The sequence below is a fragment of the Streptococcus oralis genome, from assembly GCF_001983955.1.
GTDB classification, from domain to species: Bacteria; Bacillota; Bacilli; order Lactobacillales; family Streptococcaceae; genus Streptococcus; species Streptococcus jiangnanensis.
In genome coordinates this window covers 1,209,509-1,267,179 of sequence record NZ_CP019562.1, presented here as the reverse complement: position 1 = coordinate 1,267,179, position 57,671 = coordinate 1,209,509, and the positions used below count along the sequence as shown (strand labels likewise).

Annotated in this window: 52 protein-coding genes, 2 pseudogenes and 1 other annotated feature (2 of these 55 running past the window's edge); of the genes and pseudogenes, 51 read left to right on the top strand and 3 right to left on the bottom strand. The window is 39.7% G+C overall.

Annotated features, from left to right (window positions below; genetic code table 11):
* Positions 1-107 carry the 3' end of an LURP-one-related/scramblase family protein gene (locus BWR56_RS06185; RefSeq protein ID WP_049505511.1) on the top strand. It extends 379 nt beyond the left edge of the window, so 107 of the gene's 486 nt are visible here — the last part of the coding sequence; its start codon lies beyond the left edge, outside the window; it ends in the stop codon at positions 105-107.
* 20 nt (positions 108-127) lie between these two features.
* Positions 128-2,746 (top strand): alanine--tRNA ligase, encoded by a 2,619-nt coding sequence (alaS, locus tag BWR56_RS06180; RefSeq protein ID WP_076984671.1) that lies wholly within the window; start codon positions 128-130, stop codon positions 2,744-2,746.
* 87 nt (positions 2,747-2,833) lie between these two features.
* On the opposite strand, the gene BWR56_RS06175 is transcribed toward alaS, so the two are convergent.
* Positions 2,834-4,282 (bottom strand): alpha-amylase, encoded by a 1,449-nt coding sequence (locus BWR56_RS06175; RefSeq protein ID WP_049505510.1) that lies wholly within the window; start codon positions 4,280-4,282, stop codon positions 2,834-2,836.
* A gap of 272 nt (positions 4,283-4,554) precedes the next feature.
* Between BWR56_RS06175 and BWR56_RS06170 the strand changes: the two genes are divergently transcribed.
* The 16 genes from BWR56_RS06170 (at position 4,555) to BWR56_RS06095 (ending at position 22,540) form a co-directional block, all read left to right on the top strand.
* On the top strand, positions 4,555-5,718 hold the full coding sequence (locus BWR56_RS06170) for a class I SAM-dependent rRNA methyltransferase (protein ID WP_196769358.1): 1,164 nt from the start codon (positions 4,555-4,557) through the stop codon (positions 5,716-5,718).
* Positions 5,715-6,392, top strand: a complete 678-nt coding sequence (gene aroD, locus BWR56_RS06165) for a type I 3-dehydroquinate dehydratase (protein ID WP_000767776.1) — start codon at positions 5,715-5,717, stop codon at positions 6,390-6,392. Before BWR56_RS06170 ends, aroD begins: the two co-directional genes overlap by 4 nt.
* Positions 6,382-7,236: a shikimate dehydrogenase gene (locus BWR56_RS06160; RefSeq protein WP_076984670.1), complete on the top strand. Its 855-nt coding sequence runs from the start codon at positions 6,382-6,384 to the stop codon at positions 7,234-7,236. The genes aroD and BWR56_RS06160 overlap by 11 nt, the downstream gene beginning before the upstream one ends.
* Positions 7,237-7,254: 18 nt before the next feature.
* Positions 7,255-8,322 carry a 3-dehydroquinate synthase gene (aroB, locus tag BWR56_RS06155; protein ID WP_076984669.1) on the top strand — a complete coding sequence of 356 codons (1,068 nt, stop codon included), beginning with the start codon at positions 7,255-7,257 and terminating at the stop codon, positions 8,320-8,322.
* 9 nt (positions 8,323-8,331) lie between these two features.
* Complete coding sequence (aroC, locus tag BWR56_RS06150; RefSeq protein WP_076984668.1) at positions 8,332-9,498, top strand: chorismate synthase; 1,167 nt, start codon at positions 8,332-8,334, stop codon at positions 9,496-9,498.
* A gap of 9 nt (positions 9,499-9,507) precedes the next feature.
* The gene (locus BWR56_RS06145; protein ID WP_076984667.1) at positions 9,508-10,611 is read left to right on the top strand and encodes a prephenate dehydrogenase; all 1,104 of its coding nucleotides are present in this window, start codon (positions 9,508-9,510) and stop codon (positions 10,609-10,611) included.
* A gap of 10 nt (positions 10,612-10,621) precedes the next feature.
* Positions 10,622-10,960, top strand: coding sequence for a YlbF/YmcA family competence regulator (locus BWR56_RS06140; RefSeq protein WP_076984666.1), 339 nt, complete (start codon positions 10,622-10,624; stop codon positions 10,958-10,960).
* 122 nt (positions 10,961-11,082) lie between these two features.
* Complete coding sequence (gene aroA / locus BWR56_RS06135; RefSeq protein WP_076984665.1) at positions 11,083-12,366, top strand: 3-phosphoshikimate 1-carboxyvinyltransferase; 1,284 nt, start codon at positions 11,083-11,085, stop codon at positions 12,364-12,366.
* Positions 12,359-12,835 (top strand): shikimate kinase, encoded by a 477-nt coding sequence (locus tag BWR56_RS06130; RefSeq protein WP_076984664.1) that lies wholly within the window; start codon positions 12,359-12,361, stop codon positions 12,833-12,835. The genes aroA and BWR56_RS06130 overlap by 8 nt, the downstream gene beginning before the upstream one ends.
* Positions 12,832-13,680: a prephenate dehydratase gene (pheA, locus tag BWR56_RS06125; RefSeq protein WP_076984663.1), complete on the top strand. Its 849-nt coding sequence runs from the start codon at positions 12,832-12,834 to the stop codon at positions 13,678-13,680. Before BWR56_RS06130 ends, pheA begins: the two co-directional genes overlap by 4 nt.
* Positions 13,677-14,972, top strand: coding sequence for an LCP family protein (locus BWR56_RS06120; RefSeq protein WP_076984662.1), 1,296 nt, complete (start codon positions 13,677-13,679; stop codon positions 14,970-14,972). Before pheA ends, BWR56_RS06120 begins: the two co-directional genes overlap by 4 nt.
* 143 nt (positions 14,973-15,115) lie before the next feature.
* Positions 15,116-15,952, top strand: a complete 837-nt coding sequence (locus BWR56_RS06115; RefSeq protein WP_076984661.1) for a LicD family protein — start codon at positions 15,116-15,118, stop codon at positions 15,950-15,952.
* Complete coding sequence (locus tag BWR56_RS06110; protein WP_076984660.1) at positions 15,949-16,917, top strand: glycosyltransferase family 2 protein; 969 nt, start codon at positions 15,949-15,951, stop codon at positions 16,915-16,917. The genes BWR56_RS06115 and BWR56_RS06110 overlap by 4 nt, the downstream gene beginning before the upstream one ends.
* 21 nt (positions 16,918-16,938) lie before the next feature.
* The gene (locus tag BWR56_RS06105; protein WP_076984659.1) at positions 16,939-19,098 is read left to right on the top strand and encodes a LicD family protein; all 2,160 of its coding nucleotides are present in this window, start codon (positions 16,939-16,941) and stop codon (positions 19,096-19,098) included.
* A gap of 57 nt (positions 19,099-19,155) precedes the next feature.
* Positions 19,156-19,968 carry a LicD family protein gene (locus BWR56_RS06100; RefSeq protein WP_002881745.1) on the top strand — a complete coding sequence of 271 codons (813 nt, stop codon included), beginning with the start codon at positions 19,156-19,158 and terminating at the stop codon, positions 19,966-19,968.
* Positions 19,969-20,011: 43 nt separating this feature from the next.
* The gene (locus BWR56_RS06095; RefSeq protein WP_076984658.1) at positions 20,012-22,540 is read left to right on the top strand and encodes an MBL fold metallo-hydrolase; all 2,529 of its coding nucleotides are present in this window, start codon (positions 20,012-20,014) and stop codon (positions 22,538-22,540) included.
* Positions 22,541-22,586: 46 nt separating this feature from the next.
* On the opposite strand, the gene BWR56_RS06090 is transcribed toward BWR56_RS06095, so the two are convergent.
* Positions 22,587-24,065 carry an oligosaccharide flippase family protein gene (locus BWR56_RS06090; protein ID WP_049490167.1) on the bottom strand — a complete coding sequence of 493 codons (1,479 nt, stop codon included), beginning with the start codon at positions 24,063-24,065 and terminating at the stop codon, positions 22,587-22,589.
* A 122-nt stretch (positions 24,066-24,187) separates the two neighbouring features.
* On the opposite strand from BWR56_RS06090, the gene mecA reads away from it, so the two are divergent.
* The 30 genes and pseudogenes from mecA to BWR56_RS05930 all read left to right on the top strand — a co-directional run bounded on the left by mecA (position 24,188) and on the right by BWR56_RS05930 (position 52,584).
* Positions 24,188-24,928, top strand: a complete 741-nt coding sequence (gene mecA / locus BWR56_RS06085; RefSeq protein WP_070567629.1) for an adaptor protein MecA — start codon at positions 24,188-24,190, stop codon at positions 24,926-24,928.
* Positions 24,929-25,075: 147 nt separating this feature from the next.
* Positions 25,076-26,362 carry a homoserine dehydrogenase gene (locus BWR56_RS06080; RefSeq protein ID WP_076984657.1) on the top strand — a complete coding sequence of 429 codons (1,287 nt, stop codon included), beginning with the start codon at positions 25,076-25,078 and terminating at the stop codon, positions 26,360-26,362.
* 1 nt (position 26,363) lies between these two features.
* On the top strand, positions 26,364-27,233 hold the full coding sequence (gene thrB, locus BWR56_RS06075; RefSeq protein WP_076984656.1) for a homoserine kinase: 870 nt from the start codon (positions 26,364-26,366) through the stop codon (positions 27,231-27,233).
* A 258-nt stretch (positions 27,234-27,491) separates the two neighbouring features.
* On the top strand, positions 27,492-28,430 hold the full coding sequence (gene msrB, locus BWR56_RS06065) for a peptide-methionine (R)-S-oxide reductase MsrB (protein WP_076984655.1): 939 nt from the start codon (positions 27,492-27,494) through the stop codon (positions 28,428-28,430).
* A gap of 59 nt (positions 28,431-28,489) precedes the next feature.
* Positions 28,490-30,214: an ABC transporter ATP-binding protein gene (locus BWR56_RS06060; protein ID WP_049505683.1), complete on the top strand. Its 1,725-nt coding sequence runs from the start codon at positions 28,490-28,492 to the stop codon at positions 30,212-30,214.
* Position 30,215: 1 nt separating this feature from the next.
* A complete protein-coding gene (locus BWR56_RS06055) occupies positions 30,216-31,964 on the top strand; it encodes an ABC transporter ATP-binding protein (RefSeq protein ID WP_049505682.1) in 1,749 nt (582 codons plus the stop codon).
* A 100-nt stretch (positions 31,965-32,064) separates the two neighbouring features.
* Positions 32,065-33,324, top strand: coding sequence for a TRZ/ATZ family protein (locus tag BWR56_RS06050; protein ID WP_076984654.1), 1,260 nt, complete (start codon positions 32,065-32,067; stop codon positions 33,322-33,324).
* A gap of 61 nt (positions 33,325-33,385) precedes the next feature.
* Positions 33,386-33,521, top strand: a sequence feature (ribosomal protein L10 leader region).
* A gap of 38 nt (positions 33,522-33,559) precedes the next feature.
* A complete protein-coding gene (gene rplJ / locus BWR56_RS06040) occupies positions 33,560-34,060 on the top strand; it encodes a 50S ribosomal protein L10 (protein ID WP_001287274.1) in 501 nt (166 codons plus the stop codon).
* 74 nt (positions 34,061-34,134) lie between these two features.
* On the top strand, positions 34,135-34,503 hold the full coding sequence (gene rplL / locus BWR56_RS06035; protein WP_001196964.1) for a 50S ribosomal protein L7/L12: 369 nt from the start codon (positions 34,135-34,137) through the stop codon (positions 34,501-34,503).
* A gap of 201 nt (positions 34,504-34,704) precedes the next feature.
* On the top strand, positions 34,705-34,878 hold the full coding sequence (locus BWR56_RS06030; RefSeq protein WP_000159607.1) for a hypothetical protein: 174 nt from the start codon (positions 34,705-34,707) through the stop codon (positions 34,876-34,878).
* The gene (locus BWR56_RS06025) at positions 34,875-35,654 is read left to right on the top strand and encodes a replication initiator protein A (protein WP_076984653.1); all 780 of its coding nucleotides are present in this window, start codon (positions 34,875-34,877) and stop codon (positions 35,652-35,654) included. Before BWR56_RS06030 ends, BWR56_RS06025 begins: the two co-directional genes overlap by 4 nt.
* 99 nt (positions 35,655-35,753) lie before the next feature.
* Positions 35,754-37,112, top strand: a complete 1,359-nt coding sequence (dcm, locus tag BWR56_RS06020) for a DNA (cytosine-5-)-methyltransferase (protein WP_076984652.1) — start codon at positions 35,754-35,756, stop codon at positions 37,110-37,112.
* On the top strand, positions 37,096-37,545 hold the full coding sequence (locus tag BWR56_RS06015) for a hypothetical protein (RefSeq protein WP_000645882.1): 450 nt from the start codon (positions 37,096-37,098) through the stop codon (positions 37,543-37,545). The genes dcm and BWR56_RS06015 overlap by 17 nt, the downstream gene beginning before the upstream one ends.
* Entirely contained in the window at positions 37,538-37,918 is a 381-nt protein-coding gene (locus tag BWR56_RS06010; protein WP_076984651.1) for a thioredoxin domain-containing protein, read from the top strand. The genes BWR56_RS06015 and BWR56_RS06010 overlap by 8 nt, the downstream gene beginning before the upstream one ends.
* A 12-nt stretch (positions 37,919-37,930) precedes the next feature.
* Entirely contained in the window at positions 37,931-38,164 is a 234-nt protein-coding gene (locus BWR56_RS06005) for a hypothetical protein (RefSeq protein WP_000840776.1), read from the top strand.
* A gap of 2 nt (positions 38,165-38,166) precedes the next feature.
* Positions 38,167-38,754, top strand: a complete 588-nt coding sequence (locus tag BWR56_RS06000) for a CPBP family intramembrane glutamic endopeptidase (RefSeq protein ID WP_076984650.1) — start codon at positions 38,167-38,169, stop codon at positions 38,752-38,754.
* A gap of 337 nt (positions 38,755-39,091) precedes the next feature.
* Complete coding sequence (locus BWR56_RS05995; protein ID WP_076984649.1) at positions 39,092-39,355, top strand: hypothetical protein; 264 nt, start codon at positions 39,092-39,094, stop codon at positions 39,353-39,355.
* Between the two features lie 74 nt (positions 39,356-39,429).
* Positions 39,430-39,959, top strand: a pseudogene (locus tag BWR56_RS05990) (ATP-binding cassette domain-containing protein).
* Between the two features lie 510 nt (positions 39,960-40,469).
* The gene (locus tag BWR56_RS05985; protein WP_076984648.1) at positions 40,470-41,105 is read left to right on the top strand and encodes a hypothetical protein; all 636 of its coding nucleotides are present in this window, start codon (positions 40,470-40,472) and stop codon (positions 41,103-41,105) included.
* Between the two features lie 30 nt (positions 41,106-41,135).
* Positions 41,136-41,412: pseudogene (locus tag BWR56_RS05980) on the top strand (CPBP family glutamic-type intramembrane protease); the annotation flags it as partial.
* A 128-nt stretch (positions 41,413-41,540) separates the two neighbouring features.
* A complete protein-coding gene (locus BWR56_RS05975; RefSeq protein WP_155760978.1) occupies positions 41,541-42,131 on the top strand; it encodes a type IV toxin-antitoxin system AbiEi family antitoxin domain-containing protein in 591 nt (196 codons plus the stop codon).
* Complete coding sequence (locus BWR56_RS05970) at positions 42,131-42,967, top strand: nucleotidyl transferase AbiEii/AbiGii toxin family protein (protein ID WP_076984646.1); 837 nt, start codon at positions 42,131-42,133, stop codon at positions 42,965-42,967. Before BWR56_RS05975 ends, BWR56_RS05970 begins: the two co-directional genes overlap by 1 nt.
* A 282-nt stretch (positions 42,968-43,249) precedes the next feature.
* Positions 43,250-43,549, top strand: coding sequence for a hypothetical protein (locus tag BWR56_RS05965; RefSeq protein ID WP_000869759.1), 300 nt, complete (start codon positions 43,250-43,252; stop codon positions 43,547-43,549).
* Complete coding sequence (locus BWR56_RS05960; protein ID WP_076984645.1) at positions 43,539-44,027, top strand: hypothetical protein; 489 nt, start codon at positions 43,539-43,541, stop codon at positions 44,025-44,027. Before BWR56_RS05965 ends, BWR56_RS05960 begins: the two co-directional genes overlap by 11 nt.
* On the top strand, positions 44,027-45,904 hold the full coding sequence (locus BWR56_RS05955) for a VirD4-like conjugal transfer protein, CD1115 family (protein WP_076984895.1): 1,878 nt from the start codon (positions 44,027-44,029) through the stop codon (positions 45,902-45,904). The genes BWR56_RS05960 and BWR56_RS05955 overlap by 1 nt, the downstream gene beginning before the upstream one ends.
* A gap of 20 nt (positions 45,905-45,924) precedes the next feature.
* Positions 45,925-46,167, top strand: coding sequence for a hypothetical protein (locus BWR56_RS05950; RefSeq protein WP_000627865.1), 243 nt, complete (start codon positions 45,925-45,927; stop codon positions 46,165-46,167).
* A 16-nt stretch (positions 46,168-46,183) separates the two neighbouring features.
* Complete coding sequence (locus BWR56_RS05945) at positions 46,184-47,038, top strand: VirB6/TrbL-like conjugal transfer protein, CD1112 family (protein WP_076984644.1); 855 nt, start codon at positions 46,184-46,186, stop codon at positions 47,036-47,038.
* A 53-nt stretch (positions 47,039-47,091) separates the two neighbouring features.
* Positions 47,092-47,451, top strand: coding sequence for a PrgI family protein (locus BWR56_RS05940; protein ID WP_001097589.1), 360 nt, complete (start codon positions 47,092-47,094; stop codon positions 47,449-47,451).
* Positions 47,402-49,759: a VirB4-like conjugal transfer ATPase, CD1110 family gene (locus BWR56_RS05935; RefSeq protein WP_196769357.1), complete on the top strand. Its 2,358-nt coding sequence runs from the start codon at positions 47,402-47,404 to the stop codon at positions 49,757-49,759. The genes BWR56_RS05940 and BWR56_RS05935 overlap by 50 nt, the downstream gene beginning before the upstream one ends.
* A gap of 11 nt (positions 49,760-49,770) precedes the next feature.
* Positions 49,771-52,584, top strand: a complete 2,814-nt coding sequence (locus tag BWR56_RS05930; protein ID WP_076984642.1) for a phage tail tip lysozyme — start codon at positions 49,771-49,773, stop codon at positions 52,582-52,584.
* A gap of 30 nt (positions 52,585-52,614) precedes the next feature.
* On the opposite strand, the gene BWR56_RS09940 is transcribed toward BWR56_RS05930, so the two are convergent.
* Entirely contained in the window at positions 52,615-52,803 is a 189-nt protein-coding gene (locus tag BWR56_RS09940; protein ID WP_071788347.1) for a hypothetical protein, read from the bottom strand.
* A gap of 18 nt (positions 52,804-52,821) precedes the next feature.
* Here BWR56_RS09940 and BWR56_RS05920 point away from each other — a divergent pair, with 18 nt between their 5' ends.
* From BWR56_RS05920 to BWR56_RS05910, 3 genes are all read left to right on the top strand, one after another.
* A complete protein-coding gene (locus tag BWR56_RS05920; RefSeq protein WP_155760977.1) occupies positions 52,822-53,397 on the top strand; it encodes a PBECR4 domain-containing protein in 576 nt (191 codons plus the stop codon).
* A gap of 150 nt (positions 53,398-53,547) precedes the next feature.
* Complete coding sequence (locus BWR56_RS05915) at positions 53,548-53,958, top strand: thrombospondin type 3 repeat-containing protein (RefSeq protein ID WP_037619229.1); 411 nt, start codon at positions 53,548-53,550, stop codon at positions 53,956-53,958.
* A gap of 47 nt (positions 53,959-54,005) precedes the next feature.
* Positions 54,006-57,671: the 5' portion of a DEAD/DEAH box helicase family protein gene (locus tag BWR56_RS05910; protein WP_196769356.1), read on the top strand. It continues 2,547 nt past the right edge of the window; only the first 3,666 of its 6,213 coding nucleotides appear in the window; the start codon lies at positions 54,006-54,008; the stop codon falls past the right edge of the window.

Genomic DNA, 57,671 nt, shown 5'->3' with positions numbered 1-57,671 from the left:
CCTCGACTTACACCGTAACCGTCTATGAAGACTCTTATGCAGATCTGATCATTTCCCTTTGTGTCGCGATTGACTATGTGGAAATGCTGGAAAGCCAATCAAATTAAACAAGTAATAAGGAGATATTATGAAACAACTATCTAGTGCTCAAGTTCGCCAAATGTGGCTAGATTTCTGGGCAAGCAAAGGTCACTCTGTAGAACCATCAGTCAGCTTGGTTCCAGTAAACGACCCAACTCTTTTGTGGATCAACTCTGGGGTAGCAACCCTTAAGAAATATTTTGACGGAACCATCATTCCTGAAAATCCACGTATCACCAATGCGCAAAAAGCTATCCGTACTAACGATATTGAAAACGTAGGGAAGACTGCGCGTCACCATACTATGTTTGAAATGTTGGGGAACTTCTCTATCGGGGATTACTTCCGTGACGAAGCCATCACTTGGGCTTACGAGCTTTTGACAAGCCCTGAATGGTTTGATTTCCCATCTGAAAAACTTTATATGACCTACTATCCTGAAGATAAAGATTCTTACAACCGCTGGATTGAAGTAGGAGTGGACCCAAGCCACTTGATTCCAATCGAAGACAACTTCTGGGAAATTGGTGCGGGACCTTCTGGACCTGATACAGAAATCTTCTTTGACCGTGGAGAAGCCTTTGACCCAGAAAACATCGGTATTCGTCTGCTTGCAGAGGATATCGAAAACGATCGTTACATCGAAATCTGGAACATCGTTTTGTCACAATTTAACGCAGACCCTGCTGTTCCTCGTAGTGAGTACAAGGAATTGCCACACAAGAATATTGATACGGGTGCTGGTTTGGAGCGTTTGGTGGCAGTTATCCAAGGGGCTAAGACAAACTTTGAAACAGACCTCTTCATGCCAATCATCCGTGAAGTTGAGAAATTGTCTGGTAAGGTTTATGACCAAGATGGCGACAACATGAGCTTCAAGGTCATTGCTGACCATATCCGTTCTCTTTCATTTGCCATCGGTGATGGTGCCCTTCCTGGAAATGAAGGTCGTGGTTATGTCCTTCGTCGTTTGCTCCGTCGTGCTTCTATGCACGGTCAAAAATTGGGCATCAACGAGCCTTTCCTTTACAAATTAGTTCCAACTGTTGGAAAAATCATGGAAAGCTACTATCCAGAAGTCCTTGAAAAACGAGACTTTATCGAGAAAATCGTTAAGAGCGAGGAAGAGTCATTTGCCCGTACCCTTCATTCAGGTCAACACTTTGCCCAAGGCATCGTAGCTGATTTGAAAGCGAAAGGTCAAAACGTTATCGCGGGGCAAGATGTCTTCAAACTCTACGATACATATGGATTTCCAGTTGAGTTGACAGAAGAAATCGCTGAAGAAGCTGGTATGACTGTAGACCGTGAAGGTTTTGAAGCAGCCATGAAAGAGCAACAAGAACGTGCGCGTGCGTCAGCTGTCAAAGGTGGCTCAATGGCTATGCAAAATGAAACCCTTCAAAACATTACAGTGGAAAGTCGCTTTAACTATAAAAAAGAAAAACTAGGTAGTAGACTTGTAGCTATCGTAGCTGACAATGTTGAGGTAAAAGCTGTATCAGAAGGCACTGCCTCCCTCATATTTTCAGAAACGCCATTCTACGCTGAAATGGGTGGACAGGTTTCTGACCATGGTAAAATCCATAATTCCGAAGGAAAACTTGTAGCCAAAGTTACAGATGTTCAAAAAGCACCAAACGGACAGCCATTGCATACGGTTGAAGTTCTTGCACCTCTTTCTTTGGACAAAAACTATAAACTCAGTATTGATAAAAATCGTCGTCACCGTGTCATGAAAAACCACACTGCGACTCACTTGCTTCACGCTGCCCTTCACAATATCCTTGGTCACCATGCGACACAAGCAGGATCTCTGAACGAAGTTGAATTCCTTCGCTTTGACTTTACGCACTTCCAAGCCGTAACTCCTGAAGAATTGCGCGCCATTGAACAGCAAGTCAATGAGAAAATCTGGGAAGCAATTGCAGTAGAAACTGTTGAGACAGATATTGACACTGCTAAAGAAATGGGAGCCATGGCCCTCTTTGGTGAGAAATACGGTAAAGAAGTCCGCGTTGTGACCATCGGTGATTACTCAGTTGAGCTTTGTGGTGGTACCCACGTTGGCAACACTTCTGAAATCGGTCTCTTCAAGATTGTCAAAGAAGAAGGAATCGGTTCAGGTACCCGCCGTATCTTGGCAGTGACTGGTAAGGAAGCCTTTGAAGCCTACCGCGAACAAGAAGACGCTCTGAAAGCCGTCGCAGCAACCTTGAAAGCACCTCAACTCAAAGAAGTACCTCATAAGGTTGAAGGACTTCAAGAACAACTTCGTCAGCTCCAAAAAGAAAATGCTGAGTTGAAAGAAAAAGCAGCGGCAGCGGCAGCAGGTGATGTCTTCAAGAATGTTCAAGAAGCAAATGGTCACCGTTACATTGCTAGTCAAGTTTCTGTATCCGATGCAGGTGCCCTTCGTACCTTTGCGGATAACTGGAAACAAAAAGACTACTCTGATGTGCTTGTCCTAGTTGCAGCTATCGGTGACAAGGTGAACGTTCTTGTAGCTAGCAAGACAAAAGATGTGCATGCAGGAAACCTTGTCAAAGAATTGGCTCCAATCGTCGATGGACGTGGTGGTGGTAAACCAGACATGGCCATGGCAGGAGGAAGCAACCAAGCGAAAATCCAAGAACTCTTGGATGCAGTAGCAGGTAAATTATAAGACAATAAAGATCTATCCATTTGGGTAGGTCTTTTTGTGCATACAAAAAAGCCAAATCCGGTTGGATTTGACTTGTACCTGATAGGTTTATTTTGCTGCCCAGACACTGACTGAACCCGCTGCTACTGGAAATTCTCCATAACCTTCAGCATTGATTGTAACTTGTGCTGGATGATTTTCAAGGAGATCAACAAAAGTCTGCTCAGCCCATTCTTGACCGACAAACATGGATTTGCTGTTTTCTTGGTCATTTGAGATAAGGACAGCGATCGGGGATTGGTTTTCAGCGCCTGAACGAACCCATCCAATACAGTTGGCATCGTCAAAGTAGTCTGTTTGCTCTCCATAGGCCAAGTCTTTTCGGATGGCTAGGAGACGGTCAAGAACTTCTCTGAAATCTTGTTGAGCGTATTTTCCTGAAATGCCATAATAATCTCCGTAAAAGATACATGGAAGCCCATCTTGACGTAATAGAATAAGGGCATAGGCTGCTGGTTTGAACCATTCTTCAACAGTAGACTCAAGTGCTTGTCCTCGTTGGGTATCATGGTTGTCAACGAAAGTGACTGCTTTGTCAGGCTTGAGTTCAACCAAGCTATCTGTGAAAATGTTACGAAGGTCGTAGCTTGCTCCAGAATGGCTAGCTTCAAAGAGGTTTTGGTGGAGGCGAACATCGACAAGGTCAAAACGTTCTTCTATTTTCTCGAGATAGTCTAGATTGGCTTCCTTATCTGGGTTCCAAAATTCCCCAAAAACATAGAAATCTTGACCGTATTTTTCCTTCATATCACGAATGAAATTGCCCATAAAGAAGGAGTCGATGTGTTTAACGGCATCCAAGCGGAAACCAGCTACACCAGTCGTTTCCATGAACCAGTCAGCCCAGTCATAGATATTTTGGATGACTTCAGGATGTTTAAAGTCTAGGTCGGCATACATGAGGTAGTCGTAGTTACCGTTTTCGTTATCGACCAATTCCTCATTTGCCCAACCTTTATTGTCTCCCTGGATCAGATAAATGCCAGACTTACGGCGCTTGGCATCGTAGTCTGTACCTGTGAAGTGGTACCAGTGCCAGTGGAAGTCATTGTAGGTGTCTTTGCGACCATCGAAAGTAAAGTGAGTCCAGCCATTGATAGTAAAGGGCTCGCTTAGTTGAACGGTACGATCCTCAGGATCCACTTCAATAACCTGAAAGGCTTCCATATGATCGGCAGCAGCCTTGTGATTGAGCACCACATCGGCCATAGGTTGAATTCCCTGTTCCTTCAGGGCTTGAATGGCTTGAAGATAGTCTTCTTTAAACCCATACTTGGTACGGACAGTCCCTTTTTGGTGAAATTCACCTAGGTCAAAAAGATCGTAAACACCATAGCCGACATCTTTTTCGTTAGTCGCCTTGAAGGCAGGTGGCATCCAGACATGGCTGATACCAAGGTTTGCTAGGTGTTCTGCGTCATTTGTCAGTCGAGGCCAGTGTTGGCCGTCGTGAGGCAAATACCATTCAAAGTATTGCATAAGTGTCTGATTTTGCATTGTTTTTCCTCTTGCTTATCAATGTTGTGTTTTATTCTACCATAAAGTTTAGAACCAGGCAAACGTTTGCGCAAGATTCTATACTCATTTCTGAAATTGTCTATTTTTAGCGAATAGAATCTCACTTTCCATTATAAGGGAAAGGATGTTTTGGTGGAAAAGTAAATGGCATATACTTATTTTAACAAAAATGACACTCAGTAAACTAAAGTACAACTGGTTAAACGGTTTCTTTTTTGAGAATTGTCACAAAATTTGCTATAATAGTAGCTATGAATAGAATTAGGGTCAGCAGACGTGTTGAAAAAAAGCTAGCTAAGGGTCTAGTTCTTTTGGAAGCAAGTGATTTAACAGATATTGAACTGACGGATCAGGCAGTAGAAGTTCTTAGTCAAGACGGGAAGTTTTTAGGGAGTGCCTATCTTTCTCAGCAGAACAAGGGAATCGGTTGGTTCATCAGCAAGGAAAAGGTTCGTTTCAATCAAGCCTTTTTTGAAATTCTGTTTCGTAAGGCCAAGGAAGCTAGAAAGCCTTATTATCAGGATGATTTGACCACTGCTTTTCGCCTTTTTAACCAAGAGGGAGATGGTTTTGGGGGTCTGACTGTTGATCTCTACGGAGATTATGCTGTCTTTTCTTGGTACAACTCCTTTATTTACCAGATTCGTGAGCTGATCGTAAAGGCTTTTAAGGAAGTTTTTCCTGAGGTTTTGGGTGCATATGAAAAGATTCGTTTTAAAGGTCTAGATTACGAGTCTGCTCATGTTTATGGTGAGAAAGCGCCAGACTACTTTACTGTTCTTGAGAATGGCGTGCTCTATCAAGTCTTTATGAATGATGGCTTGATGACAGGGATTTTCCTAGACCAGCATGAGGTTCGTGGGAGTCTGGTTGACGGTCTAGCCATGGGCAAATCTTTGCTCAATATGTTTTCCTATACGGCTGCCTTTTCAGTTGCTGCAGCTATGGGAGGCGCTAGTGAGACGACTTCTGTCGACTTGGCAAAACGATCGATAGAGCTGTCAGAAGCTCATTTTCAGGCAAATGGACTTAGCACAGACAATCACCGTTTTATCGTCATGGATGTTTTTGAGTACTTCAAGTATGCCAAGCGAAAAGGCTTGACCTATGATGTGATTGTGCTTGATCCGCCGAGCTTTGCCCGCAATAAAAAACAAACATTCTCTGTAGCTAAGGACTATCACAAGTTGATTTCCCAGAGTCTAGAGATTTTAAATCTGGGAGGCATTATCATTGCCAGTACCAATGCTGCCAATGTTTCCCGCCAGAAATTTACAGAACAAATTGATAAAGGTTTTGCAGGAAGAAGGTATCAGATCTTGAACCAATATGGTCTTCCAGCTGACTTTGCCCATAATAAAAAAGATGAAAGCAGTAATTACCTCAAGGTGATTAGTATGAAGGTTAGTAGATGAAATTAATCGTTTCAGTGATGCCAAGAAGTTTAGAAGAAGCGCAAGAACTGGATGCAACTAGGTATGAAGATGCCGATATCATTGAGTGGCGTGCGGACTTTCTTGCAAAGGACGCTATTTTACAGGTAGCACCCGCTATCTTTGAGAAATTTGCAGGACGCGAACTTGTCTTTACCCTTCGGACCCGCGCTGAGGGAGGAGAAATCGAACTTTCCTCAGAAGAGTATGTTCAAATCATCAAGGAAGTTACTCAGCTTTATCAGCCGGATTATGTAGATTTTGAGTATTTCAGCTACAAGGACGTTTTTGAGGAAATGTTGGATTTTCCAAATCTTGTTTTGAGTTACCATAATTTCCAGGAGACACCTGAAAATATGATGGAAATCCTGTCTGAGTTGACCAGTCTCTCTCCAAAAGTGGTCAAGGTATCAGTTATGGCCCATACGGAGCAGGATGTTTTAGACCTGATGAATTACACTCGAGGATTTAAAACACTCAATCCTGAACAAGAGTACGTGACCATTTCCATGGGGAAAATGGGCAAGGTATCCCGTATCACTTCAGATGTGACGGGTTCAAGTTGGTCATTTGCTAGTCTGGATGAAGCGAGTGCCCCAGGTCAGATTTCGCTATCAAACATGAAGAAAATCAGGGAGATTTTGGATGAAGCTTGATGGCTATACACGTTTAGCTGCAGTTGTTGCCAATCCTATCAAACACTCTATTTCACCCTTTATCCACAATAGGGCCTTTGAGGCGACAGCTATTAATGGCGCCTATGTAGCTTGGGAGATTGAAGCGGGTGATTTGGCAGAAACAGTCGCCAATATTCGCCGTTACCAGATGTTTGGCATCAACCTGTCTATGCCTTACAAGGAGCAAGTGATTCCTTATCTGGATGAGTTGAGTGATGAGGCTCGTTTGATTGGGGCGGTCAACACAGTTGTTAATCAAGATGGAACGTTAATTGGATATAATACAGATGGCAAGGGATTTTTTAAGAGCTTGCCTTCTTTTACAATTTCGGATAAGAAAATGACCATTCTGGGGGTAGGTGGTGCGGCCAAGTCCATTTTGGCGCAGGCTATTTTGAATGGCGTCAGTCAGATTTCAGTCTTTGTTCGTTCAGTTTCCATGGAAAAAACAAGACCTTATCTAGACAAGTTGCAGGAGCAAACAGGATTTAAAGTGGACTTGTATGCTTTAGAAGATGTTTCTGTCTTGCAAGCAAGGATTGCCGATTCGCACTTACTAGTCAATGCCACCAGTGTGGGCATGGATGGCCAGTCGTCACCAGTTTCAGAAAGCATCAATTTGCCGGAAACTCTCTTGGTTGCAGATATCATTTACCAACCCTTTGAAACTCCATTTTTGAAATGGGCTAAAAGTCAGGGCAATCCAGCTGTCAATGGTCTGGGGATGTTGCTCTATCAAGCCGCCGAAGCTTTTCAATTGTGGACAGGTAAAGAAATGCCGACAGACGAGATTTGGCAGTCCTTAACAGAAAAATACCAATAATGAAAAGGAGACCCTACTATGAAAATCAGAATCGATATTCCGAATCATCCCTATGATATTCAGATTGAAAAAGGTTGTCTATCGCAAGCAGGTCAATGGTTGCGAGAACTCTGGCAACCTCAAAAAGTGGTTATCGTAACCGACAACCATGTAGCTTCTCTCTATGCAGAGAAGGTTAAACTCAGCCTAGAAGATGCTGGTTTTCAGGTAGCTGTTTTTGACTTTTTAGAAGGCGAAGAACGAAAAAATTTAACCACTGTTCAGAAAGTCTATGAGTTTCTAGTTAAGCAGGGTTTGACTCGTAGCGATGGAATCGTGGCTCTCGGTGGTGGTGTCGTTGGAGATCTAGCTGGCTTTGTGGCCTCAACCTATATGCGGGGGATTCACTTTGTTCAGATTCCGACTAGTTTGACAGCCCAGGTAGATTCTTCTATCGGTGGTAAGACAGGCGTTAACACTCCATTTGCTAAAAATATGGTGGGAACTTTTGCCCAACCAGATGGGGTTCTGATTGATCCGCTTGTCCTAGAAACGCTTGGAAAAAGAGAGCTGATTGAGGGGATGGGCGAGGTCATCAAGTATGGCTTGATTGAGGATGTAGAACTCTGGAATCTCCTGATGGAAATGGACGGTTCTGTAGAGAGCATTCTGAAACATGCAGAGACTTTGATTGAACATTCTTGTCAGGTGAAGCGCAAGATGGTAGTTGAGGATGAGTTAGACAACGGTGTCCGTCTTTACCTCAATTTTGGGCACACTATTGGCCATGCTATTGAAGCGACTGCCGGTTATGGCAAGGTCATGCATGGTGAAGCTGTGGCCATGGGTATGGTACAGATTTCCAAGGTTGCTGAGGGAAAAGAACTCATGCCAGAAGGAATAACCCAGTCCATCAAAAAGATGTGTCAGAAATTTGGACTACCTGTTGACTATGAAAACTGGGATGTTGACAAGCTTTATCAGGCTTTGACTCATGACAAGAAAGCGCGTGGCAACACCTTGAAACTGGTCTTGGTACCAGAGCTTGGTTCAGCGACCATTCACCCTGTTTCCCTAGAAGAGATGAAAGACTACTTGGTAAAATAAGGAGAGCCTATGAGATATTTAACTGCGGGAGAATCACACGGCCCCCGTCTGACTGCTATCATTGAAGGAATTCCTGCTGGACTTCCTTTGACTGCGGAGGACATCAATGAGGATTTGAAACGTCGTCAGGGTGGCTACGGACGTGGTGGTCGTATGAAGATTGAGAGTGACCAGGTTGTCTTTACTTCTGGCGTTCGCCACGGGAAGACGACAGGGGCTCCCATTACCATGGATGTCGTCAATAAAGACCACCAAAAATGGCTGGATATCATGTCTGCAGAAGACATAGAAGAACGCCTTAAAAGCAAACGAAAAATTACCCATCCTCGTCCAGGTCATGCCGACTTGGTAGGGGGCATCAAGTACCGTTTTGACGATTTGCGTAATTCCTTGGAACGGTCATCTGCTCGTGAAACCACCATGCGAGTGGCAGTTGGAGCAGTAGCCAAACGCCTCTTGGCTGAGCTTGATATAGAAATCGCCAACCATGTTGTTGTCTTTGGCGGCAAGGAAATCGATGTTCCTGAAGATCTAACAGTCGCTGAGATTAAGGAACGAGCTGCCCAGTCTGAAGTTTCTATTGTCAACCAAGAACGAGAACAAGAAATCAAGGATTATATTGACCAAATCAAACGTGACGGTGATACCATCGGTGGTGTTGTGGAGACAGTCGTCGGAGGTGTTCCAGTTGGCCTTGGATCTTATGTTCAATGGGACAGAAAATTGGATGCGCGATTGGCCCAAGCAGTTGTTTCTATCAACGCTTTTAAAGGGGTGGAATTTGGTCTTGGATTTGAAGCTGGTAACCGAAAAGGCAGCCAAGTTATGGATGAAATTCTCTGGTCTAAAGAAGACGGATATACTCGTCGTACCAATAATCTGGGTGGATTCGAAGGTGGTATGACCAATGGGCAACCCATCGTTGTTCGAGGTGTCATGAAACCCATTCCCACTCTCTATAAACCATTGATGAGTGTGGACATCGAGACTCACGAACCTTACAAGGCAACCGTGGAGAGAAGTGATCCGACGGCTCTTCCAGCAGCAGGTGTTGTCATGGAGGCTGTTGTGGCAACAGTTCTGGCGCAGGAAATTCTTGAAAAATTCTCATCGGACAACCTAGAGGAATTAAAAGAAGCGGTAGCCAAACACCGTGAGTATACAAAGAACTATTAAGGAGTCTCTATGGCAAAAACCATCTATATCGCTGGTCTCGGTTTGATTGGTGCCTCGATGGCGCTTGGTATCAAGCGCGATCATCCCGATTATGAAATTCTAGGTTACAATCGTAGTCAGGCTTCGAGAGACATTGCCTTGGAGCGGGGGATAATTGACCGTGCAACGGATGATTTTGCCAGTTTTGCTCCTCTAGCAGATGTCATCATTCTGACTTTGCCAATCAAGCAGACCATTGCATTTATCCAGGAGTTGGCAACTATAGACTTGAAAGAAGGCGTCATTATTTCAGATGCTGGTTCGACCAAGTCAGCTATCGTGTCTACAGCTGAGAAGTGTTTTGCAGATAAGCCTGTTCGCTTTGTTGGAGCTCATCCTATGGCAGGTAGTCATAAGACAGGAGCGGCCTCTGCAGATGTCAACCTCTTTGAAAATGCCTATTATATCTTCACGCCATCTAGTCTGACAACTCCGGATACGCTCGAAGAAATGAAAGACTTGCTGTCAGGTCTTCATGCTCGTTTCATTGAAATCGATGCTGAAGAGCATGACCGAGTGACTTCTCAGATTAGCCATTTTCCGCATATTCTGGCTTCCAGCCTCATGGAGCAGACAGCGCTCTATGCTCAAGAACATGAGATGGCAAGACGCTTTGCGGCGGGTGGTTTTCGAGATATGACTCGGATTGCGGAAAGCGAGCCAGGTATGTGGACTTCTATTCTCTTGTCCAATCGTGAGACTATTCTAGAGCGAATTGAGGATTTCAAGGAGCGTTTGGATGAGGTTGGACAAGCCATCAGCAAGGGAGATGAAGAGCAAATCTGGAACTTTTTCAATCAAGCACGTGAGCAACGGCAGGCAATGGAAATCCATAAGCGCGGCGGTGTGGATAGCTCTTACGATCTCTATGTCGACGTTCCCGATGAAGAAGATGTCATCTTGCGAATTTTGGAATTGCTACGTGGTACTTCCCTAGTCAATATCCACATCAATGAGGAAAACCGTGAGGATGTTCACGGGATTCTCCAAATTTCCTTTAAAAATGCTCAGGATCTGGAACGAGCTGAGCGCTTAATTTCAGAAAATACGGACTACACAGTCGTCATTAAATAAGGAGAAAATCATGTCAAATATTTACGATAGTGCAAATGAACTTAGCCGCGGGTTACGTGAATTACCAGAATACAAGGCGGTCAAGGCAGCCAAAGATGCTATCCAAGCTGATGAACAAGCTAGCAAGATTTTTGCAGACTACCTTGCTTTCCAGCAAGAAATCCAAGTCATGGCGCAAACTGGACAAATGCCAGATACTTCTTTCCAAGAAAAGATGCAGTCTTTCAGCAAGCAAATCCAAGAAAACGCTCTATTATCTGATTTCTTTGCTAAACAGCAACAGTTATCTATTTACTTATCTGATATCGAAAAGATTATCTTTGAACCTGTTTCAGATTTGTTAAAATAAAGATTTCCCTCTAGTTCTCTATCTAAATCAGGTATAAAAGTCAAGAAAATGCTAGAAATTTCAAGAATTTCTAGCATTTTTGTGATAAAATAAGAAAAAGTATTGCAAGTATGAGGTCTGGTATGAAACTAAAAACAAACATTCGTCACTTACATGGCAGTATCCGAGTTCCAGGTGATAAGTCCATCAGCCATCGTTCGATTATCTTTGGAAGTTTGGCTGAAGGTGAGACTAAGGTTTATGATATTTTGCGTGGCGAGGATGTACTTTCAACCATGCAGGTTTTTCGTGACCTTGGTGTTGAAATTGAGGACAAAGATGGAGTCATTACCATTCAAGGTGTGGGGATGGATGGCCTTAAAGCTCCTCAACATGCTTTGGATATGGGGAATTCTGGAACATCGATTCGTCTGATTTCAGGTGTACTTGCTGGGGCAGATTTTGAAGTAGAGATGTTTGGAGACGACAGTCTATCCAAACGTCCTATGGATCGTGTGACCCTTCCCTTGAAAAAAATGGGAGTCAGCATTTCTGGTAAAACAGAGCGAGACCTGCCCCCTCTGCACTTGAAAGGTACTAAAAACCTAAAACCGATTCACTATGAGTTGCCAATCGCCTCTGCCCAAGTCAAGTCTGCCTTGATATTTGCAGCCTTGCAGGCTCAGGGGGAGTCCGTTATTATCGAGAAAGAATGTACTCGCAACCACACCGAAGATATGCTACAGCAATTTGGTGGTCAATTAAGTGTGGACGGAAAGAAAATCACAGTCCAAGGGCCGCAAAAACTGACTGGACAAAAGGTAGTTGTCCCAGGAGATATCTCTAGTGCAGCCTTTTGGCTAGTCGCAGGTTTGATTGTGCCAGATTCTCGTGTAGTACTGCAGAATGTGGGCATCAACGAAACGCGTACTGGTATTATTGATGTCATTCGAGCCATGGGTGGAAAACTAGAAATAACTGAAATCGATCCAGTCGCTAAATCAGCAACCCTGACTGTCGAATCTTCAGACCTAAAAGGAACAGAGATTGGTGGAGCCTTGATTCCCCGCTTGATTGATGAATTGCCCATTATTGCTCTTCTCGCGACACAAGCACAAGGTGTAACGGTCATTAAGGATGCTGAGGAACTCAAGGTCAAGGAAACCGACCGCATTCAGGTGGTGGCAGATGCTTTAAATAGCATGGGAGCGGATATCACTCCTACAGCAGATGGGATGATTATCAAAGGGAAATCCTCCCTTCATGGTGCTAGAGTCAATACCTTTGGTGACCACCGTATCGGAATGATGACGGCTATCGCGGCCCTCTTGGTTGTTGATGGAGATGTGGAACTTGACCGTGCAGAAGCCATCAATACTAGTTATCCTAGCTTCTTTGATGATTTGGAGAGCTTGATTCATGGCTAAGGTATTACTCGGATTTATGGGGGCTGGCAAGTCGACAATCGCTAGAGGATTGGACCCAGACTATCTAGATATGGATGCCTTGATTGAGGAGCGCTTGGGTATGTCCATTGCGGAATTTTTCGATGAAAAGGGAGAGGTGGCCTTTCGTCAGGTGGAGTCAGAAGTTTTAGCGGACTTACTAAAAACGGACCGAGTTGTGTCAACTGGTGGAGGAGTTGTCATTTCTCAGAGAAATCGTGACTTGCTTAAGACTAATCCTGATAACATTTATCTGAAAGCAGATTTTGAAACCCTCTACCAACGTATTTCAGCTGATAAGGACAATCAGCGCCCGCTCTTTCTCAACAACAATAAGGAAGAGTTGCGAGAGATTTTTCAAGAAAGGCAGGCTTGGTATGAGGAAGTAGCCAGTCGTATTCTAGATGTGACCAAGCTAAGCCCAGAGGAAATTATAGAGGAACTGAGATGAAGATTGCCTATCTAGGTCCCAAGGGATCATTTTCACACCACGTTGTGCAGACTGCTTTTCCTAATGAGGAATTACAAGCCTTTGCCAATATCACAGATGTTATCAAGGCCTATGAACAAGGATTGGTGGACTATTCGGTGGTGCCAGTTGAAAACTCCATTGAGGGAAGTGTGCATGAAAGCTTGGACTATCTTTTTCATCAGGCGGACATTCAGGCTGTTGCAGAAATAGTACAACCCATTCATCAGCAACTGATGGCAGTTCCTGGTCATACTAAGATTGATAAGATTTTTTCACACCCTCAAGCTTTGGCTCAAGGAAAGAAATTCATAGAGGAGCATTATCCAAAAGCCCAGCTTGAAGTGACGGCAAGCACAGCCTATGCAGCCCGCTTTATCGCTGAACATCCAGACCAAGCTTTTGCGGCTATTGCGCCTAGAAACTCAGCTAGAGAGTATGGTTTGGAATTGATAGCAGAAGACATCCAAGAAATGGAAGCCAATTTCACTCGTTTTTGGGTTTTAGGGTCTGAGATTCCCGCTATCCCTTTGCAATCACAAACTGAAAAAATGAGTTTGGCCTTAACTTTACCGGATAACCTTCCCGGTGCCCTTTACAAGGCTCTTTCAACCTTTGCTTGGCGAGGTATTGATTTAACCAAGATAGAAAGTCGTCCCCTCAAAACGGCACTAGGTGAGTACTTTTTCATCATCGATGTGGATTATAGTGCGAAAGAGCTGGTTCATTTTGCCAGACAAGAACTAGAAACAATTGGGATCCAGTACAAGATACTGGGAACCTACCCTATTTTCACTATTAGGGATTTAGGAAAGGAGAGCCTATGAGCAAAGAAAGCCCCTTAAGTCATCATGAGCAGTTACGTTATGACTATCTCTTTAAGAATTTTCATTACCTCAATGACCGTGAACGGAGGGAATTTGATTATCTGCAACAGAAAATGGCAGGTCCTAAGTCTGAAGTTCACCATTTCTACCAAGAAGAAAAAGAAGAATCTTGGGGTAGAGATATTGATCTTCCGACTTATGGCAGTAGAAGCCGGTCTAAGAAACGTGAAAAGGTAGCTCCTCAACCTAAAGTCAAAAAGAAAAAGAGAAGAATTCGCTTCAAACGAATATTGACTTGGTTCCTGCTGTTGATTACTTGTGTGCTTGCAGGGATGATTTTCATGTTTCTTAGAGGGTTCCAGTCAGCAGCCAATCCAACAAATAAGCCAGCTGACGCCAAGGCAGCTCAAGTAGAGGTCTTTAACGGTCAAGATACCAAAGATGGTGTGAATATCCTAGTCATGGGGACAGATGGCCGTATCGGTCAAAATAGTGCAGAAACCCGTACCGACACAATCATGGTACTGAATGTCAGTGGATCGGATAAGAAGATTAAACTAGTCAGCTTTATGCGTGACAACTTAGTGTATATCGACGGGTATAGTAAGATTGTAAATGGCCAGAAACAAACAGATAACAAACTTAATGTTGCCTATGAACTTGGGGAACAAGAAGGGCAAAAAGGGGCAGAAATGGTCCGCAAGGTTCTAAAAGATAATTTTGACTTGGATATCAAGTACTACGCCTTAGTTGACTTTCAGGCTTTTGCAACAGCTATTGACACCCTTTTCCCTGAAGGAGTGACTATCGATGCTCAATTTTCAACTCTGAATGGTCAACCTCTGACAGAAGCCACAGTCGGAGACGACCTTCATGCAACAGAAACAGAGTCGCCAACTCAAACCATCAAAGTTGGAAAACAGCAAATGAATGGTTCTACCTTACTCAACTATGCCCGCTTCCGTGATGATGATGAAGGAGACTACGGACGTACCAAACGTCAGCAACAAGTCATGTCAGCCGTTCTTGAGCAAATCAAAGATCCAACCAAACTCTTTACAGGATCTGAGGCGCTTGGGAAAGTCTTTGCGATGACTTCGACCAATTTACCCTATAGCTTCTTGTTAACCAATGGCTTATCTGTCCTAGAAGGTGCTCAAAATGGCATTGAAAGACTCACCGTCCCAGAACTTGGTGACTGGGTGGACGCTTATGATATCTATGGTGGGCAAGGTCTTCTGGTCGATCAAAATAAATACCAGACCAAACTCGCCCAAATGGGAATGAGATAGAATACTATAAAAAAATCAAAGTTTGAATCACTAGTGAAAAAGTGGTTTAGGCTTTGATTTTTCTTAGTATCTGATGGATTTTTAGGGCGTTTTTATGGTATAATAAAACGATATAACTCGTTATTGGACAGAAGAGGAGAGACATGAGTGATTTGAAAGCGATTCAGGCTCGTAGTCTGGAAATGGCTGAATATTTCGTCGCATTTTGTAAAGAACATGATTTGTTGTGCTATCTCTGTGGTGGAGGAGCCATTGGTGCCCTACGTAATAAGGGTTTCATTCCTTGGGATGATGATTTGGACTTTTTCATGCCACGTAAGGACTATGAAAAATTAGCAGAGCTGTGGCCACGTTATGCAGACGAGCGTTATTTCTTGTCAAAGAGTAACAAAGATTTTGTAGACCGTAACCTTTTTATTACCATTCGTGACAAGGAAACCACTTGTATCAAGCCTTATCAGAAGGATTTGGATTTGCCACACGGTTTGGCCTTGGATGTTTTACCTTTGGATTATTATCCTAAAAATCCAGCTGAGCGTAAGAAACAGGTTCGTTGGGCCTTGATTTATTCACTCTTTTGCGCCCAAACTGTCCCAGAAAAGCATGGTGCCATCATGAAATGGGGAAGTCGCATCTTACTCGGCCTGACTCCAAAACCTCTACGTTATCGCATTTGGAAAAAAGCTGAAAAAGAAATGACCAAGTATGGTCTGGCTGAGAGCGATGGAATTACGGAATTATGCTCAGGTCCCGGCTACATGCGAAACAAATACCCAATCGCATCCTTTGAAGACAATCTTTTCTTGCCATTTGAAGGAACTGAGATGCCTATTCCAGTTGGCTACGATGCTTATCTCAGCACTGCTTTTGGGGTCTATATGACACCGCCACCAGCAGACAAGCAGGTACCGCATCATGATGCTATTATAGCAGACATGGACAAGAGCTACACAGAGTACAAGGGAGAATATGGAGCATGATGGGAGAAAAAATAAGCGTTGTCGTTCCAGTCTACAATGTAGAGGCTTATCTGGAGCGATGTGTGGAGTCAATTCTTCAACAGACTTATGCCCATTTTGAGTTAATCCTAATCAACGATGGTTCTACTGATTCTAGTGGACAGATCTGTGATCACTTAGCATCTCAGTATGAGAATATCAAGGTTTATCATAGCGAAAATGCTGGTGTTTCAAATGCTAGAAATATGGGAATTCAGCTAGCGACGGGTTCTTGGGTTACCTTTATTGATAGCGATGATTTCGTTACCCAAGATTACCTAGCTACTTTAGCAAGTGCAGTTGAAGGGTTGAATGTAGGCTTTGTTATTGCTCCTCTGCACCATATCAAAAACGGAATTGTAACAGACCTACCTTCACATTCTGGAAAAACAGAACTCTGGTCAACAGAAGAAACCATGAAGGAACTACTGATGACTACCAGAACATCATTTTTTCCAGTTGCAAAACTGTTTAAGAGAGACCTGCTTGCGGATGAAAAGTTTAATACCAATTATCACCTAGCTGAAGATGCTCTATTTTTAACTGAATTGCTACTAAAGACAAGATGCAGTTGCGTATTTATTGACAAACCTGTTTATTATTATGATCATCGTGAGGGAAGTGCAACGACATCTGTTAATCGACATGTATTTGACACGATAGAAGTTTATCAGCAAATAATTGCTCAAGTTTCACAAACCTTCCCTAATTTAAAATACGAATTAATAAATAGAGAATGTTGGTCGTACATCACAGTTTACGATAAAATTATCTTTACTTCACGTGAAGAGTATCAAAAGGAGAAAGCTGAGCTGAGGACTTGGATTGTTCAGCACCGACGCGAAATATGGAAGGATGCTTATTTCACTACTTTTCGCAAGGTAGCGATCCTATCACTTGTCATTTCTCCATGGCTATATAAGAAAATTGTTGGATTGAAAAACTAATATCATGAGAAGGAGTTGAAAATGAATTTTTCAAAAATGGATGAATACTTTGAAAAATCAAAACTATGGATTGCGTATCTATTTGTTTTTATTTCGATTTTAAGTATGAGTTCACTGGTTTATAAGATAGCAAATCCCCTCTACAAGGGATTATCAGCGATTGTAGTGCTTTATATTTGCTATACCTTATTGTTTAAGTGGAAAGAAATCACAGCAGATCGCAAATTTCTATCCTTATTTGGACTCTTAGCTGGAAGTCATCTGCTATCAGCTGTTTTCAATCGCTCTGGACATTTAATTGGAAATGTGATTGAAATTCTCTTCATGGTAACCTATGTTTTATTATTTACCATGTTACAATCAGGGCAACTTAAAAAATTATTTGACCGGATTGCCTATACGGTTCAAATTGTATCTTTTTCTTCAGCAATTTTTGCGTTTGGTTTATTGGTAAGTAGAGTCCTTATCCTATTTAAGATTGGCGAACAATCTTATTACTATGGTGTCATGAATGGACGTCTGTGGGGGATTGTCAATCCAAATGCTAGTGCGATATTTTCATACATTAGCATTATTTTGGCTATGTATTTGATCCATAAAGGAAGTAAATATTCTGTTTATCTTAAACTGAACAATGTGATTCAATTCGTTTACTTCGCAACGATGCAAAGTCGAGGAGCCTTACTTTCTTTACTTCTCATGATTGGACTCTATAGTTTCTTTGCTACTAGAGGAAGTATCGCTAAACGATTCCTCACTTTTATAGTTGCTGGTTTGCTGATCACTGCAACTAATATTGGATTAAGCTATGTAACTTCAATCTATATCTCATCTGAAACTGCGACTGTGTTAGATTTAAACAATGGACAATCCTATGCTGAGACAGATTCGTCTGTCACTAAGAAAAACGGTGAGCTCCATCTAATCGAAACAACACCAAGTGGTAGAACCTATATCTGGAAAAATGCCATCAAGATGGGAAGTGCCAAACCAATTTTTGGTTATGGTGTACGAAATGTTCCAGATTACTACGCAGAATATTTCAGTAAATTTGAGATTCAAAACTCCCTTATCGGTGGGAATTTCCATAACATTTTTGTGACCATATTTGTCAGTTCGGGAGTTCTAGGTTTGGTATCCTTCCTTCTTGTACTGGCTTATGTCATCAAGCGCTTTTTAACGTATTTGATTTTTTCCAAGAAACATACTGATAAATTGATCATGATCCTATTCTTTGGTATCTTGTTTGGTCAATTATTTGAAAGTCAGATTATGTATTCAACCAACTTTATTAATATCATCTTCTGGCTAGCGATTGGCTATGGACTCGTAGTCTGCAAACGAGATGAAGGAGTTCGGTACCAAGAAGTAACAGACATCAATGAAATTCAACAAATGGAACTTGGAATCATGGAGTATATTCATGAAGTTTGTCAGAAAATTGGAGTCAAGTATTTCTTAGCATATGGAAGTCTAATTGGTGCTGTACGCCATCAAGGATTTATCCCTTGGGATGATGACATGGATATCTGCATGTTACGAGAAGATTATGAAAAATTGCAAGACTACCTTATCGCTAACCCTGATGAACGTTACGAGGTCATGTCTTATAAAAACAATCTCAACTATGTCTATCCCTTCATGAAAGTGCAGGATAATCATACCTACTTGCTGGAAGAAGATGTTCGCATCGATTCGAATATGGGAATCTATGTAGATATTTTCCCTGTAGATGGCTACGAGGATGACATACAATTTAAAAACAAGATGACGAAACTGATAAAGAAACGTCAATTGAGTTGCTACACCTTTAAAGGCATTACCAATACGAAAAGTGTACTGAATTCGCTGCTACGCTATGTGTCAGTTATTATTTTCTATTTCACCAATACGAACAAATACGTTGCCCAGATTGAAGAGCTTGCAAAATTCCGTAAAGTCTCAGATTATGAGCAAGTGGATTATCTTATCTACAAGGATATGAACAAACCAGTGTGGAGACGTGAATGGCTGGAACAAGTTACTACTGGAACATTTGAAGGTAAGGAATTTACCATTCCGAAAAACTATCATGAAATTTTGACCTCAGACTACGGAGACTATATGCAATTGCCACCGGTTGAACAAAGAGTATCTCATCATGATTTTAAATTATGGAAGATTGTTAAAAGGTCTAAATGACGAGATTGGGATTAAGAAACGTTTAAAAATATAGTCAAATTTAGGAGAATAGAACCTATGTCTGAAAGAACTTTAACTCTTGAAGAAATAAAGCAAGTAGAATTGGATATTTTAAAGTATCTACATGATCTTTGTGAACAACATCAAATCAAATACTTTATTGATTTTGGAACCTTACTAGGAGCTGTACGCCATAAAGGATTTATCCCTTGGGATGATGATACAGATATTTCCTTAGCGCGTGATGAATTTGAAAAACTTTACAAGGTTTTACAAAATGAAAATCATCCCTACTACAAATTGATTTCATTCAGAGAAACAAAGGGATATCCATACAGTTATATGAGAGTCTATGATGTAAGGACTCGTCGAGATGCTAACCTTGTAGACCCAACGGTCGTATTGGGAACTTGCGTTGACATTTTTCCATATGATGGTGTCGTCACAGAGGAAAGTGACCGTAAAAAAATGAAACTCTACAAATATTTCATTCGCCTTTCTTCTTTGAATTTTAAAGGGATCAAGTCTGAGAATGGTGGACTAAAAAACCTCCCTCGTTATATGGGATCAGCTATTTTCCGCTTAACTTCCCCACAGCTATGGAATCAAAAATTAGAGAGTCTTGCTTTGAAGTATAGTGTAGATCAAGCAACAGATCTAACTTGTACTATCTATGACCCTTATTATCCAAATGGTATAAAAAAAGAATGGCTCTATGATTTGATTGATATGCCCTATGAAGACATTGTGGTCAAGGTTCCGAGAAAATACCATGAAATACTTGTCTACGAATTTGGAGAAAACTATATGACTCCACCACCTATTGAGCAACAAGTCCCAGGAGGGGATAAAAACTACTGGATTGATTAGATTTTTAAAAGTTGCTTAATGTTAAGATAAAGGAGTTTTCAAGGTGAAAAATAAATGGTTATTAAAATCAGTCAGCTATAGTGTTCTCGCATTCTTTCTATTACTGATTCAGTTATCGCAAGGAGTAGATGCAGATACCATCTCTGCAGGTTCGGGCAATCGTATCCATTTCATAAATACAAAAGCAAAATCTGGGAGTGATGCCATCCTTCTGGAAAGCAATGGTCACTATGCTTTGATTGATATGGGTGAAGACTATGATTTCCCTGATGGGAGTGATCCACGCTATCCAAGCCGCTGGGGAATTTCCATGAGAAATTATCAAGTATTGGAGGATCGATTGATTCGCCACTTGGATCAAATAGGTGTAAAAAAATTAGATTTTATTATAGGAACTCATGTTCATAGTGACCATATTGGTGGAGCGGACGAAATACTCAATCGATATCAAGTCGGTAAGTTTTATTTGAAAAAATATTCAGATGATCGGATCACAGCAAACTGGGGACTATGGGATAATCTTTTCAATTATGATAATGCTTTGAGAGCAGCTCAAAAACGAGGAGTTACTCTTATCCAGAATATTTCAGATGAGGATAGCCATCTAAAATTAGGTGATATGGATATCCAACTCTACAACTATAAGAATGAATATGATGCTGACGGGAATCTGAAAAAAGTTCGAGATGATAACTCCAACTCCATTGTTTCAGTAGTGACTGTGGCAGGAAAGAGAATCTATCTTGGTGGAGATTTGGATAATGCCGAAGGAGCAGAAGATAAGTTAGGTCCAGTTATCGGCAAGGTTGATATGATGAAATGGAACCACCATTATGATGCGACAATTTCAAATACGATTAATTTCCTTGAAAACTTATCACCAAAAATGATCATTCAGACAACTGGTGGAGATATTAATGTTGCTTCAACAAGAGAATACCTTCAGAAGAAAAATATTCAGGTTCTTCATGCTGCTAGCCAAACTCAAGACGCTACCGTTTTTGATATTAGCGATAAAGGATTTGCTAATGTTTCAAATACCTTCCCTGATATCCCTGTAGTTGACGAAAAATGGTATCAAGAAGATGGCTATTGGAAATATCGTTTGACTGACGGAGAAATGGCTATCGGCTGGAGAGAGATTGGCGGAGCCACTTACTTCTTTAATGGAAAAGGACAAATGCAAGCAGGTCGCTGGCTTCACCTTAACGACGACTGGGGAGAAAATGCCAAAGGGAATGATTACTATCTGAACCAAAATGGTAAAATGCAAACTGGTGGTTGGTTCAAACTAGATGACTCTTGGTATTATATCCAATCAAATGGTGCTAGACGATTTAGCGAGCTCTCTGAAATTGGAGGGAAAAAGTATCTCTTTGCGGCAGATGGCAAGATGCTAACAGGACATCAAGTCTATAATGGCAAGAAGATGTTCTTTAGCGAAAGTGGTGCACTCCAAACAGCAGGTAAGCCTTCAACTTGGCAAAAGATTGATTCAAATTGGTATTTCTATGACGAGGATGGGCTAAAGACCGTTGGTAAAAAGAATATCAATGGAAGCACATACTACTTTAATCAAGAAGGTATCATGCAAACTGGCTGGGCCTTTGTTGATGGTCACTGGAACTATTTTGCAAGTTCTGGAGCTATGAAAATCGGCTGGGTCAAGGATCAGGAAACATGGTATTATCTGGATAAAGATGGCATCATGTTAACTGGTAGACAAGATATAAATGGTGTTCGTTACTATTTGAATGCTAGTGGTGCCATGCAGACTGGCTGGAAGTGGCAAGACAATAGCTGGTACTTCTATACGAACTCAGGTGCTATGAAAACTGGTTGGTTGAAAGATAAAGAATCATGGTATTATTTGGATCCAGAAACTGGTATTATGGCTGTAGGATCTAAAGAGATTGACGGTAAGAACTATTTCTTCAGCTCAGCAGGTACTATGCAAGTTGGATGGCAGTGGTCAAATGATTCTTGGCATTATTACGCTACGTCGGGCGCACTTCAAACTGGTTGGTTAAAAGATGGTGATGCCTGGTATTATCTTGACGGTAAGGAAGGCGTTATGTTAGTCGGCCTCCATCAAGTAGATGGTAAGCAATATTACTTTAGCAAATCTGGAGCCATGCAAACTGACTGGAAATGGTTTGATAATCATTACCGTTACTTTGAATCAAATGGAGTCATGAAAACTGGTTGGATAAAAGACAAAGGCGTCTGGTATTATCTAAATCCTGAAGATGGCATCATGTTGGTTGGCCTTCATAAAGTAAATGGTGATCATTATTACTTTGATGAATCAGGAGCTATGCAGAAAGGTTGGAAACAGCTTGATGGTAATTGGTACTATTTCCAAGCTGATGGTTCTTTGTTGAAGAACGCAACAACACCTGATGGTTATAAAGTAAACGAAGAAGGAATCTGGAAACAGGCTGTTGCTGCTGTAAATAGCGATGCAGTCAAGCCAGAACAGAAACAAGAAGCTAATTCCTCTATTGTTGAACAACCTAAACAAGATTCAAATCTAGAAGCCAACGCTTCTGATAAGAAAGAAAAAGAATAAAGAAGAAATCCCCTACTGACAACTAATTTATCAGTAGGGGATTTTTTTAATTTCGTTTTAATTTAGCAAGTACAAGGTTCAGTGCATAGTGGAGTGTTTTGTCTTTGGTGATAAAGAGGGTCAAGAGGTAATAGATACCACAAGTTGCTACGGTAGAAAGAACCATGAGAATCATATTAAAGTTTACTGTGTAGGAATTGATTTGGAAAATCATCTTGAAAATATAGAAGATTGGGATAAAACCAAGGGATATGAGGCTATAACGTGTTAAGGTTATAAAAATTTCTTTTAAACTAATCAGTTGGTGTTTCTTGATAAAATGAATTTCAAGTAAAACGACGATAGTTTCTGCGATAATGGTCGTAGCGATGTAATACTCAGGTGCAAAAATATTATTGAAATACAAGATGCTATTTAATAGTATATTGGCACCACCACCAAGGAAGTAGAAGGCAGTTAAGCGATTTTCATGGTCGTTGATAAAGATAATCTGTTTACCAAGAATCAACTCAATAGCCCAAATGATGGTACGAAAAGCGAAGACGCTAGTTACGATACCCGCTTCAAGATATTTTTCAGAAGAATAAATAACAGTTGCGTACCGTCCCAATATCATAATCCCAATACTAGTTGGAACCATAAGGAAATAGAATAAGGATGCCGCTTGATTCACGAGATAATTATAGGACTTGTAATCCTTTTTACCGAGATAGTAGCCAAGGCGTGGAATACTGACGTTGATAGCTCCACTCAAGACACTGGCAATCAACATGACGATACTATAGGCAATTGTATAATAAGAAATATAGTTTTCATCTGGTCCCTTGGTGATAAACATTCTATCTAGCAAGGTGTAAAGCATATTAGCGTTTGCTAAGAGAAGCATAGTGAAGAGCGGTTTAGAAGCTTTGACTAATTCGACGAAACCGATCTTAACAAAAGAAACTTCTCTCTTAATCCAAAGAAAACTGAGCAGGTAGTTGAGGATAGTGGTCGCTGTCATAACGATAGCATAAGGAACGATATCATCTGCCGTTTTAACGAAGGCGAAGATAGCGACCAGCATGGTAATTCGAATAATTAATGTCTTATAGAGGATGAAGGCATAGTTTTCATAAGCCTCGTTCATCCATTCGATATTGAGAAATTGGAAGAGTGCTTGGGCCCCTAGAATGTAGTAGAGGACTTTCAGATTCTCAATGCTGGTGTCAAAGAAGATAATGAGGAAGTAGATACCTGTCGTCAGGAGAGAGGTGAAAACCGAGATATAAAACAACTTAGAAAAGACGTAGTTGATTTTATTCTTGTCATCCTTGACCTTACTAATAGCTCGAATCCCGTAGTTGTATATTCCAAAGGCAGCTAGTGGAATAACGAAACTTGCCCAGGTATTGGCTGTATTGAAATAACCGTAATTGGATTTGCTGAGAATCCGCGTCAGATAAGGGTTGGTTATCAGTGGAAAAACGATATTGAGAATATTGACCAGCAAGCTGGCCAAGGCATTTACTTTTATATTTTTCATTGAACTTTCTTTCTTAAATCTAAAATCATATCTAGTATTATATCACATTCTCGCTTCATTCTTTTGATAAAATCGTAAAAATCTAGTATAATAGATAGACTGAAAGTATGAGGTTACTAGATATGAAGATGAAACAAATTAGTGATACAACACTGAAAATCACGATGACTTTAGATGATTTGATGGATCGGGGAATGGAGATTGCAGACTTTCTCGTTCCTCAGGAAAAAACCGAAGAGTTTTTCTATGCTATTTTAGATGAGTTAGAGATGCCAGACAATTTCTTGGATAGTGGCATGCTGAGTTTCCGCGTGACGCCAAAACCTGATAAGGTCGACGTCTTTGTGACCAAGTCCAAGATTGACCAAAATTTGGATTTTGAAGATTTGGCGGATCTACCAGACATGGAAGAATTAGCCCAAATGTCGCCAGATGAATTTCTCAAAACCTTGGAAAAGAGCATTGCAGATAAGACCAAGGACGATATTGAGGCCATCCAATCTCTAGAGCAGGTCGAAGCAAAGGAAGAAGAGCAAGAGCAGGCAGACAAGGAGACGGAGAATAAGAAAGAACCTTATATCTACTATATCCTACGCTTTGCAAGCCTTGCTGACTTAGTTGCTTTTGCAAAGACGGTTAACTACCAGATGGAAACATCTGAACTCTATAAGATGAATGGACACTATTATTTGACAATCTTAGTCGATGTGGAAAATCATCCAAGTCCATATCCGGCTTGGCTCTTGGCTCGTATGCGTGAGTTTGCAGACGACAGTGACATCAGTCGTTCAGTCTTGCAAGAGTATGGGCAAATCTTGATCAATCACGATGCAGTTCTCGGTCTGCAAAAGATTCGTTCATAAATTTTAAAATCAATTTTCATTTATCAAGAAAGACGAATCATGGGATTCGTTTTTTCTTTACTAGACTGAAATAGTGATTTACTATAATAGGAATTTTCACAAAATTCTGTTATAATGGCTATATCAGAAAATTTCTAGGAGACAAACATGACAGTTAAAATTGCTTTACTTGGATTTGGTACCGTTGCAAGTGGTGTGCCATTCCTCCTAAAGGAAAATGGAGAAAAAATCGTTCAGTCAGCTCATTCTGAGATTGAAGTAGCCAAGGTATTGGTCAAGGATGAAGATGAAAAGAACCGCTTGCTTGCAGCAGGGAATGACTTTAACTTTGTGACCAATGTAGAGGATATTTTAGCAGACAAGGACATTACTATCGTAGTGGAATTGATGGGGCGTATCGAACCAGCTAAAACCTTTATCACGCGTGCCTTGGAAGCTGGGAAACACGTTGTTACTGCTAACAAGGACCTTTTGGCTGTCCATGGCGCAGAATTGTTAGAAATTGCTAAAGAGCATAATGTAGCACTATACTATGAAGCAGCAGTTGCTGGTGGGATTCCAATTCTTCGCACTCTAGCAAATTCATTGGCTTCTGATAAAATCACGCGCGTTCTTGGTGTCGTTAACGGAACTTCTAACTTCATGATGACCAAGATGGTGGAAGAAGGCTGGTCTTATGATGATGCTTTGGCTGAAGCACAAAGACTTGGATTTGCAGAAAGCGATCCTACAAATGACGTGGATGGGATTGATGCAGCCTACAAGATGGTGATTTTGAGCCAGTTTGCTTTTGGTATGAAGGTTGCCTTTGACGATGTAGCCCACAAGGGAATCCGCAACATCACACCAGAAGACGTAGCTGTTGCCCAAAACCTCGGCTATGTAGTGAAATTGGTTGGTTCTATCGAGGAAACTCCTTCAGGGATTGCTGCAGAAGTGACCCCAACCTTCCTTCCTAAAGCACATCCACTTGCCAGTGTGAATGGTGTAATGAACGCTGTTTTTGTAGAATCTATTGGTATCGGTGAGTCTATGTACTACGGACCAGGTGCGGGTCAAAAACCAACTGCAACAAGTGTGGTAGCAGATATTGTCCGTATCGTTCGTCGCTTGAATGATGGTACTATCGGTAAAGACTTCAACGAATATAGCCGTGACTTGGTCTTGGCAAAGCCTGAGGATGTCAAAGCCAATTATTACTTCTCAATATTGGCTCCAGACTCAAAAGGTCAGGTCTTGAAATTGGCTGAAATCTTCAATGCCCAAGATATTTCCTTTAAGCAAATCCTTCAAGACGGAAAAGAGGGGGACAAGGCGCGTGTGGTCATCATTACACATAAGATCAATAAAGCACAGCTTGAAAAGGTTTCAGCTGAGTTGACCAAGGTATCAGAATTTGACCTCTTAAATACCTTCAAGGTTTTAGGAGAATAGGATGAAGATTATTGTACCTGCAACCAGTGCCAATATCGGGCCAGGTTTTGATTCGGTCGGTGTAGCTGTATCCAAGTATCTTCAAATTGAAATCTGTGAAGAACGGGATGAGTGGTTGATTGAACACCAGATTGGTAAATGGATTCCCCATGACGAGCGTAATCTTTTGCTTAAGATTGCCTTGCAAATTGCGCCTGACTTGCAACCGAGACGCTTGAAAATGACCAGTGATGTTCCCTTGGCGCGTGGGTTGGGTTCTTCTAGCTCTGTTATCGTTGCTGGGATTGAACTAGCTAACCAGCTGGGCAAGCTCAACTTATCTAACCACGACAAATTACAACTGGCGACCAAGATTGAAGGACATCCTGACAATGTGGCTCCAGCTATCTATGGAAATCTTGTTGTTGCGAGTTCCGTTGAAGGGCACGTTTCAGCAATCGTGGCTGACTTCCCCGAGTGTGATTTTCTAGCTTATATTCCTAACTATGAATTGCGCACTCGCGACAGCCGTGGTGTCCTTCCTAAGAAATTGTCCTACAAGGAAGCTGTTGCGGCTAGTTCTATCGCCAATGTGGCCGTTGCAGCCTTGTTAGCAGGAGATATGGTGACAGCTGGACAAGCAATCGAGGGGGACCTCTTCCACGAGCGTTATCGTCAAAGTCTGGTCCGTGAATTTGCGACGATTAAGCAAGTAGCCAAAGAGAATGGAGCCTATGCGACCTACCTCTCTGGAGCAGGGCCGACAGTGATGGTCTTGGCTTCTCATGACAAGATGCCGAAGATTAAAGCAGAATTGCAAAAGCAACCTTTCAAAGGCAAACTGCATGACTTGAAAGTTGATACGCAAGGTGTCCGTGTCGAAGCAAAATAAAGAATAGAAGATAGGATGGGGAAATTCTCGACCAGAGGACTTCCTATCCTTTTTTTGAAAAGAAGTTTATACTCAATGAAAATCAAAGAGCAAACTAGGAAGCTAGCCGCAGGTTGCTCAAAACATGGTTTTGAGGTTGTGGATAGAACTGACGAAGTTAGCTCAAAATACTGTTTTGAGGTTGCAGATGTAAGCTGACGTGCTTTGAAGAGATTTTCGAAGAGTATTGGTTAAAAACTTGATAAAGGAGAAATAAAGATGTCAGAAATTTATCTAGCAGGTGGTTGTTTTTGGGGCCTAGAGGAGTATTTTTCACGAATTTCAGGCGTATTAGCAACCAGTGTAGGCTACGCTAATGGCCAAGTCGAAACAACTAATTACCAGTTGCTCAAGGAAACAGACCATGCAGAGACGGTTCAAGTGATTTATGATGAGAAAGCTGTGTCACTCAGAGAAATTTTGCTTTATTATTTCCGAGTCATCGATCCTTTATCGATTAATCAACAAGGGAATGACCGTGGTCGCCAATATCGTACTGGTATTTATTACCAAGATGAAGCAGACTTGCCAGCTATCTACACAGTAGTGCAGGAGCAGGAGCGTATGCTTGGTCGAAAGATTGCAGTAGAAGTGGAGAAACTTCGCCACTACATTTTAGCTGAAGACTACCATCAAGACTATCTCAAGAAAAATCCTTCCGGTTATTGTCATATCGATGTAACCGATGCTGAGAAGCCATTGATTGACGCATCTAACTATGAAAAGCCTAGTCAAGAAGTGCTGAAGGAAAGCCTAACTGAAGAATCCTACCGAGTAACTCAAGAAGCTGCTACAGAGGCGCCATTTACCAATGCCTATGACCAAACCTTTGAAGAAGGGATTTATGTAGACATCACAACGGGTGAACCGCTCTTTTTCGCCAAGGATAAGTTTGCTTCAGGTTGTGGTTGGCCAAGTTTTAGCCGTCCGATTTCTAAGGAACTAATTCACTATTACAAGGATTTGAGCCATGGAATGGAGCGAATCGAGGTTCGTTCTCGGTCAGGAAATGCTCACTTGGGTCATGTTTTCACAGATGGACCTCAGGAATTAGGTGGCCTGCGTTACTGTATTAATTCTGCTTCCTTACGCTTTGTAGCCAAGGATGAGATGGAAAAAGCAGGATATGGCTATCTATTACCTTACTTAAACAAATAAAACTGAGAGGGTGGGGCTTCCCACTTTCTTCATTTCCAGAATAAGAATAGAAGGGATTTATGAAACACTTACTATCTTACTTCAAACCCTATATCAAAGAATCCATTTTAGCACCCTTGTTCAAGCTACTTGAAGCTGTTTTTGAACTCTTGGTTCCCATGGTGATTGCTGGGATTGTTGACCAGTCCTTGCCCCAGAGAGATCAAGGGCATCTCTGGATGCAGATTGGCCTGCTCCTTATCTTTGCAGTGATTGGCGTTTTAGTAGCCTTGATTGCTCAATTTTATTCAGCCAAGGCAGCGGTAGGTTTTGCCAAGGAATTGACGAACGACCTCTATCGTCATATTCTTTCTTTACCTAAGGACAGCAGAGACCGTTTGACAACTTCTAGCTTGGTGACCCGCTTGACTTCGGATACTTACCAGATTCAGACTGGGATTAATCAATTCCTGCGCCTCTTTTTGAGAGCGCCTATTATCGTTTTTGGAGCCATTTTTATGGCCTATCGCATCTCGGCTGAGCTGACTTTCTGGTTCTTAGTTATGGTTGTCATTTTGACGATTGTCATTGTCGGTCTCTCTCGACTGGTCAATCCTCTCTACAGCAGTCTCAGAAAGAAAACGGACCAATTGGTTCAGGAAACGCGCCAGCAATTGCAAGGGATGCGAGTTATTCGTGCTTTTGGTCAGGAAAAACGAGAGTTACAGATTTTTCAAAACCTTAACCAAGTTTATGCTAGATTGCAAGAAAAGACGGGTTTCTGGTCAAGTTTGTTAACACCTCTGACCTATCTGATTGTTAATGGAACTCTCCTCGTCATTATCTGGCAGGGATATATTTCAATTCAAGGAGGTTTACTCAGTCAAGGAGCTCTCATTGCTCTTATCAACTACCTCTTACAGATTTTGGTGGAATTGGTTAAGCTCGCCATGCTGATCAATTCCCTCAACCAATCCTATATCTCAGCCAAGCGAATTGAGGAAGTCTTTGACGAGGCTCCAGAGGATATCCATTCAGAGTTAGAACAAAAGCAAGCTACCAGCGATAATGTTTTACAAGTCCAAGAATTAACCTTTACCTATCCTGATGCCGCCCAGCCTTCTCTGAGAAACATTTCCTTTGGTATGAATCAAGGGCAAATCCTTGGTATCATCGGGGGAACTGGTTCAGGTAAATCAAGCTTGGTGCAAGTCTTACTTGGACTTTATCCAGTAGACAAGGGGAGCATTGACCTTTATCGAAATGGTCGTAGTCCTCTTAATCTTGAGCAGTGGCGGTCTTGGATTGCCTATGTGCCTCAAAAAGTCGAGCTCTTTAAGGGAACTATTCGTTCTAACTTGACTTTAGGTTTCAATCAAGAAGTATCTGACCAGAAACTCTGGCAGGCCTTGGAGATTGCGCAAGCTAAGGATTTTGTCAGTGAAAAGGAAGGACTTTTGGATGCCCTAGTTGAGGCAGGAGGGAGAAATTTCTCAGGCGGACAAAAACAAAGGCTATCTATTGCCCGAGCAGTCTTGCGCCAAGCTCCATTTCTCATCCTAGATGATGCGACCTCGGCTCTCGACACCATTACCGAGTCCAAGCTCTTGAAAGCTATTAGAGAAAATCTGCCAAATACAAGTTTAATCTTGATCTCTCAACGAACCTCGACTTTACAGATGGCAGACCAGATTCTCCTTTTGGAAAAAGGTGAGCTCCTAGCTGTTGGCAAGCACGAGGACTTGATGAAAACTAGCCAAGTATATCGAGAAATCAATGCATCCCAACATGGAAAGGAGGACTAGCATGAGACGACAAACCGCAAACCAGACGCTCAAACGTTTGGCCATAGATTTAGCAAGCCATCCCTTCCTCCTTTTCCTTGCCTTTCTAGGAACTATTGCCCAAGTTGGCTTATCAATTTACCTACCTATTCTGATTGGGCAGGTCATTGACCAGGTTCTAGTGGCTGGTTCTTCGCTAGTTTTTTGGCAGATTTTCATCCAGATGATCTTGGTGGTCATAGGAAATACATTGGTACAATGGGCCAATCCTCTTCTTTATAATCGTCTAATCTTCTCTTATACTAAAGACTTGCGAGAGCGAATCATTCATAAGCTCCATCGGTTACCGATTGCTTTTGTGGATCGGCAGGGCAGTGGAGAGATGGTCAGTCGTGTGACCACAGACATAGAACAGTTGGCAGCTGGCTTGACCATGATTTTCAATCAATTTTTCATTGGAGTCTTGATGATTTTGGTTAGTATTCTAGCCATGCTCCAAATTCACCTTCTCATGACCCTCTTGGTTTTGCTGTTGACGCCGCTGTCCATGGTGATTTCACGCTTTATTGCCAAACGCTCCTATCATCTCTTCCAGAAGCAAACAGAGACCAGGGGGATTCAGACTCAGTTGATTGAAGAGTCTCTTAGCCAGCAGCCTATTATCCAGTCCTTTAATGCTCAGACAGAGTTTATCCAAAGACTGCACGAGGCGAATGCCAACTACGCAGGCTATTCTCAGTCAGCCATCTTTTATTCATCAACGGTTAATCCTTCGACTCGCTTTGTCAACGCGCTCATTTATGCCCTTCTGGCTGGGGTAGGAGCTTATCGTATTATGATGGGGTCCACCTTGACCATCGGACGTTTAGTGACTTTTTTGAATTACGTCCAACAGTACACTAAGCCCTTTAACGATATTTCTTCTGTTCTAGCCGAGTTGCAAAGTGCTCTTGCTTGCGCAGAGCGCGTCTATGCTGTCTTAGAAAGTCCAGAGGTGGCTGAAACAGGTAAGGAAGTCTTGACCAGTGACCAAGTTAAGGGAGCCATTTCCTTTAAGCATGTTTCTTTTGGCTACAATCCTGAGAAGGTTCTGATTAAGGATTTATCCATTGACATTCCTGCTGGTAGCAAGGTTGCCATCGTTGGTCCGACAGGTGCTGGTAAGTCAACTCTTATCAATCTCCTCATGCGTTTTTATCCTATTAATTCAGGAGATATCTTGTTAGACGGTCGTTCTATTTACGATTATACCCGAGCATCATTGAGACAGCAGTTTGGCATGGTGCTCCAAGAAACCTGGCTCAAGCAAGGGACCATTCATGACAATATTGCCTTTGGAAATCCTGAAGCCAGTCGGGAACAAGTGATTGCTGCTGCAAAAGCAGCCAACGTAGATTTTTTCATCCAACAGTTGCCACAGGGCTATGATACCAATTTGGAAAATGCAGGTGAATCTCTCTCTGTCGGTCAAGCCCAGCTCTTGACCATCGCCCGAGTATTTCTAGCTATTCCAAAGATTCTTATCTTAGACGAGGCGACCTCCTCCATCGATACACGGACAGAAGTGCTAGTACAGGATGCCTTTGCCAAACTCATGAAGGATCGCACAAGCTTTATCATTGCTCACCGTTTGTCAACCATTCAGGATGCGGATTTGATTCTAGTCTTGGTGGATGGTAACATCGTGGAATACGGCAATCATCAGGAACTCATGGCTAGAAAGGGCAAGTATTACCAAATGCAAAAAGCAGCAACTTTTAGCTCTGAATAATCCTTTCTATTTTGAAATCTTATGGACAAAAAAAGTTGCCTTCGGGTGACTTTTTTGTTACAATAGCTAGAAAAAATCAGGGTCTTAGAAGGAGAAAACAATGAAAGTCTATCAGCATGTAAATATCGTGACTTGTGACAAAGATTTCCATGTTTATTTGGATGGTATCTTAGCCGTTAAGGATTCCCAAATCGTCTATGTCGGCCAAGAGGAGCCAGAGATTTTAGAGCAAGCTGAGCAGATTATAGACTATCAGGGAGCCTGGATTATGCCTGGTTTGGTTAATTGCCATACCCATTCTGCTATGACAGGTTTGCGAGGGATCCGGGATGATAGTAATCTCCATGAATGGCTCAATGACTATATCTGGCCAGCAGAAGCAGGATTTACTCCCGATATGACTACCAAGGCAGTCAAAGAAGCTCTGACAGAGATGCTCCAGTCAGGAACAACAACCTTCAACGATATGTATAATCCTAATGGTGTGGATATTGAGCAAATTTATCAGGCAGTTAAGGAATCTAAGATGCGTTGTTATTTCTCACCGACCCTCTTTTCTTCAGAGGCAGAAACAACTGCTGAGACTATAAGCAGAACACGAGCCATCATAGAGGAAATCTTAGGATATGAAAATCCAAATTTCAAGGTTATGGTAGCTCCTCATTCTCCCTATAGCTGTAGTAGAGACTTGCTGGAAGCAAGCATAGAAATGGCAAAAGAACTGGCCATTCCTATCCATATCCATGTGGCGGAGACCAAGGAGGAATCAGGAATTATCTTGAAACGCTATAGCAAACGCCCTCTCGCCTTTCTAGAAGAACTAGGTTACTTAGATCATCCGTCTGTCTTTGCTCACGGGGTCGAATTAAACGAGAGAGAAATTGAACGCTTGGCAACTTCTCATGTAGCAATCGCCCATAATCCTATCAGTAACCTCAAACTGGCTTCTGGAATCGCTCCAATCATCCAACTCCAAAAAGCAGGAGTAGCAGTGGGGATTGCGACAGACTCGGTTGCTTCCAATAACAATCTAGATATGTTTGAGGAAGGACGCACAGCAGCCCTTCTTCAAAAGATGAAAAGTGGAGATGCCAGCCAATTTCCTATTGAAACAGCCCTCAAAGCTCTGACGATAGAGGGTGCTAAGATTCTAGGAATGGAAAAGCAGATAGGAAGCCTAGAAGTTGGCAAGCAAGCAGATTTTCTGGTCATTCAACCACAGGGAAAAATCCATCTTCAGCCTCAGAAAAATATGCTCTCTCACCTGGTTTATGCAGTCAAAGCCAGTGATGTTGACGATGTTTATATCGCTGGAGAACAGGTGGTTAAGCAAGGCAAAGTTTTGACAGTAGAGATTTAAAAAAATTCAAAAAAAGTTTGCAAAAATCTTGCATTCTTTTTTTGTCTATGCTATACTTATATACGGTTTGAAAAAACTGCCTAAGACAGTAGGGGAGCTTGACTCGTAAATATCCTACCGAGGACAAAACGTATCATGTAAAAAGAAGCGTATTGTACTTTCGTGTCTAGGTTTGGGCGCGTTTTTCTTTTGGAAAAATTCCCCAAGCAAAATAATTACGGAGGTGAACACACTAATGAGTGAAGCAATTATTGCTAAAAAAGCGGAACTAGTTGACGTAGTAGCTGAAAAAATGAAAGCTGCTGCATCTATCGTCGTTGTAGACGCTCGTGGTTTGACAGTTGAGCAAGATACAGTTCTTCGTCGTGAGCTTCGTGGAAGCGAAGTTGAGTATAAAGTCATTAAAAACTCAATCTTGCGTCGTGCAGCTGAAAAAGCTGGTCTTGAAGATCTTGCATCAGTATTTGTTGGACCATCTGCAGTAGCATTTTCTAACGAAGATGTTATCGCACCAGCGAAAATCTTGAACGACTTTGCTAAAAACGCTGAAGCACTTGAAATCAAAGGTGGTGCAATCGAAGGCGCTGTCGCATCTAAAGAAGAAATCGTTGCTCTTGCAACTCTTCCAAACCGCGAAGGACTTCTTTCTATGCTCCTTTCTGTACTTCAAGCGCCAGTGCGCAACGTTGCTCTTGCAGTCAAAGCGGTTGCAGACAACAAAGAAGACGCAGCTTAATCTTAAGCTACGCAGCGTAGCTTAGCTACGAAAAAACGATTATAAAATTAAAAACTTATTTGGAGGAAATAACAATGGCATTGAACATTGAAAACATTATTGCTGAAATTAAAGAAGCTTCAATCCTTGAATTGAACGACCTTGTAAAAGCTATCGAAGAAGAATTTGGTGTAACTGCAGCTGCTCCTGTAGCTGTTGCTGCAGCTGGTGCTGCTGACGCTGGTGCTGCTAAAGACTCATTTGACGTTGAGTTGACAGCTGCTGGTGACAAAAAAGTTGGCGTTATCAAAGTTGTACGTGAAATCACTGGTCTTGGACTTAAAGAAGCTAAAGAACTTGTTGATGGTGCACCAGGTGTCATCAAAGAAGGCGTTCCAACTGCAGAAGCTGAAGAAATCAAAGCTAAATTGGAAGAAGCTGGAGCTTCAGTTACTCTTAAATAAGAGGCATATACCAATTAGAATTCGGAATACTATAGTATCAGCCTTTTAGAATCGTGAACACATTTTAGAAACTGATAAATTAATTTAGTTTCCTACCAAAAACCCTACCAAAAATTAATTTGGCAGGGTTTTTCTTTTTAACAAATTTATCGTGGAGAACAATTGTATATTGTTCTCCTTTTTTTATTTTCAGGAGGGAAAATGACAAAAGAACTACAATCATCACGCTATATTGTCATTTCATTTTTAGTACGTGAAATGGGAATTGACATTGTTGAAGCCATCTCTCTTATGGCTGAATTAGAAAAAAGTGGCTTGGTTCGTTTGGAATCAAGTGGAGATTTAATACTCAAAGAACTTGGAGGCGCGCTATGAAACGAATTACCGCAAATCAATACCAAACTTCAGAACGGTATTACAAATTACCTAAAATTCTTTTTGAGGATGAGAAATATATGGATATGAAACTAGAAGTAAAGGTGGCTTATTCTATTTTAAAAGATCGTTTAGAATTATCTCTCAGTCGTGGTTGGATAGATGAAGAAGGAGCAGTCTATTTAGTATTTTCTAATTCTAAACTGATGAGGTTGTTAGGTTGTTCGAAGTCAAAATTACTGTCCATCAAAAAAACTCTTAAAGAATATGACTTAATTGATGAAGTTCAACAGTCTTCAAGTGAGAAAGGGAGACTTGCTAATAAGATTTATTTAGGGGAATTGTCTTCTACCCCAGTAGGTAATTCAAACAGGCCTAGTGTTAAAAAAAGACTAGGGCAGGTTGAAAATGAAAAGCCCCCCGTCTCATATTCAGCCCCTAGTGAGACTGAAGTTAGTGAGACTAAATATAGTGAGACTGATTCTTTATTTATTGAGGATGAGGAGGATAGGAATACTCAACCTATCTTGAAAAGAAAAGTAGAAAAGGTCACAAAATATGATCGAGATTATATTTGGGGATTGGTACAAGATCAATTTAGACGAGAAGGTTTTTCTGAAACAGCTAGTGAAATTGCTATGACTGATTTTGAGAGAATCTATCAGTATGCTCTTGACAATGTTCGCTTTGTCCGACGAGCAGAAGTACTTGCTGAATTTGTGTTTAACGGCCTATATTCTGTTTGGAATAACCGTGTTAGAAAAGGAGGTGGTTAAAATGTCGCCAATCGAGTGGGTATTAGTTATGCTCATTATCATTTCAAGTGGTGTGACACTTTGGACATTGATAGTCGATCAGAAAGGGATAATCAAGAAATGAGATTTATTGATTTATTTTCAGGTATCGGTGGTTTTCGACTTGGAATGGAAAGTGTTGGACACGAGTGTATTGGATTTTGTGAGATTGATAAATTTGCTAGAGAATCTTATAAGTCCATTTTTCAAACGGAAGGAGAAATTGAATTTCATGACATACGAGATATTTCAGATGACGAATTTAAAAAACTTAGAGGAAAAGTCGATGTCATCTGTGGGGGATTCCCTTGTCAAGCATTTTCAATCGCAGGAAGACGATTGGGATTTGAAGATACTAGAGGAACTTTGTTCTTTGAAATTGCTCGGGCGGCCAAACAAATCCAACCACGTTTTCTTTTTCTTGAAAATGTTAAAGGCCTACTCAATCACGATAAGGGACGGACGTTCACCACAATCCTTACCACACTTGATGAGTTGGGGTTTGATGTTGAGTGGCAGGTGCTTAACAGTAAGGATTTTGGCGTTCCCCAAAACAGAGAGAGGGTGTTTATTATCGGACATTCTAGAAAGAAAGGTACCCGACTCTTATTTCCTTTCAGACGAGAAGGTCAAGCAACTAACTCTGAGATTTTAAAAACATTAGGGAATTTGAATCCATCAAAAAGTGGAATGAGCGGTAAAGTTTATTATTCAGAAGGTCTTGCGCCAACCTTAGTTCGTGGGAAAGGAGAAGGATTTAAAATTGCGATTCCTTGTATGACACCAGATAGATTAGACAATAGACAAAATGGTAGACGCTTTAAGGAAAACCAAGAGCCAATGTTTACTTTAAATACTCAGGATCGTCATGGCATTGTCGTTGTTGGAGATTTACCGACTAGCTTTAAGGAGACCGGTCGTGTCTATGGAAGTGAGGGGTTATCTCCAACACTGACTACGATGCAAGGTGGAGATAAAATCCCCAAAATACTGATTCCAGAACCAATCCAATTTCTAAAAGTCCGGGAGGCAACTAAAAAAGGATATGCTCAAGCAGAAATGGGAGATTCAATCAATTTGGAGAGACCAAGTTCTCAGTATCGGCGTGGTAGAGTTGGAAAAGGTATAGCGAATACGTTAACAACTAGTGGTCAAATGGGAGTAGTAGTTGCTAGCTATGAAGGAGAAGATAAGCAAGTTTACCATGTTGCCGGTGTCTTAATAGATGGACAATTTTACCGTTTGAGAATACGACGAATCACTCCTAAAGAGTGTTTTCGCCTACAGGGATTTCCTGATTGGGCTTTTGAAGCTGCTAGAAAAGTCTCTAGTAATAGTCAGCTCTATAAACAAGCTGGTAATAGTGTAACTGTTCCTGTGATTGCCGCAATCGCACAGAAATTAAAAGAAATAGAGGAAAAAGATGAAAGCTTTAAATAAAGAGTCAATACTAGATTGTGATGAATTAGAAACAGAATTACATGACGCAGAAATCAAACAGCTGGATGAACAAATATTTTTGATGCCCAATTATCCATGTGAGTTTGAGGTGACATTTTTAGATGATTACCATAAAAAACACAACTACCCCCTATTTTACGAATCCTATCTTCAAAACATTATGGAATTCCTTGAAAGTCAGGATATAAAGAACGGAGCTGATGCCTTTGTAGATGATCATCAAAATCTTGTTTTTGTTTTATATGGACAAGGCTATCGAGCCGAGGGAAAAGAGGGAATACTTACAACCCAAGTAACTGTAAAAGCTTATGATGAAGACAAGAAACCGATTAACTTCGCAAATTTATTAGATTCCTTAATCGTCTCAGAATATCAAATGGAACCGAATCTTTGGGAGGTCTCCCATGATTGATCTCTATCTAAGTAAAAATAGCCAAAGAAATCAACTTCTTTTAGACTTCTTCCAAAACTATGGCATTAAGGTATCCTGTCATTCGATTTCTGAAATGACAAGGGATAAATTAATTGAGATGATGAGCTATTCTTCAGATTGTTTTGAGTTTTTATCTCCCAATTTATTACGATTTAAGAACCGTGACAATCTAAGATTAACGGATTTCGTTGAGATGATCTTAAAAAATCCTGAACTAAGCATCAGACTACCTCTTGCGGTTTCAAATAAGCGGGTTTATCCAAATCTGAATTTGGAAGAGGCTAGAGCTTTATTGCCAAGAGATACGAAACAATTGATTTACATGGCACAAACACATTATTTATCTAACTAAAGGAGAATGAATATGGCTGAACGATTTTGGGAGAACTTGTCCATTATTTTGGCTGAAAGAAATATCAGCTGGATTGAGTTAACCAGAAAAATGTTTGCGGGAGAATTTCACTATCCAAGTGAATTGAATCGTTTGTATCAAAAGATTCGCCACTATAAGATGGAACAACGAATGCCTCAAAGTCCATGGGTAGAAAGGATTGTACAGGTATTAGATTTAGATTATGAAGATTTATTTCGGAGGTAACTATGAAAAGAATAATTCCAGTTTATATATTTCAACAAGTAAATGTCCTATTGGTATCCCTATACTTACTGAAATTGCTTTGTATCGGTGAGTTAACTATACTACAGATTCTCTATGGTGCGTCGCTTATTTCTTTTTTATGGATGTATGGTCAACGAAAACAAGTGGTCAAGGTCAATATGAAAATTAGGATAAAGTGGCTTGGTATTGGATTCGTTAGCCTACTGATTATAAGTCTATGTTTTAGTCTGATTCATGCTCAAGGAAGTACGAATCAAGCAAACTTAATTGGCCTTCAACATCAAGTTCCTTGGTTTTCATTTTTATTGTTCTTAATCAATGCGAGTATGGTTGAAGAATTTCTGTATCGAGAAATTTTATGGAACTTGGTCAGAAAATTAGATATTCGAGTTGGTTTGACAAGTGTTTTATTTGCCTTAGCTCATCATCCAGGAACCATTTTAGCTTGGTGTTTATATGTTTCACTTGGGATGTTTTTAGGGCTTGTACGCTACATATCGGACTTATGGGGCAGTATGGGGCTACATTTGGTGTGGAACCTACTAGTTTATAGTTTGCTGCTTTTTTAAAATAGGTGACCTGATTTTTAGGTAACTTCTAAAACTAACTTCCAGTTTCCCACAACCTAGTTTTTAGTATGAGAAAAACGCGTGAAATCAGTGGAAATTCTTTTTACACTAACTTCCACTGGTTTTCTTTTTCTTGATATATAAGGGTTCAAAAGCGAAAAGACTCAGAAAAAAGTGAACGACAAATAGCCCTAAAACAGAGTCGTCTTAGAGTAAATTCCAGTTGCCTAGCGTTTAGTGTGAGACTTTTCGGATTAAAAAAACTATTGCATAACAAATAAAAAAATGATATAATTAAAGCGCTTTCGGAAGTAAATATATTAGCGAGGTGGAAGCCATGAAAAAATCAGCAAAAGTTGTTTTATTAGCTAGTTTGTTATCTGTTGGTCTTGTTCAGTCCAGTGTATCTGCTAAGACTGTTCTTAAAAGTTATCGGTATGATTGGAATACCTACTATAAGACTAGTATGAATTACCATGCATATAGTTATAAAGTCATTCCGGAATGGTCTCGTTATTATAGCTATTCCGAGTATATAGTTGGCGGAGGCTGGAACTACGATCGTTATGAGGTAGTAAACCGTTACAGAGGAGGCTATTAATCCTTAAAGAGTGATAAAAAGGAGGGCAAGATATGTTGCAGCTTACTCATGTGACCTTAAAAACGCGATAAGTCATCTTACAAGATGTTGATTTTACATTTGAAAAGGGCAGTATTTATGGCGTTCTTGCTATCAATGGCTCGGGAAAGACGACACTATTCCGAGCTATGAGCAAGTTGCTTCCCCTTAGTAGTGGACACATCGTAGTTCCTCCTTCTTTATTTTATTATGAGAGCGTTGAATGGCTGGATGGAAACTTAAGTGGGATGGACTACCTTCGTCTCATAAAAAACATCTGGAAGTCAGACCTAAACTTGAGGGATGAAATCGCCTACTGGGAAATGGCTGACTATATCAGTCTTCCTTAGGGATGAAGCAACGCTTGGTTATTGCCATGTATTTTCTTAGTCAGGCGAAATGTTGGCTCATGGATGAGATTACAAATGGCTTAGATGAGTATTATCGACAGAAATTTTTTGATAGACTGGCACAAATCGATAGACAAGAGCAGCTGGTTCTTTTAAGTTCCCACTATAAGGAAGAGTTGGTTGATGTCTGCGATAGAATAGTAACCATTCGTCAGGGACAGATAGAAGAGGTTTAGTTTATCGAAAGATGGGGAAGTTCACAGAAAAAAGAATTTTTTAATAGATTCTAGTTTTCCTATAGGGAAAATAAGTAAAAACTAACATAGAGAGGGAATCAACTTGATTCTCTCTTTTTGATTCGAAAACCAAGCCAAAATACAAACACAAACTTTTCAAAAAAAGGTAACTTCTAAAACTAACTTCCAGTTTTGGGAGAGAGATGGAAGTTACTTTGAGAAGTTACGGACCTGATTTTTAGATATTCATAATGAATTTAATTGTTGACAAATATGGACTAATTGCGTATAATGAAGGTAATTAAATGATATAATTACTTGTGGGCTAGTGGATATGGTCTGCACCCGCCTGTGGGCTCCGCTCTCAGTTTAGACTGTTTGTTGAGAAAAAGAATAGCAGGACTGCCTACCCTTGAGGAATAGATAGGGCATATCTAGCGTGAGGTGAAACTCAATACGTGGGAGAGAAGGAAGCAGGAGCTTCCTTCTCTTTTTTAGGAGAAAATTCAAATGACTTATACTTTGGAATGGCTAAAGACTTTTGATGGAGAGATTGATATTCTCAATATTAAGATGAATTGCTTGGCCAATACTATTGAGAAAAATGTTTCTCAGTACAAATATATTTATCAGACAAATATGGAGAACTGTCCTGAAATTATTCTATCAGTCCCAAACTCCTCCATTCCTCATCTATTAGGATTATCTAGAGAACATCATGTTAATTTACCAACTAATAATGCTGGGAGTATTTTTGAAGGATTAAAAGATGATTGGACATTGGAAAGCCTGAATAAAGCTGATAATGGTTGGTTCAACGAAAATAAATTCAAAATAGTTGGAACCTTGTTGCTTTATCAAATGTTACATGTAATAGAGTGTAAATTCTATACAACTGATGGCATTTTGAATAGAAGAGTTGGTAGCCGATTTAGAAGAGATCATATTTATTTTGTAGTCTTTAAATTAAGTAATGGTATTAGTTATACAGTAGAACTATCACGTGAACAAGGTAATCAATACTTTCCAAGAAGCCTTAAAATCAATGATACCTCCGTTACAGATTGTAGAGAAATAGAGCTTAGACTCATTAATAAGATTAGATTTAAGCCAGTTAAGGCAAGAAAGGTGAAATGGCCATCATGATTTAAAAATTGAAATCATGATTACATCACTATTCTTTTCTTAACAAATGTGAGTATTTTTGAAGAATTTCTGTATCGAGAAATTTTATGAAAGTTAATCAGAAAATTAGATATCAGAGTTTCTTTGACAAGTGTTTTGTTCGCATTAGCTCATCATCCAGGAACCATTCTCGCTTGGTGTTTGTATGTTTCACTTGGAATGTTTTTAGGGATGGTGCACTATAAATCTGATTTATGGGGTAGTATGGGGTAGTATGGGGTTACATTTGGTGTGGAACCTATCAGTCTATGTCTTATTTTTTCTTTAATAATAGCTGGTCTGTCTTACGTATGGATTAATTTTGAAATAAAAAACTAAATGAATTGATTTTAAAGAAATAAAATGCTAACATATATAGAAAATGTTAGCATTTTATTTCTAAGAAAGGAGAATGATATGGTTGATAAAAGAGAGAAACTGATGAACTCTTTCAATCAGTATGGTTTTTTAACTTTTAAACAAGTGATAGATGAAAATTTACACTACAAAACCTTATTAAAAATGGTTGCAGAAGGAAAAATCGATGCTGAAGAAAAAGGCTTATATCGCTTACCTGATATTTATTTAGATGAGTGGTTTGTTCTTCAGTATCGATTTCCAAAGGGAATCTTTTCTTTGGAGACAGCACTTTGGTTACATGGTTTATCTTTGACTATCCCTTTTAACATGACGATGAGTTTTCCTTATGGTACGAATACCAAAAACATTAAGGAAGCAGATATACGTCCTATTATTTTACGCTCTCACTATAGTGAAGGAATTATTGAAATAGAGCGTCTTCCTGGCCAATTTATTAAAGTTTATGAAGTTGAACGAGTTTTGGTTGAGTGTCTAAGACCAGTTCATCAGGTGGATCTTCAAATTATTGCACCAGCGTTTAAGAAATATTTTCAACAGAATCAAATTCATTTACACAAATTATTTTATTATGCCCAGCTATTTAAAGTAACTGATAAGTTACAATCTTATACGGAGGTACTATCTTAATGTTTTCAAATGCGAATAGCTTTAAAGCAAAAATCAAAAACATTTCAAAAGATAAGGGAATTCCAGCTCAACAAGTACAACAACATTATTTAATTGAGCAAGTGTTAAAGCTGATTTCTACTAGTTCTTATAGAGATTCCTTCATTGTAAAAGGAGGGTATCTAATAGGTCAAATGATCGGACTAGATAAGCGAACCACAATGGATTTAGATGTCACTCTGAAGGGAACCGAAATGAGCAGAGAACATTTGATTCATATCTTTGAAGAGATTCTTTGTTCTAAAACTGATGGATTTTCATTTTCAGTAGATAAGCTAGAACCTATTCGCCAAGATGATGAATATGGAGGATTTTCATTAAAATTAAATGCAACTTTCGATACATTAAAGGAGTTTGTTTTTATTGATATTACTACTGGTGATAAGATCACACCAAGAGAAATTACTTATTCAATGAGTTCTATCTTTACTAATGAAAGCATCAAGATATGGACATATAATCTAGAGACTGTACTTGCTGAAAAGTTAGAAACGATCATCAGTAGGGGATTGGCTTCGACACGCCCACGTGATCGATATGATCTTTTCACCTTGTATAAACTTAGAAAAGAAGAGATTAATCTAGAAGTATTAAAAAATGCACTTGAGAATACGGCAGAAAAACGTAAAAGTAAAGATACTATTTATAATTGGGAAGAACAAGTGAGAGGAATTGAAATTTCTGATTATCAGAAAGAGCTATGGATTCGTTATCAACGCCAATTTAAGTATGCTAAAGATATCTCATTTGATAACTCTGTTCAGGTTATTAGGGAAATTATGCAACAAATATTTTAGTACAAAAGTAACTCATTAGTAAAGCAGTGAGTTGCTTTTTTTATTCCAATAACTCCAAAAATGTGATAAAAATTTCAACTACTCTTATCTATAATAAAGCTACCTGTTCTTTGAAAATTGAATCCACTCCGTCTTGATTAGCGTGCCTGTGTAAGTAGGGACTGAGAGTATTTCCCTGTGAAGGGCAACTGGCACAAGACGTGTGTGAGAATTTTCTAACAGACACGGAGTTTATCGTTACCAGACTTAAACGATGCGACAAACTAGATAAAGGAGTTAATCATGAAGGTAGTAAACTTGTATGATTTGAAACAAATGGGAAATAAAGGTGGTTGTACCATCCAATTGATTCATCACTTTCCCTTTGGTATGGGCTTAGGACATCTCAAAAAAGACTACATTGAATTTAAACGTGTTGGTATCATTGATGGGAAAGCAGTAGAAGTTACTCTTCGAGAACCTTATTCGAGAGATCTACTGCAGGTTGTCAAGTCGATTAAGCAACGTCAGAAATTGATAGCTTATCGTTATAAAGAAGGAAAGCTGCTATTTGTGAAGAAGGAGGCATCAGATGTCCTCTGAACAACAGGAACGAATGGCAGTTCAATATGCTGAGCGTAGTCTTTTATTTACTGTCAAAAGTCTCTTAAAGATTCTAGAATGGTCTAGACGTCAGGCTCTAGCACAAGACTCTGCCTATAAGATAGGGGTACAGAAATTAGAAGAATTGCTACAATCTCCCTATGCGATTGATACGATTAATCTGAAGAAAGATTTTTTAGACAACCCAATTGATATAGAGAAATTTAAAGCTTTTTTAGAAAAAGAAGAGATTCCTTTGGCTATCGCTTGGCAAGGAGATTCTCTACATTTCTACACGAAAGATCGTTCGATTCTAGACAATCATTTAGACCATCTGTTAGAAAAAATGGTTAATGATCCGAAGAAATTAGCTGATTTTACCATGGATAAGTCATTAGACGATGCAATTGATGAAGCTAAATCCCAAATTACCTTTAGACAAGAAGGGGCCGTCAAACAGAAAGAGATGGTGAGATGATGTACAGTGGAAAGAAATTCCTACTATTCTCACTGTTAGGCGTCTTACTAGGCTATCTTTTTCATCGTTTGACGCTTTTGTATGATTCCTATACTGGAAATACATTAGATAAATGGACTCATCTTCTAATGGAAGGTCAAGATGAAGTTCTTCAGTCGCCATGGAATGTTTCTTTTACTGGAAAATCAAGTGCTTTTTTTCTACTAGGCTTTGTGATGATGTTGCTGGTTTATCTCTATCTAGAGACTGGTAAAAAACAATATCGAGAAGGGGTAGAATACGGGAGCGCCCGTTTTGGAACTCTAAAAGAAAAGAAGTTTTTTTACGGTAAGGAATTTTCTCATGATACAATCTTAGCCAAAGATGTTCGTCTAACTTTGTTAGATAAAAAGCCACCACAATATGATAGAAATAAGAATATTGCGGTGATTGGAGGTTCAGGAAGTGGGAAGACATTTCGCTTTGTGAAACCCAATCTGATTCAGATGAATAGTTCAAATATTGTCGTGGATCCTAAAGATCACTTGGCCGAAAAAACAGGCAAACTCTTTTTAGAAAATGGCTATCAAGTAAAGGTGTTAGATTTAGTCAATATGAAGAACTCAGATGGCTTCAATCCTTTTCGCTATATAGAGACAGAAAACGATTTGAATCGCTTACTGACGGTATATTTTAATAATACCAAAGGCTCTGGCTCTCGTAGTGATCCATTTTGGGATGAAGCTTCTATGACTTTGGTTCGAGCTTTAGCCTCTTACTTGGTCGATTTCTATAACCCACCTAAAACAAGAGAACAGCTCATAGAAGAAAGTCGTTTAAGTCAAGCAGAATACCAAAACTTGTTGAAACTTCAAAAAAAAGAAGTGGAAGAGCGGAAAAAACGAGGGCGTTATCCAAGTTTTGCTGAAATCTCAAAACTCATTAAACACTTATCCAAGGGTGAAAACCAAGAAAAAAGTGTCTTAGAAATTCTATTTGGAAATTATGCTAAAAAGTATGGGACTGAAAATTTTACCATGCGAAACTGGGCAGATTTCCAAAATTATAAGGATAAGACTCTGGATTCTGTTATAGCTGTAACCACTGCTAAATTTGCCCTCTTCAATATTCAAAGTGTCATGGATTTGACCAAAAGAGATACCCTTGATATGAAGACATGGGGTAAGGAAAAATCAATGGTTTACTTAGTTATCCCAGATAACGATAGTACCTTTCGCTTTCTTTCAGCCCTCTTTTTTTCAACCGTATTTCAAACCCTAACAAGACAAGCAGATATTGATTTTAAGGGTCAATTGCCTCTTCATGTGAGAGTTTACTTAGATGAGTTCGCAAATATCGGAGAAATCCCAGATTTTGCTGAACAAACCTCAACAGTTCGTTCTCGTAATATGAGTCTCGTTCCTATTCTACAAAATATTGCCCAACTTCAAGGGCTCTATAAAGAAAAAGAAGCTTGGAAAACCATTCTTGGGAACTGTGATAGCTTAGTCTACTTAGGTGGGAATGATGAAGATACCTTTAAATTTATGAGTGGCTTACTCGGTAAACAAACCATTGATGTTCGAAATACTAGTCGTTCCTTTGGTCAGACAGGTTCAGGATCCCTTTCTCATCAAAAGATTGCTCGTGATTTAATGACACCTGATGAAGTCGGAAATATGAAACGGCATGAATGCTTGGTTCGAATTGCTAATATGCCAGTCTTTAAAAGCAAAAAATACAATTCTATCAAGCATCCAAACTGGAAGTACCTAGCCAATCAAGAAACTGATGAACGGTGGTGGAACTATCAAATCAATCCTTTGAATCAAAGACAAGAAAACCATCTTGAAGGCCTTAGAATTCGTGATTTAACTTTTGAATCTAGTTTAAAATAAAAATAGAAAAGAGGAAATAGATGATTACGCATTTTAAAGGTTTTGTTTATGGAGTAGACGCAAGTGCCATGTTTGCACAAGCTATGTCTTTGTTACAGAAGGGATTGATTGCGGTTGGTGCCTTTCTCGTTGTTGTGGGGATTGTCAACCTTGCAACCAACATTAAAGATGGTGGACCAGGTGTTCGGAATGCCATTCTTGAAATTGTCGGTGGAGTTATGGTCGGGGCTGCTGGAGCCTTTGTAACTCAGATTTCAATTTAGGAGGATAAACAATGACATGAATCTTAGTTTAGTCTCACCCTTTGTTTACCTTGCATCTGAAAAAATATCAGCTGAAAATTTATTTGAAGGATTTAATGTGGATTTACAATCTACTGTAGATCTGATTAAATCTCTATCTAGCTACAATCCAACAGTTTGGACTTACATGTCTAGTATCACCAAAAGTGTCATGCAGCCTCTTGGAGTTGCGATTTTATCAGTTGTTCTCATCTTAGAATTTTCAAAGATGGCAAAGAAAATTGCTAACTCAGGAGGAGCGATGACCTTTGAAGCATTAGCGCCGATGTTGATTAGTTATATTATGGTCGCAGTTGTAATTACCAACACTACCGTCATTGTAGAAGCCATCATCGGGATTGCGAGTCATGCCATTGAACAAGTGGCCTCGATTGTGGCTCACGGTGGGGCAAAGTATGATACCATCTCTGGATTAAAAGGTTCAGGATTTATTGGCCGTATGATTGTGGGCTTTTTCGCCCTCCTAATTTGGCTTGTTCGGATAGTAAGTGCAGCCATGGTTAATCTTTTGATATCTATTCGATTTATTCAACTCTACCTTATGATTCCATTTGCCCCTCTTACGATTCCAACATTTTTAAGTGATGAGTGGAAGTCTATTGGTATTGGCTATTTAAAAAATATTATGGTCTATGCGGTACAAGGGGTTCTTATTTTTCTGATTGTTTCTCTTGTCCCTTTGTTTGAATCTGCTGGGAAAATAGCTGTTTCAAATGGTGCGGGAGTCTTGCAATCACTTGCGATTATGTTTGGTAGTTTGATACAAGCTATCTTACTGATTATTGCTCTCGTTGGTTCTCAACGTACGGCTCGCTCAATCTTAGGTATGTAATTAGATAAAGGCTAGGAAGTGATTGCTTCTTAGCCTTTTTAGAAAGGAAAGTCATGAATACACGAGTCTTTAAAGACATCTCAAAATACCAACACAGGGCTTGGTTAGGTTTCACCACAAGGCAAATCATCTTTGTTTTACCAGCCTTTATTGTCACAATTATTGTTTTGGGCTTGAATCTCTTTTTCTGGCAATTTGGAGATTGGTTTGTTTACGGTTTTGTGTTTGCCTTTACCATCCCCCTCATGCTTTTTGGAGTCTATAAACCCAATGATTTATATTTTGAACATTATTTGAAATACCGTCTTCATTTTGAATTAACGGTTCCCCTACGCACAATTACAGGAAAGAAAGGACCTGAACATGAAAAGAAAATCAAATACATTAAAGAAACCAAAAACTTCAATGACTAATAAAAAGGAAGAAATTAAAGGAAAAAAAGAGGAAGTGTTACCCTCTACAGCGAATAGCCTTGCCTATCAAGCCCTGTACCAAAATGGTCTAATGCAGGTAAAAGAAGATTATTTCTCACAAAGCTACTTACTTGGGGACGTCAATTACCAAACTGTTGGTTTAGAAGATAAGGGCGCAATCATTGAGAAGTATTCTGATTTGATTAACTCTTTAGATGACCAAACCAACTTCCAATTGACCATCTTTAATAAAAGATTGAATTTAGAAAAGTTTAGACAGAGTGTTCTGTATGAGGAAAAAGAAGATGGGTATGATAGCTATCGTAAAGAATTGAATCGGATGATGAATCAAAATTTAGACAGTGGGGAAAATAACTTTTCGGCTGTGAAACTGATTAGCTTTGGTAGAAAGGATTCTAATCCTAAACAAGCCTATCGTTCCTTGTCTCAAATTGGAGAATATTTCAAGAGTGGTTTCTCAGAAATTGATGCTCGATTTGAATCCTTGGCTGGAGAAGAACGGGTGAACTTGTTGGCGGATATGCTTAGAGGAGAACACCATCTTCCTTTTTCTTATCGTGATTTAACGAGATCTGGTCAGACAACTCGTCACTTCATAGCGCCTAATCTCTTGGATTTTAAAAACAAGAATTACCTACAAATCAATGACCGCTTATTACAGATTGTCTATGTCAGAGACTACGGCATGGAATTAGGCGATCAGTTTATTCGAGACCTCATGCAAGGAGATTTGGAATTGATTGTAAGCCTTTATGCTCAAAGTTCGACTAAGGCGGATGCGATGAAGAAACTACGAACAAAGAAGACCTTGATGGAATCCCAAAAGATTGGGGAACAACAAAAACTAGCTCGTACAGGTATCTATTTGGAAAAAGTAGGTCATGTATTAGAAAGTAATATCGATGAAGCTGAAGAACTTTTAAAAACCATGACCGAGACAGGTGATAAACTGTTTCAAACGGTCTTCTTGATTGGGGTCTTTGGTCAGGATGAAGTAGAACTCAAACAAGCCCTAGACACTATCCAACAAGTGGCCGGCTCAAATGACCTAATGATTGATAAACTTCCATATATGCAAGAAGCAGCCTTTAATAGTTTGCTGCCATTTGGTTGTGATTTTTTAGAGGGAGTATCACGGAGTTTATTAACGTCCAATATAGCAGTGAACTCACCTTGGACTTCAGTAGACTTACAAGACCGTAGTGGGAAATATTATGGTATCAATCAAATATCAAGTAATATTATTACCATTGATCGCAGCCTATTAAATACACCGTCTGGTCTGATTTTAGGAACATCTGGAGCTGGGAAAGGGATGGCAACCAAGCATGAAATTATCACGACCAAAATCAAGGAATCTGGTGAAAATACAGAAATTATCATCGTTGATCCAGAAGCGGAGTACAGTGTCATTGGACGGGCTTTTGGTGGAGAAATGATTGATATTGCGCCCGATTCCCAAACTTATCTCAATGTCCTTGACTTGTCTGAGGAAAATATGGATGAGGATCCTGTAAAGGTAAAATCAGAATTTCTTTTATCCTTTATCGGTAAGTTATTGGATAGAAAAATGGACGGAAGAGAAAAATCGATTATCGACAGAGTCACCAGACTCACCTATCAGTCATTTAAAGAGCCTTCTTTGGAAGAATGGGTCTTTGTCTTGAGCCAACAACCAGAAGAAGAAGCGCAGAATTTGGCACTTGATATGGAACTGTATGTCGAAGGTTCTCTTGATATTTTTTCTCATAAGACCAATATTCAGACAGGATCTAATTTCTTAATCTATAATGTTAAAAAGTTAGGAGATGAGCTGAAACAAATTGCTCTTATGGTTGTTTTTGATCAGATATGGAATCGTGTCGTTCGGAATCAAAAATTAGGGAAGAAGACCTGGATTTATTTTGATGAAATGCAGCTTCTCTTATTAGATAAATATGCTAGTGATTTCTTCTTTAAATTGTGGAGTCGTGTCAGAAAATATGGAGCCAGTCCGACTGGGATAACCCAAAATGTCGAAACCTTATTGTTAGATCCCAATGGTAGACGGATTATTGCAAATAGTGAATTTATGATTCTTCTCAAGCAAGCAAAAAATGACCGAGAAGAATTGGTTCAACTCTTAGGATTGTCAAAAGAACTTGAAAAATACCTAGTCAATCCAGAAAAAGGTGCAGGACTGATAAAAGCTGGTTCCGTTGTCGTTCCATTTAAAAATAAGATTCCTCAAGGTACTCAATTGTTTGATATCATGAGTACAGATCCTGATAAAATGGCTTCTAATTAAGGGGAAGGTAAATGAAGGATAAAAGAGAAATCATACGTGCCCGAAAGGCATTTAGAAGAAGTCTAAAAGATGAGAAGAAATTCTTGAAAAAAGGAAAGGAGGAGGTGAAGAAACAGAAAAAAGATTCCGCTGTACTGGATGAAAAAGCATGGAAAAAAGAGATAAAGGAAAAGCTAGAGGAGATGAGAGAAGCTTCAAAGGCTAGAGTAAAACAAGCAAATGAAGACTACAATCATATTCTTCAAAATAGTCCTCCATCTCTTTTAAATCGTAAAGAATTAAGAGACAGACGGTTGCCTCATGCTAGGAAACGATTGAAAATAGCCAAGAAGCAATTTAAGGAAGCAAAGATAGAAGCAAAAGAAGAAAGAAAAGAGAGTCGTAAAGAAAGAAAAACCAATCAAAAATTTTTCTACGGTCAGGAATCGAAACATAAATCTAATTTTTTCTTTCAAGGAAAGAGTTTAGAAGAATTAAAAGCTAAGAAAGAAGTCAAGGCCGCAAAAGAGAATCTAAAATCTACTAAACAAGCCTATAAGTCCAAAAAAGTCAGTAGGAAAGCCAAAACTTTTCTTTATGTCCTTGGACGTGAAGGTGGAGAGTTAGCTTCAGAAAATGAAGATTTAGAAGGCTATCGCACACTTCAAGAGACAATTAGAAAAGGAAAACGCTACAGTCGCCTTTCTTATAACCTTGGAAAAGCTAGTGTCAAAACAGGACAAGCAACAGGTCGTTTTACCAAGAAAAGACTGACCAACACAAAAGAGCGATACCATCATTTTAAGGATGGAAAAGGATGGAAACTAGCGAAAGATAACCCAAGTTCCTTTAAAAATCGGTTTCGAAAATTAAAGAAACAAGGTCTTACAAGTGTCCGAAATATCTATCAAAAACTAAAAGCAGCCTTTTCCTTCTTTACATTTGCGGCTGGAAATCCTGTAACCTGGATAGTTGGAGGAATAGTCTTTCTTCTTTTACTTATAATGAGCTTCTTTTTAGGATTTTCATCTGCTAGTTTGATTCAACAAGATGAATTTGAATTAACAAAAGCTTATACCCACCTAACTTGGGAAGATGCAGAACATACTCGCACAAATGACAAAGGAATTACTTATTACACAAAAGTTGATGATGTGATGGGGTATATGAACTTTAAATTCCATGACTATGAGTTACACAAACCAGTTCACTTATTTAGTTCAGAAACTTACAAGGATTATCTGTCTACTTTGTGGCATGATTTAAACGATGGGGATGATTTGAAATCCATGCAAGACCTCTATGAAACTCCTAAGTATAAACTATCGAAAGACGATCAAGAGGAAATAAAGGAACTAAAAGAAGAGGGTATCTATACTTCCATGCAGGAATTGGACAATCCATTTGAGGGGAAAAGCAACGAAGATAGTCTAACCATGACTTATCGTTATGGATACTATGATTTAGACGGAAAACCTACTCTTCAGGAGTATATTCTACTAGAAGCGAAGGCTCACCAAACAATTGTCGCACCAATGGATGGTGTTGTATCTCTAGACGGAGATGATGTTATTCTCACTAACGGAAAAGGAGAGAATGAGAGTCGATTGACCTTGTATTCTATTCATAATGGCCGTGCGATTGAGGGGACAAGAGTCCTAACGGGTGATGTTATTGGTGAGACACCAGACGATACAGGTTTGAAAGTTTCCTATCAAAAGTATAAAAACAAGAAAGAAAAATTGGTGTATGTCAATCCGCAATTTTATTTTCCCAAAGTCATTCAACTTCAGACCACTATCTTACCTGCCATTGGTCAGTTTGGTGGGGATGAGTTTGAACGAGCGAAACATATTTATGAGTTTTTGAAATCTCAAGGGGCAAGTCCCCAAGCCATTGCGGCTATTTTAGGAAATTGGTCGGTAGAGTCTTCTATCAATCCTAAACGAGCTGAGGGAGATTATTTATCTCCTCCTGTTGGCGCTACCGATTCCTCATGGGATGATGAAAACTGGTTAGCGATAGGAGGTCCAGCCATTTATAGTGGTGCTTATCCTAATATTCTTCATAGAGGTCTAGGTTTAGGGCAATGGACAGATACAGCAGATGGGTCAACACGTCATACAGCCTTGTTGAATTATGCAAATATCAAAAATAAGAAGTGGTATGATTTAGACCTCCAACTTGATTTTATGCTTCATGGAGATAGTCCTTACTATCAAAGTTGGTTAAAGGATTTCTTTAAAAATACGGGCAGTGCAGCCAATCTCGCCCAACTCTTCCTCACCTATTGGGAGGGAAATTCTGGTGACAAACTACTGGAAAGACAAACCAGAGCAACGGAATGGTATTACCAAATTGAAAAAGGTTTCAGCCAAACAAATGGAGGACAGGCAAAGAGTGATCCGCAATCCCTTGAAGGGGTTCGTGGAGACTTGTATGAGCATTCTGTTCCTGGTGGTGGAGATGGTATGGCCTATGCCTATGGACAATGTACATGGGGTGTTGCGGCTCGTATGAACCAATTAGGCTTGAAATTAAAAGGAAGCAATGGAGAGAAGATTCCAATCATTAATACCATGGAAAATGGTCAGGACTGGGTTGCGACAGCTTCAAGTCTTGGTGGGGAAACTGGCTCTACACCAAGAGCAGGTGCTATTGTTTCTTTTGTGGGAGGTACACATGGCACACCAGCAGACTATGGTCATGTAGCTTTTGTAGAGAAGGTCTATGATGATGGTTCTTTCCTTGTGTCTGAAACTAACTATGGTGGCAACCCTAACTATACCTTTAGAAAAATCTCTCAAGCAGATAGTGCCATTAGTTTTGCCTATACTACGAAATAGAAGAGTTTACACTTGAAATTTTAGCTATTTTCAGGTAAAATAAATAGTGTAGATGAGTGGTCGGCTCATGGTCAATCTGATAGTAATCTTGGACATAAGGGCCAAGCGGTGGCGGACACCAGAACGAAATCCGATAGCAATCTTGGACGTAAGGGCCAAGCGGTGGCAGACACCAGAATAAACCGACTGACTAGGTGGCTTACAGACTCTGTAAACCACCTTTTTTGTGAGGAAAATATGGAAAATATGGAGAATTTTGAAGTTTATCGTAATCCTAATTACACCGAAAAAATAAAACTTCAGCGTTTTTTTACACAGTTACAAATTGCGGCTTCTTTTTTTAAAGAACACTTTGTTGGCAAAATCATGTATTATGAAACGGAAATTGAAAGTGTTGAACTTCATTTTTCACCTACTAATTTCATGCACCTATGTGGTGTTGATTACCGAAAAGGTGCAGGCAGTTTCTTTGATGATTGTTTAAATAGACATGTCATAATTGATGAGTTGAAAATAAAAAAAGATGGAACCACGATGCAAAAGTTACAAGTTTTAGGATCCATTGAGGAGTTATTGGGAAAGCATGTTCATCTAACTGGTTCAGGACGTTATTTGTATTTGGAGTTTGATTATGCTCTACGTACAAGAAAACAGATACTAGCATTAACATTGAAAGAGACATCTAGGAAAATTGTTCCTCAATCTTTATTAGATTTGAAGAGAAAGACCGTATTTCCAAAAGGTCAAAAAGTAATTTCAATTTACTCAAAACATTTACAAACGTCGGAACTTTTTTATTATTTAAAAGATTAGTTTACATATCTTTTGTGGCATAAAATATATTTTTATCATTTTAAGGAGAACGCAGTTTTGGCTCGTTCTCTTTTTTGTTGTGATACTTCTTTCAAGGAATATTTGGTAGGATTGGAGTGAAAAAAGATTAACTAGGAAAGAAGGAAGTATATGGAAGCCATTTATCAACGTGATTCGGATCAAGATGGACTAACTGATGCTCAAGAATTGGCGCTAGGAACCAATCCTCTTAGCGCAGATTCTGATGGTGATGGTCGTTCAGACTTAGTGGAAGTAGAAGAAGGAACCAATCCCTTAGAAAAGGATTTACAAGACATAGACCAAACAAGTATAACTGAACCGTCTTCAGTATTTATGGAAATGAAACAAAAGATTTCAGATATGATGGAGAGTCACTACAAGGAATTTATACAGGCTCTGATTAGTATTGAAACAGGGATTGAAAACCAACAAGACCTTGAAGACTTATATACTTACTACATGAGAACAGATGCCGTTTCTCTTTTGTCTAGTGATTTAGAAACCAGTCCTCAAGAGGTTGAAATGGAGATAGAGTTGTAGGGGAATCATGTGATTCTCCTATTTTCGTATAGATGAAAGGAGCGAGTATGGAAGTAATGCAATTATTGGCAATGTTTCGTGGAACAATTCCAAAAGATAGGGAGAAAATGGACCTATTTCTTCGCTATCAGGCGCAACATTTTGATGAGAAATGGCAGGACCTGGTAGAGAGTTTTTTGGCTGAAGAGTGCAAGATAGAAGAGATACCTCATGTCTATTCGTTTCATCAAGATATTATTTCTTTCCTAGAGGCTAGTTCTGAAAATAATGACCAAGATTTAGAAAGTTACACAAGAAATTTTGGACAAGCAGGTCTAAGTAAATTATCTCAATTAAGTAATTTTGAGAAAAACTTGGTGCTAGAAGTCGCAACCTATAACCTTTCCACTCGATTTTATATCCAATCTGAAAAAGAGAAGCTAACACCATTAAGTGAGCTTGTATGTCATCAGAAACAGGATGTCAATTTAGTCAATGTCTATCGGGTTGCGAATAATCTATCTGACCGCATTAGTAGAGATATAGAGGAGTTTCTTCTAATGGTTGATTCCAAAGAACTAAAAAAAGAGATTCTTGAGATTCATTTTGAAGAAAAAGAAGGAGAGGTTCTAGCCTATTTGGGTTCAGAATTGATGGCTACTTTAGATACCGTTACGAATCTTGTCCATCATGAAGAAAACTACCAACAACTTCCACTGACACAAAAGCTGAAGATTATTACTCATTTTGATGAAGTAAAGGCTATAAGAGAAAAGTCTAAGCAAGTAGAGGAATCCTTATCTCCTTCAAGTGATATTGAACAGGAAACGGAAGAAACGAACTCCTTTTCTAATGTCGATAAAATTGTAGAAGAAGCTTTGAGGGAATATCCAATCGGTTCACAAGTAAGTTATAAAGGACAAGTATTTCAGTTGGTTTCGATTGAAAATGCACAGTTAAATGACTTAGTTCGCCTAGAGCTATTCAATGATTCCAACCAGTTATTTGAAGAGAACCCTATCTTATACTTGAACAGTTTGGAAGAGATTGAACAAGCCTTATCTCTCGTAGAACTTGAAAAAGAAGATTCAGAGATTGAGATTGATTCATCAAGTGAAAGTCAGGAAATAGATTTGTTTTCCTATCTGGAAGAAGAAAATGAAAAGGATAAGGAAACAGAAACGCTTATTGTAGGCATAGAAGAGACGGATGTCCCTGTTCTAGATTTTGTTTTTCCAGATGATTTAGAGGACTTTTACCCTAAGACAAATCGAGAAAAAATTGAAACGAATATCGCCGCAATTGACCTTGTTAAAAGATTAGAAAAAGAGGGACGACAAGCGAATCCAGAAGAACAAGAACTACTAGCTAAGTATGTTGGATGGGGTGGTCTTGCCAATGAATTTTTCGATGAACTCAATCCAAAGTATGAAACAGAACGTTTAACTCTTAAGAGTTTAGTAAGTAAATCAGAGTACTCCACTATGAAACAAAGTTCTCTCACAGCCTATTATACAGACCCAATGATTATTCGCCAGATTTGGCAAAAATTAGTGGACGACGGCTTTGAGGGAGGAAGGATTTTAGATCCTTCTATGGGTACTGGGAACTTCTTTGCGGCTATGCCTAGAAGTATACGAGATAAATCAGAACTCTATGGGGTTGAATTAGACAGTGTGACAGGCGCAATCGCAAAACAACTACATCCCAATACCCATATTGAAGTGCGAGGATTTGAAGAAGTTCCCTATCAAAATAATAGTTTTGATTTAGTCTTAACGAATGTTCCTTTTGGAAATTTTCGCATTGCCGATAAAAACTATGATAAACCTTATATGATTCATGATTACTTTGTCAAACACTCACTTGATTTAGTAAGAGACGGAGGACAAGTGTCGATTATCTCATCTATCGGGACAATGGATAAACGGACAGATAATGTTTTACAAGAGATTAAAACCAATACTCATTTTTTAGGGGGAGTTCGTTTGCCGGATACAGCTTTTAAAAAGATTGCAGGTACTCGAGTGACCACAGACCTCCTCTTCTTTCAAAAGGATCAAGCAAAGAATCTTAATGAAGAGGAACTTGTTTTTAGTGGTTCTATTCCGTTTGAGGAGGATAAGCGTGTCTGGATCAATCCTTATTTTGATGGGAAATACAACACACAAGTTTTGGGTGAATATGAAGTACGTAATTTTAATGGAGGAACCCTCAATGTTAAGGGGGTATCAGAAACATTAGCTACTGACATTATGGAATCATTAGAGAATGTGGAAGCACCTAAACCAATTGACAATTCTTTGAAAGCACCTGTTTTTATCCAAGAAGAAGTGGATAATTCTATCCCAAGTCGTATACGTGAGAACTTAGCGCTCTATTCTTTTGGATATGAGGGAAATCAAATTTATTACCGAGATACGCATGGCATTCGGAAAAGTTCAAAAGTAGACGAAATTAGTTATTATGTAGATGAGAAGGGAGATTTTAAAGCATGGGACAGTTCTTTGTCTGAACATAAAATAGACCGATTCGTTCAACTTCATTTGACAGATGAGGAAGCACTAGATGTTTACAAGTCAGAAGAAGCGAGTAAAAGAGGGAAATATAAGGGACTGTTCAAAAAAACTGTCTTTTATGAAAGCCCCTTATCGGATAAGGATATTAGTCGTATTAAGGGCATGGTTGATTTGAGAGAGACCTATCAATCCTTAATTAAAATTCAACGTCATCAAGATTATAGTCGGACAGATTTTCAGGTATTACTTAGTAAACTCAATCATGACTATGACCGCTTTGTAAGTCAATTTGGATACTTGAATGCCTCAATCAATCGGAACTTATTTGATAGTGACGATAAGTATTCCTTACTAGCTAGTTTGGAAGATGAGTATATTGATTCTAAAGACCAGAAAGTGAAATATAAAAAATCTTTAGCTTTTGAGAAAGCATTGGTTAGACCAGAGAGAGTGATTGCAAGAGTTTCAACGGCTCTAGATGCCTTAAACTCTAGTTTATCGGATGGTAGAGGGGTTGATTTAGACTATATGGTATCAATTTACCCTGAACATAGCCAAGCTGCTATTTTAGATGAGTTAGGTGACCAGATTTTAATGGATCCAGAAAGCTATTTAAGAGGAGAAAGAAAATATCTTTCTAAGAACCAGTTTTTATCAGGAGATATTCTCAACAAGATAGAAGTAGTTCAACTATTAGTAGAGGAAAACAACCAAGAATATGATTGGAACCATGCTTTAGATTTGTTAGAATCTGTTCGCCCTCCACGGATTCATCTGGCAGATATTGAGTTTAAAATAGGGTCACGTTGGATTCCTCAATCCGTTTATGGTAAATTTGCCTTTGAATGTTTTACCAATCGTGAATTTGAATTGTCTTCGCCAGATGTTGAACAAGTCATTGAAGTGAATCCTGTCGATGGCCAGGTTCATTTAAGGACATCATTTGCTTATCGCTATCCAAGTGCCAAAGATAGTAGTCTTGGAGTCAGTGGGTCACGTTATGATACAGGAAGAAAGGTTTTTGAGAATTTACTAAATTCAAACCAACCGACGATTACTATGACTGTTACGGAAGGAGAAAAGAAAAAGACCATCACAGATTTGGAAAAAACCTCTGTTCTAAGAGCAAAAGAGCAGCATTTACAAGAGCACTTTCAAGACTTTGTCTCACGGTATCCAGAAGTCCAACAAGTTATCGAAGAAAGTTATAATCGT

Bases quoted from the DNA above. Each gene is read 5' to 3' on its own strand.
- alaS (WP_076984671.1), top strand. From the start codon at position 128: ATGAAACAACTATCTAGTGCTCAAGTTCGCCAAATGTGGCTAGATTTC.
- BWR56_RS06175 (WP_049505510.1), bottom strand. From the start codon at position 4,282: ATGCAAAATCAGACACTTATGCAATACTTTGAATGGTATTTGCCTCAC.
- BWR56_RS06170 (WP_196769358.1), top strand. From the start codon at position 4,555: ATGAATAGAATTAGGGTCAGCAGACGTGTTGAAAAAAAGCTAGCTAAG.
- aroD (WP_000767776.1), top strand. From the start codon at position 5,715: ATGAAATTAATCGTTTCAGTGATGCCAAGAAGTTTAGAAGAAGCGCAA.
- BWR56_RS06160 (WP_076984670.1), top strand. From the start codon at position 6,382: ATGAAGCTTGATGGCTATACACGTTTAGCTGCAGTTGTTGCCAATCCT.
- aroB (WP_076984669.1), top strand. From the start codon at position 7,255: ATGAAAATCAGAATCGATATTCCGAATCATCCCTATGATATTCAGATT.
- aroC (WP_076984668.1), top strand. From the start codon at position 8,332: ATGAGATATTTAACTGCGGGAGAATCACACGGCCCCCGTCTGACTGCT.
- BWR56_RS06145 (WP_076984667.1), top strand. From the start codon at position 9,508: ATGGCAAAAACCATCTATATCGCTGGTCTCGGTTTGATTGGTGCCTCG.
- BWR56_RS06140 (WP_076984666.1), top strand. From the start codon at position 10,622: ATGTCAAATATTTACGATAGTGCAAATGAACTTAGCCGCGGGTTACGT.
- aroA (WP_076984665.1), top strand. From the start codon at position 11,083: ATGAAACTAAAAACAAACATTCGTCACTTACATGGCAGTATCCGAGTT.
- BWR56_RS06130 (WP_076984664.1), top strand. From the start codon at position 12,359: ATGGCTAAGGTATTACTCGGATTTATGGGGGCTGGCAAGTCGACAATC.
- pheA (WP_076984663.1), top strand. From the start codon at position 12,832: ATGAAGATTGCCTATCTAGGTCCCAAGGGATCATTTTCACACCACGTT.
- BWR56_RS06120 (WP_076984662.1), top strand. From the start codon at position 13,677: ATGAGCAAAGAAAGCCCCTTAAGTCATCATGAGCAGTTACGTTATGAC.
- BWR56_RS06115 (WP_076984661.1), top strand. From the start codon at position 15,116: ATGAGTGATTTGAAAGCGATTCAGGCTCGTAGTCTGGAAATGGCTGAA.
- BWR56_RS06110 (WP_076984660.1), top strand. From the start codon at position 15,949: ATGATGGGAGAAAAAATAAGCGTTGTCGTTCCAGTCTACAATGTAGAG.
- BWR56_RS06105 (WP_076984659.1), top strand. From the start codon at position 16,939: ATGAATTTTTCAAAAATGGATGAATACTTTGAAAAATCAAAACTATGG.
- BWR56_RS06100 (WP_002881745.1), top strand. From the start codon at position 19,156: ATGTCTGAAAGAACTTTAACTCTTGAAGAAATAAAGCAAGTAGAATTG.
- BWR56_RS06090 (WP_049490167.1), bottom strand. From the start codon at position 24,065: ATGAAAAATATAAAAGTAAATGCCTTGGCCAGCTTGCTGGTCAATATT.
- mecA (WP_070567629.1), top strand. From the start codon at position 24,188: ATGAAGATGAAACAAATTAGTGATACAACACTGAAAATCACGATGACT.
- BWR56_RS06080 (WP_076984657.1), top strand. From the start codon at position 25,076: ATGACAGTTAAAATTGCTTTACTTGGATTTGGTACCGTTGCAAGTGGT.
- thrB (WP_076984656.1), top strand. From the start codon at position 26,364: ATGAAGATTATTGTACCTGCAACCAGTGCCAATATCGGGCCAGGTTTT.
- msrB (WP_076984655.1), top strand. From the start codon at position 27,492: ATGTCAGAAATTTATCTAGCAGGTGGTTGTTTTTGGGGCCTAGAGGAG.
- BWR56_RS06060 (WP_049505683.1), top strand. From the start codon at position 28,490: ATGAAACACTTACTATCTTACTTCAAACCCTATATCAAAGAATCCATT.
- BWR56_RS06055 (WP_049505682.1), top strand. From the start codon at position 30,216: ATGAGACGACAAACCGCAAACCAGACGCTCAAACGTTTGGCCATAGAT.
- BWR56_RS06050 (WP_076984654.1), top strand. From the start codon at position 32,065: ATGAAAGTCTATCAGCATGTAAATATCGTGACTTGTGACAAAGATTTC.
- rplJ (WP_001287274.1), top strand. From the start codon at position 33,560: ATGAGTGAAGCAATTATTGCTAAAAAAGCGGAACTAGTTGACGTAGTA.
- rplL (WP_001196964.1), top strand. From the start codon at position 34,135: ATGGCATTGAACATTGAAAACATTATTGCTGAAATTAAAGAAGCTTCA.
- BWR56_RS06030 (WP_000159607.1), top strand. From the start codon at position 34,705: ATGACAAAAGAACTACAATCATCACGCTATATTGTCATTTCATTTTTA.
- BWR56_RS06025 (WP_076984653.1), top strand. From the start codon at position 34,875: ATGAAACGAATTACCGCAAATCAATACCAAACTTCAGAACGGTATTAC.
- dcm (WP_076984652.1), top strand. From the start codon at position 35,754: ATGAGATTTATTGATTTATTTTCAGGTATCGGTGGTTTTCGACTTGGA.
- BWR56_RS06015 (WP_000645882.1), top strand. From the start codon at position 37,096: ATGAAAGCTTTAAATAAAGAGTCAATACTAGATTGTGATGAATTAGAA.
- BWR56_RS06010 (WP_076984651.1), top strand. From the start codon at position 37,538: ATGATTGATCTCTATCTAAGTAAAAATAGCCAAAGAAATCAACTTCTT.
- BWR56_RS06005 (WP_000840776.1), top strand. From the start codon at position 37,931: ATGGCTGAACGATTTTGGGAGAACTTGTCCATTATTTTGGCTGAAAGA.
- BWR56_RS06000 (WP_076984650.1), top strand. From the start codon at position 38,167: ATGAAAAGAATAATTCCAGTTTATATATTTCAACAAGTAAATGTCCTA.
- BWR56_RS05995 (WP_076984649.1), top strand. From the start codon at position 39,092: ATGAAAAAATCAGCAAAAGTTGTTTTATTAGCTAGTTTGTTATCTGTT.
- BWR56_RS05985 (WP_076984648.1), top strand. From the start codon at position 40,470: ATGACTTATACTTTGGAATGGCTAAAGACTTTTGATGGAGAGATTGAT.
- BWR56_RS05975 (WP_155760978.1), top strand. From the start codon at position 41,541: ATGGTTGATAAAAGAGAGAAACTGATGAACTCTTTCAATCAGTATGGT.
- BWR56_RS05970 (WP_076984646.1), top strand. From the start codon at position 42,131: ATGTTTTCAAATGCGAATAGCTTTAAAGCAAAAATCAAAAACATTTCA.
- BWR56_RS05965 (WP_000869759.1), top strand. From the start codon at position 43,250: ATGAAGGTAGTAAACTTGTATGATTTGAAACAAATGGGAAATAAAGGT.
- BWR56_RS05960 (WP_076984645.1), top strand. From the start codon at position 43,539: ATGTCCTCTGAACAACAGGAACGAATGGCAGTTCAATATGCTGAGCGT.
- BWR56_RS05955 (WP_076984895.1), top strand. From the start codon at position 44,027: ATGTACAGTGGAAAGAAATTCCTACTATTCTCACTGTTAGGCGTCTTA.
- BWR56_RS05950 (WP_000627865.1), top strand. From the start codon at position 45,925: ATGATTACGCATTTTAAAGGTTTTGTTTATGGAGTAGACGCAAGTGCC.
- BWR56_RS05945 (WP_076984644.1), top strand. From the start codon at position 46,184: ATGAATCTTAGTTTAGTCTCACCCTTTGTTTACCTTGCATCTGAAAAA.
- BWR56_RS05940 (WP_001097589.1), top strand. From the start codon at position 47,092: ATGAATACACGAGTCTTTAAAGACATCTCAAAATACCAACACAGGGCT.
- BWR56_RS05935 (WP_196769357.1), top strand. From the start codon at position 47,402: ATGAAAAGAAAATCAAATACATTAAAGAAACCAAAAACTTCAATGACT.
- BWR56_RS05930 (WP_076984642.1), top strand. From the start codon at position 49,771: ATGAAGGATAAAAGAGAAATCATACGTGCCCGAAAGGCATTTAGAAGA.
- BWR56_RS05920 (WP_155760977.1), top strand. From the start codon at position 52,822: ATGGAAAATATGGAGAATTTTGAAGTTTATCGTAATCCTAATTACACC.
- BWR56_RS05915 (WP_037619229.1), top strand. From the start codon at position 53,548: ATGGAAGCCATTTATCAACGTGATTCGGATCAAGATGGACTAACTGAT.